Origin of the sequence: Candidatus Didemnitutus sp., from assembly GCA_019634575.1 — a bacterium.
Classification (GTDB): domain Bacteria; phylum Verrucomicrobiota; class Verrucomicrobiia; order Opitutales; family Opitutaceae; genus Didemnitutus.
Window position 1 is genome coordinate 288,358 of sequence record JAHCAY010000003.1, and the last position, 56,198, is coordinate 344,555.

At 65.9% G+C, this 56,198-nt stretch carries 46 protein-coding genes (1 of these 46 running past the window's edge); 27 read left to right on the top strand and 19 right to left on the bottom strand.

The annotated features are described in order from the left end of the window. From KF715_19755 to KF715_19805, 11 genes are all read left to right on the top strand, one after another. Positions 1 to 1,284 carry the 3' portion of a hypothetical protein gene (locus KF715_19755; GenBank protein MBX3738938.1) on the top strand. Its footprint begins 126 nt before the window's first position, so only the last 1,284 of its 1,410 coding nucleotides appear in the window; its start codon lies beyond the left edge, outside the window; it ends in the stop codon at positions 1,282 to 1,284. A gap of 11 nt (positions 1,285 to 1,295) precedes the next feature. Beyond that, entirely contained in the window at positions 1,296 to 2,660 is a 1,365-nt protein-coding gene (locus KF715_19760) for a secretin N-terminal domain-containing protein (protein ID MBX3738939.1), read from the top strand. Beyond that, entirely contained in the window at positions 2,660 to 3,832 is a 1,173-nt protein-coding gene (locus tag KF715_19765) for a type II/IV secretion system protein (GenBank protein MBX3738940.1), read from the top strand. Before KF715_19760 ends, KF715_19765 begins: the two co-directional genes overlap by 1 nt. 33 nt (positions 3,833 to 3,865) lie before the next feature. After that, the gene (locus tag KF715_19770; GenBank protein MBX3738941.1) at positions 3,866 to 4,615 is read left to right on the top strand and encodes a prepilin-type N-terminal cleavage/methylation domain-containing protein; all 750 of its coding nucleotides are present in this window, start codon (positions 3,866 to 3,868) and stop codon (positions 4,613 to 4,615) included. Then, positions 4,593 to 5,828 (top strand): hypothetical protein, encoded by a 1,236-nt coding sequence (locus KF715_19775; protein ID MBX3738942.1) that lies wholly within the window; start codon positions 4,593 to 4,595, stop codon positions 5,826 to 5,828. Before KF715_19770 ends, KF715_19775 begins: the two co-directional genes overlap by 23 nt. After that, entirely contained in the window at positions 5,825 to 6,388 is a 564-nt protein-coding gene (locus KF715_19780; GenBank protein ID MBX3738943.1) for a hypothetical protein, read from the top strand. Before KF715_19775 ends, KF715_19780 begins: the two co-directional genes overlap by 4 nt. Then, the gene (locus KF715_19785; GenBank protein ID MBX3738944.1) at positions 6,385 to 6,615 is read left to right on the top strand and encodes a hypothetical protein; all 231 of its coding nucleotides are present in this window, start codon (positions 6,385 to 6,387) and stop codon (positions 6,613 to 6,615) included. The genes KF715_19780 and KF715_19785 overlap by 4 nt, the downstream gene beginning before the upstream one ends. Before the next feature lie 73 nt (positions 6,616 to 6,688). Then, entirely contained in the window at positions 6,689 to 7,099 is a 411-nt protein-coding gene (locus KF715_19790) for a hypothetical protein (GenBank protein ID MBX3738945.1), read from the top strand. A gap of 202 nt (positions 7,100 to 7,301) precedes the next feature. After that, on the top strand, positions 7,302 to 7,796 hold the full coding sequence (locus KF715_19795) for a TIR domain-containing protein (protein MBX3738946.1): 495 nt from the start codon (positions 7,302 to 7,304) through the stop codon (positions 7,794 to 7,796). A gap of 6 nt (positions 7,797 to 7,802) precedes the next feature. Then, the gene (locus tag KF715_19800; protein MBX3738947.1) at positions 7,803 to 8,384 is read left to right on the top strand and encodes a toll/interleukin-1 receptor domain-containing protein; all 582 of its coding nucleotides are present in this window, start codon (positions 7,803 to 7,805) and stop codon (positions 8,382 to 8,384) included. A gap of 2 nt (positions 8,385 to 8,386) precedes the next feature. Next, positions 8,387 to 8,890, top strand: a complete 504-nt coding sequence (locus KF715_19805) for a TIR domain-containing protein (protein MBX3738948.1) — start codon at positions 8,387 to 8,389, stop codon at positions 8,888 to 8,890. An 18-nt stretch (positions 8,891 to 8,908) separates the two neighbouring features. Here the strand turns inward: KF715_19805 and KF715_19810 are convergent, their stop codons facing one another. From KF715_19810 to KF715_19825, 4 genes are all read right to left on the bottom strand, one after another. Continuing rightward, on the bottom strand, positions 8,909 to 10,345 hold the full coding sequence (locus tag KF715_19810) for a hypothetical protein (protein MBX3738949.1): 1,437 nt from the start codon (positions 10,343 to 10,345) through the stop codon (positions 8,909 to 8,911). Further along, positions 10,342 to 11,067, bottom strand: coding sequence for a hypothetical protein (locus KF715_19815; GenBank protein MBX3738950.1), 726 nt, complete (start codon positions 11,065 to 11,067; stop codon positions 10,342 to 10,344). Before KF715_19815 ends, KF715_19810 begins: the two co-directional genes overlap by 4 nt. Continuing rightward, positions 11,064 to 12,278, bottom strand: coding sequence for a toll/interleukin-1 receptor domain-containing protein (locus KF715_19820; GenBank protein ID MBX3738951.1), 1,215 nt, complete (start codon positions 12,276 to 12,278; stop codon positions 11,064 to 11,066). Before KF715_19820 ends, KF715_19815 begins: the two co-directional genes overlap by 4 nt. A 71-nt stretch (positions 12,279 to 12,349) precedes the next feature. Then, positions 12,350 to 12,655 carry a 4a-hydroxytetrahydrobiopterin dehydratase gene (locus tag KF715_19825; protein MBX3738952.1) on the bottom strand — a complete coding sequence of 102 codons (306 nt, stop codon included), beginning with the start codon at positions 12,653 to 12,655 and terminating at the stop codon, positions 12,350 to 12,352. Positions 12,656 to 13,055: 400 nt separating this feature from the next. On the opposite strand from KF715_19825, the gene KF715_19830 reads away from it, so the two are divergent. From KF715_19830 to KF715_19855, 6 genes are all read left to right on the top strand, one after another. Further along, a complete protein-coding gene (locus tag KF715_19830; GenBank protein ID MBX3738953.1) occupies positions 13,056 to 13,964 on the top strand; it encodes a DNA/RNA non-specific endonuclease in 909 nt (302 codons plus the stop codon). Positions 13,965 to 13,994: 30 nt separating this feature from the next. Then, positions 13,995 to 15,053 (top strand): trypsin-like peptidase domain-containing protein, encoded by a 1,059-nt coding sequence (locus tag KF715_19835; GenBank protein MBX3738954.1) that lies wholly within the window; start codon positions 13,995 to 13,997, stop codon positions 15,051 to 15,053. Between the two features lie 17 nt (positions 15,054 to 15,070). Continuing rightward, a complete protein-coding gene (locus KF715_19840) occupies positions 15,071 to 16,111 on the top strand; it encodes a hypothetical protein (GenBank protein MBX3738955.1) in 1,041 nt (346 codons plus the stop codon). Further along, positions 16,108 to 18,996: a hypothetical protein gene (locus KF715_19845; protein ID MBX3738956.1), complete on the top strand. Its 2,889-nt coding sequence runs from the start codon at positions 16,108 to 16,110 to the stop codon at positions 18,994 to 18,996. Before KF715_19840 ends, KF715_19845 begins: the two co-directional genes overlap by 4 nt. A 67-nt stretch (positions 18,997 to 19,063) precedes the next feature. Then, entirely contained in the window at positions 19,064 to 20,200 is a 1,137-nt protein-coding gene (dcm, locus tag KF715_19850; protein MBX3738957.1) for a DNA (cytosine-5-)-methyltransferase, read from the top strand. A 1-nt stretch (position 20,201) separates the two neighbouring features. Continuing rightward, a complete protein-coding gene (locus KF715_19855; protein MBX3738958.1) occupies positions 20,202 to 20,909 on the top strand; it encodes a hypothetical protein in 708 nt (235 codons plus the stop codon). On the opposite strand, the gene KF715_19860 is transcribed toward KF715_19855, so the two are convergent. Beyond that, complete coding sequence (locus KF715_19860) at positions 20,884 to 21,300, bottom strand: very short patch repair endonuclease (protein ID MBX3738959.1); 417 nt, start codon at positions 21,298 to 21,300, stop codon at positions 20,884 to 20,886. The two genes, KF715_19855 and KF715_19860, sit on opposite strands and share 26 nt — an antisense overlap. Before the next feature lie 122 nt (positions 21,301 to 21,422). Between KF715_19860 and KF715_19865 the strand changes: the two genes are divergently transcribed. Beyond that, positions 21,423 to 22,916, top strand: coding sequence for a DNA cytosine methyltransferase (locus KF715_19865; GenBank protein ID MBX3738960.1), 1,494 nt, complete (start codon positions 21,423 to 21,425; stop codon positions 22,914 to 22,916). On the opposite strand, the gene KF715_19870 is transcribed toward KF715_19865, so the two are convergent. From KF715_19870 to KF715_19890, 5 genes are read right to left on the bottom strand one after another with little or no spacing between them, the layout of a single operon-like run. Further along, positions 22,866 to 23,672: a hypothetical protein gene (locus KF715_19870; GenBank protein MBX3738961.1), complete on the bottom strand. Its 807-nt coding sequence runs from the start codon at positions 23,670 to 23,672 to the stop codon at positions 22,866 to 22,868. The genes KF715_19865 and KF715_19870 overlap by 51 nt on opposite strands. 32 nt (positions 23,673 to 23,704) lie before the next feature. Beyond that, entirely contained in the window at positions 23,705 to 24,640 is a 936-nt protein-coding gene (locus KF715_19875; protein ID MBX3738962.1) for a hypothetical protein, read from the bottom strand. A 1-nt stretch (position 24,641) separates the two neighbouring features. Continuing rightward, entirely contained in the window at positions 24,642 to 26,489 is a 1,848-nt protein-coding gene (locus KF715_19880; GenBank protein MBX3738963.1) for a hypothetical protein, read from the bottom strand. Position 26,490: 1 nt separating this feature from the next. Further along, positions 26,491 to 27,480 (bottom strand): PD-(D/E)XK motif protein, encoded by a 990-nt coding sequence (locus KF715_19885; protein ID MBX3738964.1) that lies wholly within the window; start codon positions 27,478 to 27,480, stop codon positions 26,491 to 26,493. Continuing rightward, complete coding sequence (locus KF715_19890) at positions 27,477 to 30,128, bottom strand: hypothetical protein (GenBank protein MBX3738965.1); 2,652 nt, start codon at positions 30,126 to 30,128, stop codon at positions 27,477 to 27,479. The genes KF715_19885 and KF715_19890 overlap by 4 nt, the downstream gene beginning before the upstream one ends. 207 nt (positions 30,129 to 30,335) lie before the next feature. Between KF715_19890 and KF715_19895 the strand changes: the two genes are divergently transcribed. After that, positions 30,336 to 30,869: a hypothetical protein gene (locus KF715_19895; protein MBX3738966.1), complete on the top strand. Its 534-nt coding sequence runs from the start codon at positions 30,336 to 30,338 to the stop codon at positions 30,867 to 30,869. 87 nt (positions 30,870 to 30,956) lie between these two features. After that, a complete protein-coding gene (locus KF715_19900) occupies positions 30,957 to 31,964 on the top strand; it encodes a hypothetical protein (GenBank protein ID MBX3738967.1) in 1,008 nt (335 codons plus the stop codon). Here the strand turns inward: KF715_19900 and KF715_19905 are convergent. The 6 genes from KF715_19905 to KF715_19930 are packed head-to-tail and all read right to left on the bottom strand — an operon-like array spanning position 31,961 to position 38,676. Next, positions 31,961 to 32,839 carry a ParB N-terminal domain-containing protein gene (locus KF715_19905; protein MBX3738968.1) on the bottom strand — a complete coding sequence of 293 codons (879 nt, stop codon included), beginning with the start codon at positions 32,837 to 32,839 and terminating at the stop codon, positions 31,961 to 31,963. The two genes, KF715_19900 and KF715_19905, sit on opposite strands and share 4 nt — an antisense overlap. Continuing rightward, positions 32,839 to 33,723 (bottom strand): ParB N-terminal domain-containing protein, encoded by an 885-nt coding sequence (locus tag KF715_19910; GenBank protein MBX3738969.1) that lies wholly within the window; start codon positions 33,721 to 33,723, stop codon positions 32,839 to 32,841. The genes KF715_19905 and KF715_19910 overlap by 1 nt, the downstream gene beginning before the upstream one ends. After that, positions 33,720 to 35,213, bottom strand: coding sequence for a recombinase family protein (locus KF715_19915; GenBank protein MBX3738970.1), 1,494 nt, complete (start codon positions 35,211 to 35,213; stop codon positions 33,720 to 33,722). Before KF715_19915 ends, KF715_19910 begins: the two co-directional genes overlap by 4 nt. Before the next feature lie 48 nt (positions 35,214 to 35,261). After that, positions 35,262 to 35,720, bottom strand: a complete 459-nt coding sequence (locus KF715_19920; protein ID MBX3738971.1) for a hypothetical protein — start codon at positions 35,718 to 35,720, stop codon at positions 35,262 to 35,264. Between the two features lie 51 nt (positions 35,721 to 35,771). Further along, positions 35,772 to 36,506, bottom strand: coding sequence for an HNH endonuclease (locus KF715_19925; protein ID MBX3738972.1), 735 nt, complete (start codon positions 36,504 to 36,506; stop codon positions 35,772 to 35,774). Positions 36,507 to 36,534: 28 nt separating this feature from the next. Beyond that, positions 36,535 to 38,676, bottom strand: a complete 2,142-nt coding sequence (locus KF715_19930) for an ATP-binding protein (GenBank protein ID MBX3738973.1) — start codon at positions 38,674 to 38,676, stop codon at positions 36,535 to 36,537. A gap of 129 nt (positions 38,677 to 38,805) precedes the next feature. On the opposite strand from KF715_19930, the gene KF715_19935 reads away from it, so the two are divergent. From KF715_19935 to KF715_19945, 3 genes are all read left to right on the top strand, one after another. Further along, positions 38,806 to 39,048 carry a hypothetical protein gene (locus KF715_19935; GenBank protein MBX3738974.1) on the top strand — a complete coding sequence of 81 codons (243 nt, stop codon included), beginning with the start codon at positions 38,806 to 38,808 and terminating at the stop codon, positions 39,046 to 39,048. 20 nt (positions 39,049 to 39,068) lie between these two features. Further along, positions 39,069 to 40,049 carry a DNA cytosine methyltransferase gene (locus KF715_19940; protein MBX3738975.1) on the top strand — a complete coding sequence of 327 codons (981 nt, stop codon included), beginning with the start codon at positions 39,069 to 39,071 and terminating at the stop codon, positions 40,047 to 40,049. A 226-nt stretch (positions 40,050 to 40,275) separates the two neighbouring features. Further along, complete coding sequence (locus KF715_19945; GenBank protein ID MBX3738976.1) at positions 40,276 to 40,761, top strand: hypothetical protein; 486 nt, start codon at positions 40,276 to 40,278, stop codon at positions 40,759 to 40,761. Between the two features lie 373 nt (positions 40,762 to 41,134). Here KF715_19945 and KF715_19950 read toward each other — a convergent pair whose 3' ends face one another. From KF715_19950 to uidA, 3 genes are all read right to left on the bottom strand, one after another. Then, complete coding sequence (locus KF715_19950) at positions 41,135 to 44,194, bottom strand: carbohydrate-binding protein (protein MBX3738977.1); 3,060 nt, start codon at positions 44,192 to 44,194, stop codon at positions 41,135 to 41,137. A gap of 92 nt (positions 44,195 to 44,286) precedes the next feature. After that, positions 44,287 to 47,049 (bottom strand): TonB-dependent receptor plug domain-containing protein, encoded by a 2,763-nt coding sequence (locus KF715_19955; GenBank protein ID MBX3738978.1) that lies wholly within the window; start codon positions 47,047 to 47,049, stop codon positions 44,287 to 44,289. Between the two features lie 49 nt (positions 47,050 to 47,098). Further along, positions 47,099 to 48,865 carry a beta-glucuronidase gene (uidA, locus tag KF715_19960; GenBank protein MBX3738979.1) on the bottom strand — a complete coding sequence of 589 codons (1,767 nt, stop codon included), beginning with the start codon at positions 48,863 to 48,865 and terminating at the stop codon, positions 47,099 to 47,101. 118 nt (positions 48,866 to 48,983) lie between these two features. Here uidA and KF715_19965 point away from each other — a divergent pair, with 118 nt between their 5' ends. The 4 genes from KF715_19965 (at position 48,984) to KF715_19980 (ending at position 56,078) form a co-directional block, all read left to right on the top strand. Continuing rightward, positions 48,984 to 50,183, top strand: a complete 1,200-nt coding sequence (locus KF715_19965; GenBank protein MBX3738980.1) for a LacI family DNA-binding transcriptional regulator — start codon at positions 48,984 to 48,986, stop codon at positions 50,181 to 50,183. 196 nt (positions 50,184 to 50,379) lie between these two features. Next, complete coding sequence (locus tag KF715_19970) at positions 50,380 to 51,840, top strand: MFS transporter (protein MBX3738981.1); 1,461 nt, start codon at positions 50,380 to 50,382, stop codon at positions 51,838 to 51,840. A gap of 6 nt (positions 51,841 to 51,846) precedes the next feature. Further along, the gene (locus KF715_19975; GenBank protein MBX3738982.1) at positions 51,847 to 54,222 is read left to right on the top strand and encodes a hypothetical protein; all 2,376 of its coding nucleotides are present in this window, start codon (positions 51,847 to 51,849) and stop codon (positions 54,220 to 54,222) included. Then, positions 54,210 to 56,078 carry a hypothetical protein gene (locus KF715_19980; GenBank protein MBX3738983.1) on the top strand — a complete coding sequence of 623 codons (1,869 nt, stop codon included), beginning with the start codon at positions 54,210 to 54,212 and terminating at the stop codon, positions 56,076 to 56,078. Before KF715_19975 ends, KF715_19980 begins: the two co-directional genes overlap by 13 nt. The last annotated feature ends 120 nt before the right edge of the window (positions 56,079 to 56,198 follow it).

Genomic DNA, 56,198 nt, shown 5'->3' on the forward strand with positions numbered 1-56,198 from the left:
GGCACGCTGCTGGTGAGCGCGGGGTCTTCGGGCGGAGGAACCGGCGGCCGGAATTACGCGTTTTCCGAGGCGCGGAATGGCAGCAGCATCTCCGGATGGGGCAATGAGCGGATCACCTTCAGCGGAGTTGGAGAGCCGAAACTGGTGGCGGCATACTACTGGTGGGTGTCATTGAGCGAGGACGGTTCGTGGGGCTACTACGACGAGCTGAAGATTTATGTTCGGCTGGCGGCATCGCCGCCACAGCCGAACCGCGCTCCCACGATCGCGTGGAGTTCCGCGCCGGCCGGTGCGCCGGATGGCGCGGGGTACTTTGTGGCGGCGCGGGGCCAGGACGCGGATGGGAATCTCGCGCAGGTGAACGTGTGGAAAGGCGGCACCTCGTTTGCCACCGGCAGCGCGGGCGACGGCAGTGAGCGAGAGTCGGGCAACTGGACGAGTGACGCGGGGCCACGGAGTGTCACGTTCACGGCCCAGGCGGTCGATTCGGACGGTGCAGTGTCACCGCTCATCTCGACTGTGGTGACAATCGATGCGCCCGCGGTGACAACGCACACCCTGGTGGTGAACGCCGGACCGGGCGGGTATGTCTCAGGAGGCGGAAACTATCCGAATGGAACGTCAGTGACGGCGATGGCTGCGCCTGATGCGTCCCATGTCTTTTCGGGATGGACGGGCGACATCGGAGGAGCGGCCAATCCGCTGACCGTGACGCTGGATCGGGACATCAGCCTCACCGCCAACTTCGCGCTGCGGCAGTTCATGGTGGTCACCGGTACTTCCGGAGGAGGATCGGTATCGGCCGGTGGCGTGTTCCCTTTCGGAGCCTTCGTCACGCTCAATGCAACAGCGGACTCCGCACATTGGTTCAGTGGATGGGGCGGCGACGCGAGTGGAACGGCCAATCCCGTGGCCGTGGTCGTCGATCGCACGAAGTACATCCAGGCGATCTTCTCGGCTAAGGCCACCCAGACGATATCGGTGACCCCGCTGGGGCAACTGGCTCCCGGTGCGGTGGTCACCGTGGTGGCGAGCGCGAGCTCCGGCCTGCCCGTCTCGTTGGCCGTTGTGGACGGTCCGGGACGGCTGGACGGCAACGTCCTGACGGTAACCGGGACCGGACCCATCACGATCGAGGCAAACCAAGGCGGCGACACGTTCACGTTGGCCGCGAGTCCGGTGCGTTTGAGCACGAGCGTCGCCGTGGGCGGCGTAGTCCGGGTGCAACGGACGCCTCGGACGCTCCTCGGCAGCGAGAGTCATTTCCTGATCGGCAACCCCTGAATCCTTTTCCCATGAAATCCCTCCTGTGGTTGGTGTGTGCGGCGAGTGCCGCGGCGGCGGACAACGGCTGGCTCGACCGACCGGTCGAGCAGTTCCGGCTGGAGAGGGCGCCATTGGCGCCCTCGCTGCGAACGCTGGCGCGTTCGTGCGACGTGCCGGTGGTCGTCGATCCGGATGTCATTGGGGAAGTGAGCGTTGATGTCCGGCAAGGCACGCTCCGTCAGGCCCTCATGGCGTTGGTCGTTCCGGCGGGATACTACTTCGAGGAGTCGGAGGGAGGTGTCGTGGTGCGGCGTTTGAAGACGGTCCTCTATGCGATCGACTATCCGCAACTGACCAGGAGCGGCACGGGAAGCGCCTCGATCACGTTGGGTGGAACAGGAGCCACCGCGGTGGCGAACGCACCGGCTCAGGCCGCGCCCGCAAACGGCTCCTCCGACGCCACGCAGGTATCCATCTCGCAGGAGAACCAGAACACCTTCTGGAGCGGACTGGAGGCCGAGTTGCGGGCGATGCTGAAGGACGGCGATGCGCTGGTCCTGAACAAATTCTCGGGGGTGGCGCAGGTCACCGCGCCGGCGGCGAGACAGGAGGTCGTGCGCGCGTTCCTGGAATTGGTGAACCGGCGCATCTGCTCCCAGGTGGAAATCGAGGCGCGTTTGGTGGAGGTGGCGCTGAGCGATGAACGAAAGCTGGGCATCGATTGGGAATTGGCGGGTGCGTCGTTGGGTAAGATCGGTGTACAGGCGAGTGCCCCTTTGGACGTGGCGGGTGTGGGCGGTTCGGTGTTCGGGGCCGCCACGTTTGCCGCGAAAATCGGCCTGCAGCAGACCACCGCGGTCATTCAGGCGCTCCGACAACAGGGAGAGGTCACGACGGTGGCGCAGCCAAGGCTGAGAACGCTCAACAACCAAACCGCGATGATCAAGGTCGGCGAGGACCGACCGTTCTTCCGGCTGCAGCAGTCCACGACTTTTCAGCAGAGCGGAAGTTCGAACCAGACGCAGGAGCAGTTTTCGGTGTCGACGATCACGATCGGCACGATTCTCGCGGTGACGCCGCAAATCGACGCCGCGGGTGTGATCACGCTGGATGTGTTGCCGGCGATCACGCGGCTGCAGGCGATCGTGACGAGTCCGGATGGCAGACAGACCGCACCGGTCACGGAGGTGAAGCAGGCTTCGACCATCGTTCGTTTGCGGGACGGAGAAACGGCCGTCATCGGCGGACTGATCTCGGAAGAGAAGGGAATTACTGAGCGGAGCGTGCCGGGCTTGGGCGCGGCGCCATTGATCGGAAAAGCTTTCCGCAGCCGGGGAAGCCTCAGGCGCCGCACGGAACTGGTCATCTTCCTCACGCCGCGGCTCGTGCGCTGATGCAACGTCCCCTTTCCAGTCCGCGAGTCGCGCCGACCGTGACGGCCGCCCAACAATGGGAGCGCGTGCTCCGTGCGGCCGCGGCCGACGGCGCCAGCGATATCCACTGCGAGCCGAAGGAGGACGGCGTGCTGATCCGCTTTCGCGTGGACGGCGAGACGCGCGATCATGCGTCGCTGGGATTGGCGGAGCGCGATGCGTTCCTGGCGCGAGGAAAGATCTTCGCGGGCATGGACATCACCGAGAAGCGGTTGCCGCAGGATGGACGGGCCGCGTTCGAAGCGGAAGGACGGCGGCTGCACATCCGTGCGAGCACACTGCCAACCGTGCATGGCGAAAGTCTCGTGTTCCGCTTGCTCGACCAGACGATGCCCAACCAGTCGCTCGAGCAATTGGGGCTCACGCCGGAGGAGGCAGACGCAGTGCGCGAGGCGCTGCGCGGCCCGGCGGGACTGCATTACATCACCGGGCCGACCGGATCGGGAAAATCGACCACGCTGCATGCGACGTTGCGGGTGTTCGATGCCGGGAAGCGGGTCCTGCATGCGTTGGAAGACCCCGTCGAATACGAGGTGCGGGCTATTCGGCAGACGGAAATCCGAGAGCGGATCGGACTGACCTTCGCTTCGGCGCTGCGCGCGCTTTTGCGGCAGAACCCGGATGTCATCTTGGTCGGAGAGACGCGGGACGCGGAGACGGCGCAGCTGGCGATCCGCGCGGCGCTGACGGGGCACACCGTGCTCTCGACGCTGCACACGAACGATGCGCTGTCGGCTATTCCGCGGCTGCGCGACTTGGGCATCGAAAGTTTCCTGCTGGCGGCCTCGCTGCGGCTGGTGGCGGCTCAGCGATTGGTAAGAATGCTGTGCCCGGCGTGCCGGAGCCGACATCCCGACAACGCACGGCTCCGCGAACGACACCAAGCGAAGGACGGCAACTTCATGCGCGCGGTGGGATGCCCGGCCTGCCGACAGCGCGGGTACCGCGGCCGCGTCGCGATCCATGAGGTGATTCCGATGGGGCGATTCCTGTCGCTGATCGCGGCCGATGCGCCCGCGGAGGAACTCGCGGCACTGCGAGATCGGCTGGCCATCCCCACCCTGCGCTCGCGCGGCGTGGCGGCGGCCGCGACGGGGCTGACGACACTCGAGGAGATCGAGCGCGTACTTTGATTTCGGGCCCTGAGGCCCCCAACCAAAACCAACATGAAGAATAGAAAACTCAGTTCAACGTCCGGATATTCCCTCCTCGAGATCGTGATGGTCCTCGCGATCGTCTCCGTGCTCGTCGGCTTGCTGTTGCCGAAAGGCTTCGACGCCCTCCGCAATGCGCGGGTGCAACAGGTCGAGAAGACCGTGGATACGCTCAAGACGGCGATCACGGACTTCATTAATCTGCCGGGAGGTAACGGTAGCCTGCCACGCACTGAGGGAATCGGCGTCCCTTGCAGCGGCGCCGCACTGTCCGGCGCGACCGATACCGTGAAGGGCAACGCCGCACGCTTGGACACCGTGCTGCTTGCAGCGGGAAAGCTGGAGCGACCGCTGGCCCTGCGAATGGGCAGTCAGACGTATACATCAGCGGGTACCGGCAACGAGATCGGATGGAATCAGACGACGCAGGCGTTCGCGATGACTCCCGATGCCGTGCCGGCGCGCGATTGGTCGGGCGTGACCCGAATCGAGGCGAGGACCGGCAACCCGGCGCTCGCGCCGTCGGCGGCTCAAGGTGCGAACTTCCGGTTGGATGGAGTCACCAACCGCAGCGCCACGGCTATCGTGGCGTATCTGGTGATCCCGAACGCACCCGCGCGCGATGCGTATGAATTGGCGCTGTCGATGAATGCACCGCAGCTCGCGCCGGTGGAAGGCGCTGCGTGCGACACCGGCGTCGTTGCCTACGCGGCCCCCACCAACGGAACCACCACGATCTATGTCTATCTCGCCGAAATCTGAACTGACTGTGTTGCTTTGGGGCGATCGCTGGTGGCTTCCGGGCCAGAAGGTTCCGGTGCCCTTCGGCGAAATCACCGAGGCGGCGGACCGGTTGGCGGAAGCCTGGCCGGAGCCGGTGCGAAGCTTGCGCGTCGTGTACCAGCCGGACGATTTCGCGACGGTGCCGGTGGAGTGCCCGAATGGCAATCGGGCCACGCTCGCGCTCGTGCTCGCCGAGGAGCACCCGGCCCTCGCGCATCCTGGCCATGTCTGGGCACACGAGCCGATCCTCGCGAACGGGGAACGCTTCAGCACGCTGCTGCATTACGAGACGCGACCGTTTCTTTTCGCGCTCGTGCACCGACTGCGGGAGCTCGGCTTCGCCGTGAACGCGGTGTTCCCGATGGCCACGTGGCTCAACGCGCTGCCGCCGGAACTCACCGAGACCGGGGCGCTGACGGTGTGCGCGCTGAGTCCCGAGAGGTTCTGCCTGTATCGGCATTCCTCAGATGGCGTGCGGGCTTTCCGCGCGGGACATGGCGGAGACGTTCTGACCGCGGTCGCGCGCCACCTCGCCGGGGTTCCGGCTCAATCGAACACCGAGTTCGTGCTGTATGTGACCACGGACGAAAAGCTGGTTGATCAACTAGCGCAGCGGGTGCCAATCGATGAACGGCACATCGTCGGGGTGTATTCATTGGGGCACGCATTGGGTCGGCAGACGGTCATCGCGACCCGACACTGTGCGCAGCTGTTGCCACCGGTGCCGTTCGTCACGCCGCCCCAGATCGTGACGTTGCTGTCGCTGGCCCTGTTGCTGAGTGCCTTAACGGTCGGAGCGACACCGGCTTTGGCTTGGTGGGCGGACCAGCGTGATAAGGCCGAGGCTGAGCGGGAATACACTCGGCTGCGAACGGAGCTGGAGCCGTTGCGTCGCAATGAACAGGCGCTGGCGGAAATCCGACGGCAACGTGCGGAGTTGGAGGGAAGCCCTCTCCCTATCGTGGAGTTGATCGACGCGCTTGCGCGGAGCGTGCCGCCCTGCGTGGTGCTCACCCGCCTGGACATCCATCGACAAGGCTTCGAATGCGAAGGCGGTGTCCTCGTTCCGCTGACGGAAGCGCAGTGGACCGCGTGGATCGACGGGCTCCGGCGCAGCCGGTTGTGGCTGCTGTCGGAGCTGCCGGCGGGAACGCCCGAGCGGACTTTCACCCTTAAAGGACGCTGGCCGTGAGCGAACCGATTGATCGCCGTCATTGGCTCCTGCTGCTGGTTGCCGTGGTAATGTTCGCGTGTGTGTTGTTCGCCCGGCGCCGGATGGCGCCGGGCGCCGCGGCGCGGGAGCAAGTATCCTCGCTGAGGGCCGAGATCGAGCGCTTGCGCGATTGCGACGAACTGCGAGTGCGCACGGAAACCGAAGCGCTGGCGCACCTGCGGTCCACATCCGCCGCATCTCCGCATCCCTCGGGGTGGCGCCCCCTTGATCACGATCGCTCGCGGTGGTCGACCGACGCCATCGCGAACTGGTCGGAACTCCTCGCGGCACTTCATGCCATCGAGCAGGTGCCGCTTCGACAGCTGCAGATCCGCACCACCGGTTCCCTCACCCGAAGAGAAATCTCGAGCGTCGAGGCCGTGCTGTTGCGACCGGCAGCGACTCCGCCCCGCCGCGAGGCCGGCGGGGCCGCGTCGGCCGCGCACATCGAAACGAAACGGACGGAGGCCGCCGGCGCGTCGCTCGCGACGCGCGCCGGCCCCCGTTCTCCCCGCTCCGAATCACCCAACCAACCATGATCACACTGAATGTCACCGTCCCCGAACCCGTCGCCGCCGAGTATTATCAGGCGGCGGAGGAATTGAACCAACGCTTCGGTTCCACCGATCCGAAGATCGATGCCAAGACGCTCATGGCGTTCGCACTGTCGCGCAACGACGCCGCCGCGGTGTGCGCCCAGTTCGATCTGGCGCTGCGCTTGGTCCGCACGCCGGACGACAAGCCGTTCAATCCGGCGCTGAACTGACTTGGGCGAAAGCCCGCGGTGCCAGCCGCCGGTCCGCACCTCCCAAGTGACCGGCCACAACCCCATACCAAACATGCCAATCAAGACCAAACCCGGCGACAACGCCCCCGACGGCGAATCGCCGCTCCAGTTCCGGAACAACCCGGAGATCCAGAAACGACTCGATGCGTTCAAGGAAGCTAACCGCCACGATGTGGAATATTACTCCCGGGTCGTGAAAGAGGCGCCCGCGCGGGCAGTGGATATGCTCCTCTACAAGGATATGCAGCGCCACGAGTCGGAAATGAGACTGGTGGAGAAGCAACTCCCGCAGGCAAAGGAGTTCTACGACCAGCAACCGGCGGCGGTGAAGAAGCGCATCGATGAACGGTTGGAAAACGTCCAGCCCTATTACAAGGACAAGGCCTTCGTCGGCGAGGTGCTGCGGGAAATGAACCGGAAGAACCGGCAAATACTCACCACACCGAAGGTGACGGCCGGTTGAATCCCCGTGCGCGCCTCCCGCCCGCAGCGGGAGGCGCTTCGGCTCGTCGCGCCGGAGGATGAGTCGTTCGATTCAGGCGATACAAAAAGCCGCGCGATTCCGCTCAATTTTCGCTCGCCGGGGCGTCTCGTTCGGAATTCAACTGCGTCGGGCCAACACCGTGCTTCGCACGGCTTGGCCTATTTTTTATCCCATCTTCGCCATGGCACGACGCGTGTTCTTCAGCTTCCACTACGAGCGCGATATCTTTCGCGTGAGCCAGGTCCGCATGAGCGGCGTGACGAAGGGCGGTTACGAGGAATCCGGATTCATCGACCATCCCGATTGGGAAAAGATCGAGCGCGCGGGACACGCGGCGATCAAGCGCTGGATCGATACCCAGATGCAGGGAGCCTCGGTCCTTGCGGTGCTGATCGGCGCCGAGACCGCGGGGCGCCCTTGGGTGAACTACGAGATCGAGCGCGCACGGGCGTTGAGCCTCGGACTTTTGGGGGTGCGGATCCACAACTGCAGGGATCCTCGGACGGGGAACACCGACTACGCGGGGGCGAATCCGTTCGATGGCTTCCGCATTGGCGAAGGCCTCTGGGCACGGCCGCTGAGCACCATCGTCCCGATCTACGATTGGGTGAACGACAGGGGCTACGCCAACTTCGGATCGTGGGTCGAGGCCGCAGCGAAGGCGGCGGGACGCTGAAGACCCATGGCACTTTTCACGGCATCGGCGCTGCGGGCCCGGGCGTCCTTGGAGGGGTACTTCACCGAGGAGGGGCGGAGGGAGCACGCCAAGCGGGTGCTCCTGAACGAGGTTCGCGCGGCGGCCTCGCGGACAAGCACGTACGACATCTTTCTTTCGCATGCGTCGGAGGATGCGATTCTCATCAAGGCCCTGCGCGACGAACTGGTGGACGCCGGCTTCACCGTTTATGTGGACTGGATCGACGATCCCCAGCTGGATCGCAGCCGGGTCACGACGGAGACGGCCGCGGTGCTGAGGCAGAGGATGCGCCAATGCCGCTGCCTGCTGTTCGCGACGTCCCAGGCAGCGAGGCAATCCGTGTGGATGCCCTGGGAGCTCGGTTACATGGACGCGCTGACGACGGCCCGCGTGGCGATCGTGCCGATCGTGCCGGAGCATGAAGCCGATCGGGATTTCCGGGGCCAGGAATACCTGGGGCTCTACCCGTACATCGACAAGACCGGCGCCGCGCTGTACGTGCATCGCGACCGAAGCCGATATGTCCGGTTCGCCGACTGGCTGAACCAGAGACTGGATCCGCGCTGACGATGGGCCGCAGAGTGTTCTTCAGTTTCCACTATCAGGCGGACAGCTGGCGGGTCGCCCAAGTGCGGAACTCGTGGCTGACGAAGGGCACGGCCAGCCAGTTCCTCGACGCGGCGGAATGGGAGAAGGTGGCGCGCAACGGCGAGAAGGAAATCAAGCGTTGGATAGACCGGCAGCTCAACGGCACGAGCGTCACGGTCGTGCTGGTCGGCGCCCAAACGGCGGAGCGCCGCTACGTGCGCTACGAGATCGAGCAGAGCTTGGCGAACGGCAAGGGCCTCCTCGTGATCTATATCCACGGCATCAAGGACAGCGAGGGTCGGACGACCGTGCAGGGCCGCAATCCGCTGGACGATTTCCAAGTGCCTGAAACCTCGTTCCTGAAATTCCTGTTCCCCACCTGCGCGGCCTCGTCGGTGTTCAAGGATTATTACTGGCACGACGACAACGGGCGCGAGCGGCTCAACGATTGGATCGAGGAGGCGGCGCGGCTCGCGGGACGGTGAAGACCGGACGGGGCGGCCTCACTTCAGCTGGTCGAACATCCGGTCCTGGCTGGCCAACGCCGCGGCGTCGTGCTGCACGGCCCGCGCCTCGGCGAACCGGCCCGTGGCGGCCAAACCATGCGCCAGCTTGCGCTTCGCGCGGGCACGGAAGCCGGCGCCGCCGTGTTGGTCGAGCAACGCGGAACCGGACCGGAGCAGGGCCAGCCCCTCGCCGACATTGCCGGTGAAGAGGCAGCAGTAGCCCAACTCGGACATCGACTCCCCCACCTTGGCGGGCTCCTCCCCCCGCAAGCGCCAGCGCAAAGCCTGGCGATAGGCGGTCGCCGCACGCCAAGGGTGGCCGAGTCGGAGCAGGATGCTGCCGCGCAGCGCCATCGCGTTCGCGTCGGCCCTGAGCCCTCGCGCCCGGTCCGGATGCTCGAGGTGTCCGAGGGCCTCGTGGAGCAAAGCTCGCCCTTCGCGCCACGGGGCGAGCTTGGCGATAGAATAGGTGGCGCTGGCGAGGGCCGTGGAGGGATGAGCGAACATGTCCCTTCCGGAGGGACTGATTTCGCGCAGGCGATGCCGCACCTGTACCATCGTGCCGAGCGCCGCGCGACCCCCGAGGTAAAGATGCCCGTGGAGACCGTACCACGCGGCGGCAGAACCCCACAAGCCGAGCACGCTGTCCCACTGCCGCAGCAGCCGTTCATCGCGGCTCGCGGCGAACGGACGCGCCATCAGCTCCCGCACCGCGAGCCAGAGTCGCGCGAGCTTGCGCTCCTGGTCGGAGATTTCACGCACCTTCACGAGCAGGGTGTCCACCAGATCCAGGTCAGGTCCGGACGCGCGAGACTCGAATTGGTGATCTAGGAAGCACAGCTCTCCGCCGCGCCCGCGCGTCACATAGAACTGCCGGATCAGACGCGCGAGGACATTCCTCCGGCCGCCGGGATCATCAGCAGCGGGTCCGGCGAAAACGAGCAGCTCACCCAAGGCGGCCACAATGTCGGCGTCGCTCATCGGCTGGCGCCATCCGGTGGCCGGCAAACTCCATGCGAGGATCTGCAGCAAGGCCCGCATCCGCGGCCCCGGGCTGAATCCCTCCCTCGTGAAAACGTGGATCGGTTTCCCGGAAAGGGCCGCCGCGAACAGCTCGATCTCGAAGTACGAGGCGCTGCTTGGATGCTCCCCCAGCGGGATCGGGGTCCCGTGCCTTTCCCCGCCGAGAATCACCACATAGTGGCGCGAGGCACGGACGCGGTCGATCAGGACATCTGCGATCTCCAGCTTGTCGACGCAGCCGCCGAGATCCGGACGGCAGCGTTCGCTCACCCAGACGTATCTTCCATGCTCCTGCCCCAGATCGAAAATGGCCGACCGCAGGCGTTCGTGCCCGGCGGTGAGTGAGCTGAGGAATGCGAAAGGCGCGGACTCCGACCCGATCATGGGATCAAGCCGCATGCTGGGGCTCATTTCGCGCCGGCCTGCGCGGCGAGCCTGGCGCCCGAGCGGACGAGGTGATCGAAAATGAGGCCGACGCATGCGGACACATCCGTGCTTTCCAGCAGCGCGGCGTTCTGCTCATCCGTGAGCCCGTTGCGGAGAGAACGGGGATCGAGCTTGAATTTCTCGGCGGCCGACGCCGCCTCCCCCCCGAACCCACCGACGATGAAGCAGGCCAGACCGCGGCGCCGGGCCAGATCGATCTCCTCGGCGACGCCGGGCGCAAAGCCGGAACCCAAGTGGCGCATGCCGCCCACCGCGACGAGCATGTTCATCTCGGTGACCAGGACGTGACGCAGGGCGGTGAGACTCGCATTGCGCACCTCCGGATCGGTCGCCTCGCCCGCACCGACCTGCGGCACGAGAAGGAAGCGCGACTCGCGCTGGAAGCGCTCCCGCTCGAACGCGGACTGGTGCTTCGCCCACAGCTCGGACATCACGATGGTCACACCCGGGGCTCCTCCCGCCCGCCCCTGCAACTCGGCCTGCCGCAGGACCACCGGCGTGAATGTCGGATGCGCGCCATGCACGATTTTGCCGCCGTATTTGAGCACGAGCCCGGACAACACGGAGACGAACTCGAGGATGTCCCGGTCCTGCGTCGCTGTGGTCCAGTATTTCCTCTCGGGCACCGCGCCGGAGAATCCGAGCGAGATGCCGTGCAGCGGAGCCGCCTCTTCAAGCGTGTTCATGGGCGTTGGACGAAGTTGCTCTTCAGCACACTCAGCACCTCGGAGTGGTGCAGCAAGACCACCTGCGTTGCATCCGCAAGGCCAGCCTGGATTTCAATCTGACGCAGCTGCGCGGGCGGGATGACCACACCATCGTAGACATACAGCGCATAGTTCGGGGATGGATCCAGGACCCGGAGATGCTCGACGAACGTCCTCAAGGCGGGGTCATAGACGCCGTCGAAATGCGAGCAGTGCGAGAACACGCGATGCAGCAGGCGACCGTTCGTCCGCTTGATCGCCTCGTAAAGGAACCGGTCCTTCTCGGTCCACTCGTAGTTGTCGGCGAGGAACGAGGACTTCACCCGGTGGGGCAGATCGAGCCGACGGCGATAGATGTCGCTGAGGAACTGCTCCATCTCTCCCAGCACCGTCGCGACGAAGCTGTCTTCCAGTCGAGCGGGCATGTCCCGCCCGGGCAACTCCAGCACCGCGCCGCGCTGCAGCGTCTCCAGACCGCGAAAACGGGAGCAGAGGACGCGTTCGCCCGGTTGCCGGAACAGCACGGGCAGCACCGGGATCAGATTCCCGTTGGCGCGCGTGACCTCCAGACTGATCCATTCCGATTCCCACGCGCGCGGCGTGTCGAGGAGGAGCACCAGATCCGCGGTGATCAGGTGCGCCTCGATCTGCGCCTGCACCTTCTCGCCGGGCGCGATGGAAGTCTGGCCGTCAACGGGATCCTTCGACTCGTCCCGCCATACGTTGTAGCCCTCACGCCGCAGCACTTCCTCGAACTGCACGGCCACCGCGGCGCCATCGACTGTCCGGTACGAGATGAAGATCCTGTGGTCGCGCTTGCGCAGGGCCAGCCCGAGGCGGGCCCCGATGCGCAGGCAACCGCGGGCAAAACCATCGTCCTCCCACGGCAGTGCCTTGATCGCATCGAGAGGGACCGGCGGACGCCCGGCGCGCGTGACCGCGACCGGCAGAACGAAAGGGCTCGGCGCGCGACGAAGCGCCGTGCTCACGAAGGCTATCGCCGCGGCCGACAGCGGTGCGGCGTCGAAAGGCACCACGAGGACGTCATCCCAAGCTGGCAAGCCGGGCCACGCCGGCGGAGCAGCGGGATCTTGCAGCGCGATTTCCACTCCGGGAAATCGGTTTTCCAACGCCGACTTGATTGCCGCGTTGTGAGGATCGAAGCGAGCCTCCCTCAGGATTATGATCATGTTGGCTGGCCCGAGATGAAGTTCAGCGATGCGGTCGGCGTAGACAATCGCAATCCGGACGCGGACGATGGCTATTTTCCACCCGCCGTGAAAAGGCGATCGAGGCTCTGCGCCAGTGAAACGTCCCTATGCGTCACCCGGCAGCCGGCGTCGTGGGTCGTGAGCCGGATCTGGAGTTTCCGGCGGACCGCGGTCCACTCCGGGCGGTGATCGGCCGCGTCGGCGATCAGCGAGGCGCGGGTGACGAACGCGATGAAGTCGCGAAAATCGGGAAACTCGTGCTCGCGGATGAGCGCCCCGTCCACATGGCTCCAGTCCGGCAGACCAGCCAGCGCCGTGATCAGTTCCAGCGGGGTGAGCGGGGGCGGCTTGCTCATTCTCCGGGGCTCCCCCGCGCCAAGCCGTACATCATCCAAATGACGGCGCCAACGGCGCCGAAAATGAGCGCACAAAGAAGGATGCCCTCGAAGAATCGCCAGGCGATGACGAGGCGCTCGCGGAGAGGGAGCGGCGGGATGAGATCGGGCATCGGATACACAACGTGGCGGCGTATGGAAACCCACCCGGATATGACGCGGCCCGAAGGAGACCTTCGGGGCGACGGGAAACGAACATCCGGGGTTCCCCGCGAGCTTCGCTTGGCTCCGGTTTTGAGTTGCCGCCGAAACCGCAACCTGTGGAATTTCTGGGCCGCCCCAGGGCCATGGGACGGCGCCCCAAAAACAGCAGCGCTCATCCTCCGGCGTCCGCATGCACGCGCCGCGCCGGCAACACACCATGATCCGACTCCACCAAATGGCCCGCCTTGGCGCCTCGGCCCCCCTCTCTACGCTGGAATCACTCGAGGCGCGGAGGGAGCATGACGCCGGGCATTTCGAGGGCAGAAATGGATACGACAGCTCCTTCCTCGATTCATTTCCGATCGCCCTGCCCGGCTCCGCGAACGAGAGCGACTGGGTCGCGGGGCGCGATGGCAAGCCGGCTGTCCTCGACTACCGGAACTTCTCCCTCGTGATGTCCCGCTCAAGAAGACTGGCCGTGTTCACGGCCTGCAACATCGACGGCCATGGGTCCGAGAAGAACAAGATCAAACGCGGGCGCGATGCCTGGTACTACGACCTCCGCATCGATCGGAAGCACCAGATCGGCGAGGAGCTGTACGAGGGCAACGATCTCGACCGCGGGCACCTGGTCCGGAGGGAGGATCCGGTCTGGGGCGAGCACGCCGCCGAGGCGAACGACGACACCTTCCACTTCACCAACTGCTCCCCGCAGTACAACCTCGTCAACCAGCAGATCTGGCTCGGCCTCGAGAACTACATCCTGAGGAACGCGCGCCTGCACCGGCTCCAGGCGACCGTCTTCACCGGCCCCGTGTTCCGCGACACGGATCCGGTGTATCGCGGCGTGATGATCCCGCGGGAGTTCTGGAAGGTCGTGGCGATAGTCACGGACGGGCGTCCGTCGGCCACCGCCTATCTCGTCAGCCAGGAGAAGTACCTCGACGCCTTGGAATTCGCGTTCGGCCGGTACAAGACATTCCAGGTCGGGATCCGCGAAATCGAGCGGCTGACCGGCCTGCGGTTCGATCAGCTGGCGGAACACGACGGCTTCTCCGGCGAGGAGGCGGCCACCGGCGCACCGGTGCGGACGGAGCTGACCTCGTTCGAGGCGATCCGCGTGTGAGGCGACCCGCCGGCGATCCACCGATTCCCCATGGCAAGACTGAACCTTAACGGCGCCCAACGACTGAAGCTGCGGCAGGCCTTGGAGACGGCCTTCACCCAGCAGGACCTAGAGCTCATGCTCGTCGAGCTGTTGGACCGCCGTCTCGCCAACTTGGTGGGCCTGCCCAACCGTTACGACTTGATCGTGGCGGGCGTCATTGACGCCGCGGAGCGTCAGGGTTGGACGACCGGGCTCATCCTCGGCGCAGTCGCCTCGCGAACCAACGACCCTGACCTCGCGCGGCTCGCCCGCGAGTGGGGGCTGTCCAGCGCTCCGGCCGGGCTCGCCGCGTCGGACGGCGCGCCGCTGGAGCGCATCATCTCGCAGGCGAATTGTTTCCAGGATGTGGACACTTTCATCGCCAAACTGACGGGGCTGGAGGCGCTGATGTGCCGGGTGGAGATCCGGGGGCAAGGTGTGGGAACCGGATTCCTCGTCGGACCCGACCGAATGCTCACCAACTACCATGTCGTCGAGCCATTGCTGAAAGGGGAGATCGCGGCCGGGGATGTCGTCTGTCGCTTCGACTACCGAGCTTTCGCCGGCCAGTTGGACGTGAGGAAGGGGCGTGAAGTCAGCCTGGCATCCTCGCACGCGATCTCGTCCAGTCCGTATGCGGCCGGCGACATCGACCCGGACAAACCGGCGGCGACGGACTCCGAGCTGGATTACGCTATCATGACCCTGACCGAACCCGTCGGGCGCGAGCGCCCAGGCGGTGTGTCGTTCGGCGCAGCCCGGGGCCACGTCGATCTTAATGCCGCCCGCCCGGTAGCGCCAGGCGAGTACCTTTACGTGCTCCAGCATCCCACCGCGCAACCGCTCAAGCTCGCCGTGGGACAGGTGGTGGATTCGCCGGTCGCGACCCGCGTGCGGCACACCGCGAACACCGAGCCGGGTTCATCCGGTTCGATCTGTTGCAACGGAGCACTGGACCCGGTCGCGCTCCACCACGCCGGAAATCCGGAATTCACGCGCGAGGGTGTGGCACGCTACAACCAAGCGATCCCCTTGGAACTCATCGCGAGACATCTCCGCACCAAGTGAGCATGGATCCGATAAGCTTGGGCGAACTGCTGGACGGCTGCGCGCCGCATCTGGATCACGGCGACCTTGAGGTCACGCTCCGCACGATCCGGCGCGAGCTTCCTCCGGGGGCGCCACCCGAAATGCGCGCTAAGCTGGAGATGCTGTTCCGCCAGGCCGATCAGGGCCGATGGATCACGGATCTCCTCGACGCAATCGTCGCGATTCCCCATCTTGCCCCGGAGGTTACGCAATGCTGCACCGGGGTTCGCATGCGGCTGGTCATGCAAGCGCAGATCGCCGGTTACCAAGCAAGGACGCCTTGGAAGGCGCTGGTGACGCGCCAGCGCGCGTTTGTGGACCGCGACAAGCTCCGAACCTTGGCGTGGCACTATCTGGGCGGTCAGAACACGCCGCCCATCCTCCTGGTCGTGACGGACGGCGCGATCGGGAAATCCCACGTCTGGAACCTGCTCGGCCACTTGGGCGACATACTCCCGAACATGCTGTGCGAACTGCTGGATTTCCGGCGATTCGGTCAGCCTTCGATCGGCCCGCGGCATGTCTTCGAAACCATCGTGCAGCGACTCAACCTGAACGTGACCCCAAGCGTCGACTCCCTCGCCCAAGAGACGAGAGTCGTGCGGAAGCTGGTGGACGCGTTGATCGGCGGATTCCGCCGGCAGCCACACGATCGGCATTTCTGTCTGGTGTTCGACAATCTCAATTATCCGACCCTCGAGCCGGAGGTGTTCGAGCTCATTGTGGAGCTTGCGCATGCCGTGCAAAGCGGAAGCATCCAACGGGTCAGGCTTGCGCTGATCGGCTTCGACCGGGATTTGCCGCCGGAATGCGAGATCTGCACGGTGACCCACACACTCGACCAGATCACGACCGAGCATGTGCGCACCTACCTGCGGGATATCTTCGCGGCGGCCGGGAGGAGTCTCGGCCCCCCCGAGTTGGATCAGCTCTTGAACGAGGCAATGCAGGGCCTCGCGACCCCGTTCGACGCAAAGTCGCTCCGGGAGCTTGAGCGCCGGTTGCTGAAACTATGGAGGTCGATGCACGCGCTATGACGAAGCATCACGAACTCCGGCCCGTCGATCCCGCGACCTTCGCCGCGTGGTTGCGTGGCGTCGGACTCCGGGACGATGTCGACCTCCGCGAGGCGCTGCGGCATGCGGCGGTGCTCGCCGAATTCGACCTTGAGGATCCGTTTGTCCAGGCGCTCGCTCCCACTCCGGAGCAACGCGAAGCTCTGCGGGCGCGCTGCGAGCCGGTCGAGGCGGAAGACGGTTCGAACCTCTGGCGGCTCCGTCCGGCGGAACGACAGGCGGCCCTCAGGACGTTGGGGCCCCGGGATCTCGTGAGGCTTCTCTCGATGCGGTTCCCGGACCGGGAATCCGAGCGCCAACGGCTGCTCGACCGGATTCTTGTCGGCGGCGAGCCGGACTACTCGCGCAACGACCCGGTGCAGATCGGCATGCTGGTCGAAGTGTGCGGATGGCTCGGGGAAGCCTGGCACACCCCGTCGATGGCAACCTTGAAACGGGACCTTGCCCGCGCACGGATCATCGCGCCGTTTCATCGCCTGGCCGGCGACCACTTCGTCGGGCGCAAACAGGAACTCGACAAACTTGCGGACCACGTGGGGGCGTTGCCTCCGAGCGGCTGGGGTTCGCGCGCCCGACGCGCATCGGACAGCCTGTTCGACACGTTCCGGCCTCGGCCGCCGCTGATGCTCCACGGGCCGGGCGGCGTGGGAAAGTCGTCGCTGCTGGCGAGATTCATCCTGGATCACATGGGCACGGGGGAGCGCGAGGAGACGCCGTTGCCCTTCGTTTATCTCGATTTCGATCGACGAACCATCGACCCGCTCCGCCCCGCCACTCTCCTGGCGGAAGCCGCGGCGCAGCTGCTGACGCAATTCCCCGAACGCATGCCGATGCAGGAGAAGCTCTGGTCCAAGCACCTCCTCGCCTCATCGGAAGCCTTCTCGGACTCCGACGCATCATACAGCGAGCGGACGTACTATCTCGATCGGCTGGTGATCGAACGGTTCGCGGAACAGTTGGAGGATGCCTTCCGGGGCTCGCCCCAACCGATCCTCTGGGTCCTCGACACATTCGAGGAGGTCCAAGCGAAGGGCGAAGCCGCCGTCGAGGGCATCTGGCAGTTCATCCGGGCGATTTCGGCGGAGACGAAACGGGTCCGTTTTGTGATCTCGGGCAGGGCGCCGGCCGCCGGACGGCTCACGACACTGGAACCGAGGAAAATGGAGCTCGGGGAGTTCGACCGGGAAGCCGCCGCGATGCTCCTGCAAAGGATGGTCGAGGGAAGCGTCGCCGACGGGGGACGGGACGATGCGTGGCGGATCGCAGGCTTGGTGGGCGGGAGCCCGCTCGCGCTGCGCATGGCCGCCCGTCTCATCCGCGACGAGGGATGGAGCTCCCTGGATGAATTCCGGACCGGGTCGTTCGGTTTCCTCCGGCTGCAGTCGGAGAAAATCCAGGCTCAACTTTTCCACCGCATCCTCGAGCATCTCCCCAAGGAATCCCTGCGGCGGCTCGCCTTTCCCGGCTTGCTGGTGCGTCGCATAACTCCGGAGGTGATCACGGAGGTGCTCGCCGGACCTTGCGGGCTGATGATCAGCCGTCCCAACGGCGCGCGCAGGCTGTTCGCCGAACTGGGTCGGCGCCTTGACCTGGTGATGGTGAACGAAAGTGACGGTTCACTCAGCCATCGCCCGGATGTGCGCAGGCTGATGATGCCCGCGATCGCGGAAAGTGACCCCCGCTTGGTGCGCCGGATCCATGAGCGCGCCGTCCGATACTACTCCGAGAGAACCGGCGTGACGGCCCGGGCGGAGGAAATTTATCACCGGCTGCAGTTGGGCGAAAGCTCCGCGATCCTTGATCGCCGATGGAGGCCGAACGTGGGGCCATTGCTGACCGGAAGCTTGGAGGAGTTGCCCCCGGCGGGGCAGGTCTACCTGGCACGCAAGCTCGATCTGCCGCTTTCACCCGAGCTCCACGAGGCCGCCACGTTCGAGGATGCCGAGCAGGAGGTGCTACGGCAGTCGCGCTTGCTCATGCGTCGCGCGGACCTCTCCGCGGCCTTGTCGTTGATCGAAAGCTTCAATCTGCGACATCGCTCACGATCGGGTGAGCTCCGCCTCATGGAGGCGGAGGCGCTGCGCATGGCCGGACGACTGGAGGATGCCGGCGAGGTCGCGACGAAAGCCCTCTCGGAGATCGGGCGGGACGGAACACCCAAGGGATTGTCGGTCGCGACGGACCTAATGCTCCTGCTCGCCGGCTTGGCGGAACAGAAGGGAGAACTGCGAACTGCGGCGGAACACGCCGGCGCTGCGGTCGCCGTCGCCGCGAGCACAGGCAACCAACTCCAGCTGCTGCGCGCCCGCGTGATGCGCGCCAGACTCACCGAAGAAGGTCCGTCGGAGATTCGTCTCCAAGCCTTGGCCGAGGTGGAAAAGTCTATCACGCCGGATTTCCTGAGACTGGCGAGGACCCGTCCGGCTCTCCTCCGCGAGATGGCCGCGTTGGTCGGCGCCCGGCACCCTCGCGTCCTGTCGTGCGCCATCGACCGGCTCGAGCCCGATCTGGTGGGACGAAATCTCAAAGCCACCGCCGAACTCCTTGCGACGTGGCACCGCCGGCTCCCCCCAGCCCTCCGACGGCGCATCAGCACCGAGCAGGAGACACCACGATCGGATGAGCCCGGACCGTGGCGCGATTGGCTGGAACGGCAGGAAAGAAACCGGCTGGGCAAGCGGCTGCTGTCGCTCTGGCGGGAGGCCCCGTTGTCGCCGGAGGAACGCGAAGCGCTCGCGAATCTGTTCCGCGGCAGAATGCGGACAATCCGCAGCACCCACGACCGCTTGCTCAGCGACAGACCGTTCCGTCTGCGCGGGGAGCCGGATGACTCGCCGCTCGCCTAGAGTCGGCGCCCCGGCACGAAGTTCGTTCTTGTGCTTTCCTCCCTGACCCGGGAAAGCATTCACGCACATGAGAATCGCGGGACTGTTCGCAGGCATCGGCGGCATCGAGCTCGGCCTCCAGGAGGCCGGACACGAGGGACGCCTGCTTTGCGAGATCGACGCCGGCGCGAGCAAGGTCCTGGCTGAAAGATTCAAGGACACGGAGATCGTGGCGGACGTGCGGAAGTTGCGCTCCCTTCCGAAGGAGGTCGACCTGCTCGCCGGCGGCTTCCCGTGCCAGGATCTGTCACAGGCGGGCGGGACGGCCGGCATCAGCGGCCGCAATTCCGGCCTGGTGACCGAGATCTTCCGGCTGATCAAGCGGCGCCGACCGGCATGGCTCTTCTTGGAGAATGTGTCCTTCATGCTCCAGCTCGCGCGGGGCAACGCGATGGATTTCGTGGCATCGTCCTTGGAGGACCTCGGCTACCGCTGGGCCTACCGCGTCGTGGACTCGCGCGCGTTCGGGGTGCCGCAACGGCGCAAGCGGGTTTTCATCATCGCGTCGCTGAAAGAGGATCCGCGATCCGTGCTGTTCGCCGACGAGGCCGGTGATCCCGCCGAGATGGACCACGCCGGCCTGGCGTGCGGTTTCTACTGGACCGAGGGGACGAGAGGACTCGGGTGGGCGGTCGACAGCATACCCACGCTCAAGGGCGGATCGACGGTCGGCATCCCCTCGCCTCCGGCGATCTGGTGCCCCGATGGTCGCTTCATCACGCCGGACATCCGCGATGCGGAGCGACTGCAGGGCTTCCCGGTCGACTGGACCCTTCCCGCAGAGACCGTGACACGCGCATCGATGCGCTGGAAAATGGTCGGCAACGCCGTCACCGTCCCCGCCGCCGCGTGGGTCGGCAGCCGCTTGGCCAAACCCGGCAAGCCGGTGCTCGCCGCTTCAAGGCCGCTCAAGGCGGGAACCCCGTTCCCCACCGCGGCTTGGTTCGATGGCAAGCAGAGGCACGCCATCGAGATCTCGCAATGGCCGCTGGCGAATCGCTGGCCCTCGTTGCTCTCCTTCCTGAAATTCCCCGGCAAGCCCCTGTCACGGAAAGCCGCCGAGGGATTCCTCCGACGCCTCACCGCCAGCTCGCTGGATTACCCGCCGCGATTCGCCGCCGACCTGGCCCGGCACATCGAGCGGCACGGCGACAAAGCTGCCTGAAATGTCCATCCTGCACGAACTCGAAGCCTCCTCACCCCGGCCCGCGATCGATGCCTCGCGAGAGGAGAAGAAAAATTACGCCGAGCGGCTGTCGCGGCACCTTGCGCTCAAGTTCGCCAACGCGCTCCGCAGGGATTTCGAGGGCATCCTGCCCAACGCCGACGGAACCAGGCAGGAATCACAGGCCCGCACCGCCCGAGGCGTGAAGAAGCTCGACGTGAACTACAGCACGCCCGAGCTGGGGCTCGGTCTCGGGGTCAGCATCAAGACCATCAACTATGCCGACGCCACCACGGGGCGCTTCACCAAGAACTACTCGCGCGTCGAGAACGAGCTTCGGGCGGAGGCGGACGACTACCACCAGCGCCAACCGTACGCCGTCCTCACGGGGGTGATCTACCTGCCCCTGACCAGCTGCCACGACAGCCGCGACATTTCATCCTTCGGCAGCGCGGTCCGCTATTTTCGGCATCGGGCCAACCGACGCGAGCCCGATGATCCGACCGATCGGTTCGAGCGACTCTTCATCGGCGTCTACGATGAGCGAAGCGGCGACGATTGGTATCTCGACGTCCTCTCACCGCCCCCGCGACGCGGAGTGCCGGCGGCCGGATCCCTCCTGACGTTCGCGCGGCTGATCGACGAGATCCGCGACACCTACGATTTGCGGAACAATCCGCCGTTCATCTGGGCCGACGAGCAGGCGTGACCACCCTCGCGAGCCGGCGGGCCAGACGGCCACGGCCGGACTTCACGAGCTCATGTTCCCAGATCCGAACAACGCGCCAGCCGAGCATACGCAAAGAGCGATCAACCCTCCGATCGCGAAGACGGTTCTGCGTCACCTTGCGCTCCCAGAACTCCGCGTTGCCGGAGGGACGGGTGTAGTGCCGAGGACAACCGTGCCAGAAACATCCGTCCACGAACAAGGCCACCCGCTGCGCCGGGAACACGAAATCAGGACGACCGGGCAGCTGGCTGCCACGACGCCAGCCCCTGACCCGCAGCTCGCGCATGATCGCGATCAGGCGAATCTCCGTCGAGCGGTTGCCTTTGCCGCGGATGCGCGACATGAGGGCGGACCGCGCCGCCACGTCCATGATGTCGGTGCGCTTACTGGCAGGTGTCACCGGGACGATGATGGCCGTCCGGCGAGCGGAAGCAAACCGGGACGCGCTTCGTCCTGGACATCTCGCACGCCGGCCGGCACCAGGAGGTGTTCATGTTGATCCCGGTCATCGATCTCTTCGCCGGCCCCGGAGGCCTGAACGAGGGCTTCAACCGCACCCGCGACGTGCGGGGGCGAAGGGTCTTCGGCACCGTGATCTCGGTGGAATGCGACCCCTTCGCGCACCGCACGCTCGAACTCAGGGCGCTTTTCCGCAAGCTCGCCGAGCGCGGCGATTTGGACGACTACCTTCGGTACACGAGGGGTGAGATCACGCGGGATGAACTCATGAGGCGCGCGGGCGACCTGGCCCAGTCCGCCGCGGAGGAGGCGATGCAGGCCCGGCTGGGGGACCCGGCGCATGACCGGGAGATCGAAGCCCGCATCCGCCGGGCGCTGCGCCGGGCTGGCTCGGGCGAGTGCGTGCTCATCGGTGGCCCGCCTTGCCAGGCGTACTCGCTGGTCGGGCGCGCGAGGAGAAGGAACGACGCCACTTTCGCGGAGGATCACAAGCATGTCCTTTACCGGGAATACCTGCGGATCGTGGGGTTGTTCCGTCCGGCGGTGTTCCTGATGGAGAACGTCCCCGGGCTGCTCTCCGCGAAGTTCCAAGGCGCGGGGACGTTCGACATGATCTGCGCCGATCTGCGGTCGGCGGGATACACCGTCCACGCACTCGGGGATGGCGCCGAATCGGACGACCCGCGACGATTCGTCGTCCGGGCGGACGAGCACGGGGTGCCGCAGTCCCGCGCACGGATCTTCCTGCTGGGTCTCCGAGCCGACCTCAAGCTCGCCGCGGCGCCGCTCATGCGCCCCGATCCGGGCGTGATCCACACGGTGGCGGACGTCGTCTCCGACCTGCCCGCGATACGCAGCCGCCTCTCCAAGGGCGGTGGCGACTCAGGACCCGCCTGGGCCGCGGAAATCGCCCGCGCCTTCACGCCACGGCGGATCGCGGCGATGGAGCCGGTGGTCGCGGGGCGGCTCGCGCATGAGCTTTCCGGCCTGCGCACGGATCTGCCGCTGGGGGCACCGCACATGGAGCGGGCCCGCGGAGGCCCGCGCGCGCTGCGCGAATGGTACGAGGACGCCCCCTGCGGCGTGCTCAACCACAACAGCCGCGGCCACATGGCGAGTGATCTGCACAGGTACATGTACTGGGCCGCCTACGGCGCGGTGCACCATCGCTCACCCACCCTTCACGATGTGCCGGCATTCCTGCTGCCGGAGCATGCCAACGTGGGCCGTGATCCGGACACGATGCCGTTCGGGGATCGCTTCCGCGTGCAGCTCGGCAAGCGCCCGTCCACGACCGTCGTGTCACACATCGCCAAGGACGGGCATTACTACATCCACCCGTCCGCCCGGCAGTGCCGCAGTCTCAGCGTTCGCGAGGCGGCGCGGCTTCAGACCTTCCCAGACAGTTATCTCTTCGAGGGACCGATCACCGAGCAGTACAAGCAGGTGGGCAACGCCGTGCCGCCATGGCTGGCGTCACGCCTCGGCGCGCTGGTCCACGGCATCCTCACGGGCCGCGCGCCCTGACCGGATGCTCGCCAGCGGCGCGATCTCGCCGCGGAGGGCGCGGACGCTCTGCCCGAAAGTCTCCCGCACGAGCGCGCGGAGCTCCTCGTCGCCGGCGGCCTGGAACTCCATGAAGGCGCCGAGGCGCAGGATGCGCTTCTGCTGGTCGCGCAGGAGCGTCGCGCGGTTCACGTCCGGGTTCGCCCGCGTCGTCTCGAGGAGAAGGTCCGCCGTGACACCGGCCAGCCGCCGGTTGCCGGACAGGCTGGTGCGCTCCATCAGCTGCACCAGCTCGTCCTCCCCGAGCGCATGGATCCTGTGGTAAGGCGCCGGCGCACCCGCCTCGTGCAGCACGGCGCAGCGCCACCAGAGGCGACCGAACGTGTTGCGCTGGCGGTGACGCGTCGTGATCCAGCGATCGGAGGCGTCCGGCCCCCGCGACGTCCCCCAGCGCCACCGCACGAGGTCCGGCACGAGCACCAGTGTCATGAAATGCCACATCCCCTCGTGCGCCGCCTGGTGCGGTGTCAACCGGAGGAACCGGTGCAGGCATTCCGACCACTCCGCGTCCGCATCGGTGTTGCGCGCCTGCTCATGGGGATATCCGTGCCGCATCGCGATCTCGGTCAGCCTTTCCGCTAGCTCCGCGAGATGGCTCACCGGCGCGCGGACGCTTCCGCCGGTCGGGAGATAGACCGAGGCGCGGTGCGCCGTGGCGCGGGCGCGCCGGCAATCGTCGATCCCGAGCGCGGCGCGCTCGGCCGCGAGCTTCTCCATGGCGGGGCTCCGTGCCAGCTGCGGATAGAGGATCACTGGTCCCCTCCCCTCATCGCCTGGGGCGAGTAAAGTCCCATGGCTGCTTGGATCGCCATCGCGAGCTTCGCCGGCTCGGTCTTCATTTTTTCCTGAAGGGCGACCGGCGACTCGCCCGGGAACACCCGGGCCAGCAGATCGGCGAGCACGCGGCCGGCAGTCCCGGCCTCGTGCGGCCCGAGCTCGAGGTCGCGCGCGTGACACAAGGCGAGGTTCACCATCTCCACGGCAACCGCGTGCTTCAGCCCGGATCGGATCGCGAGCTGCGCCTCGGTCGGAGCCGTGCTCACCAGCGCCTGCCGGAAGATCTCATGCCGGGAGTTGACCAGCAGGCGCAGCGCCGCCATCGCGGGCAGCGTCGGATCCGGCGGGGAGAATTCCAAGCACCAGCACGCGGACGCCGGGCCCACCGCGTCCGTCACGAAATCCACGACCGACATCGGGAAGCGGGGCGCGTCGCCTTCCAGCAGGACGCTGATCGAGTCCTCCCACAGGACGCTGCCGGGCCTGCGCGGGGCGAGCCGGTCGCGCTCCATCGCGGGCGACGCTGCGGCGAGCACGAGGACGGAGCGGAGCTGGAGGGAACCGGCGATCTCCTCGGCGGGGACCGTGATCTCCAGCGTGAACCGCTGCCGGCCTCCGGACGCACCGACTTGGATGTGATGGGCCGCCCCGCAGCCCCGCAGGCTCGTCTCCTCCGACCACCATGTCGGGAGCAGGGAGACGAACGCCCCGGGCTTCAGGCCGCCGCTCCGGCTGAGTCGCACGAGGTCGATCTCGATCTCGCGGGTGCACTGCAGCGCGAGGCTCGGGTCCCAATCGCGGATCGGCTCGCCATCGGAAAGTGACCGCCCGTGCAGCGCGCGCCACGGTCCCGCCGAGAAACACTCGGGATCAGGACGGGCGTATGCGGGGGAACGGACCGTGCGCATGTCAGGATAGCTCGAGCGTGACTCCGACCACCACATCCCCCGGCACGCCAATGAGGGCCTCCCAATCTCCGCCGTCCGACGGCCCCAAGTTCAGGGCGCCGGTGCGAATCACCGCGCCACCGGAACGCCGCCATCCGACCACCGAGGGGATCTCGCCGCCGCGGGGCGCGTCGGACTCCGCGCCGCCGCCGGCCAGGAGCACCCGCGGGCGCGCGATCACCGTCACGTCCCCTCCGACTTCGAATGGCACGGCGAGCACGACACTTCCCTCGAAGGATTGCAGCCGGCCGGGACCCGTCACGGCGAGGCCGCTCGGCGCGCGGCCGCCCCCGCCGCCTCCGCCCCCCCCCCGGGGCACACGGCGCGCGCCCGTGCCGGGTGCGGAGATCAGCTCCCCGAGCTCCGCGGAGACGGCGCCGAGCGGATCCTGCTCCAGCATCCCGAGGTCGGGCCGACCGGCGTCCGCGAACGCGTTCGCGATCGTCTCCACCTCGCGGAGCGCGACCCGCACGATCTGCCGCTGGCGCTCGTCCGGCATGTCGTCCGTCGACCAGTCGTCGTGGCTAGGCGGCTCGGATTGCGCGAACGCATCCTCGACGTCGGCCGCATCGGCCGCCACGAAGAGCCCGGCGTATTCGAGGGTTTCCTCGGGATAAACGCGGCAACGCTCGTAATAGATCACCTGCCCGGGGGCGCGGATCATCGCCACGTGGTGGGTGGCCCCGCGCCCGTCATCCCCGATCTGGTCGCGGAACTGGTGGTTCTCGATGCGGGCGACCTGATGGCGCTCGCGCGGCTGCGTCGGCGCCAGCGCGATGCTCACCCAACCGAGGCGTTGCGCGCGGGAGTTGCGGACCTCGTGCACGGACGCGGGCGGCACCACCGACCTGCCGGTCCGGAGGTGATCGCGCAGGTTGCGCAGCGCGTCCGCGTAGAGACGCAGCGGGACGTGCTTCACCGGGTTCGGGACCGGCACCGCCCGGCCGTTGTACGAAACCTCGAACGCGAGCGTGCCGCGGTCGTCGCAGCCGCCCAGCATGCGCGGCCAGAACCAGATCGCCATCGATTCCGCGATGCAGCGGGCCGCGACGTCACCCGCCGAGGCCGCCGCGTCGAAGCGCGGGTCGACGATCATGATGCTAGTGCCGGTCTCGCGATCGGCGAACGGACGGAACCCGATCGCGGCGGCAAGGCGGGCGGCGGCCGCACCCTCGGCGGGACCGACCTTCCCCGGGGCGCGCCCCGCGGCTTGCACGCCCCACCAATGGCGGCCGGTTTCCTTGCCGTCGGGATTCGCGTTCCAGAGGGACACGCCGATGAGCCGCTCCAACGCCCGGCCCGACTCCATCGAGCGCGTGTGCACGATGATCGTCGCGGCCGCGCTGGTGAGGAAGTACTGGCCCTTGCCGAAACCGTAGGTGCCCCCTCCCACCGCCTGCGCCGTCCGGCCGAACATGCGGCAGAAATTCAGGAAACGATCCTCGGGCCGCGGCGTGCGGTCGACGAAGGCGGGGCCGGTCAGGCCGACCGTGCCGCGATCCTGCAGGATCAGGCGACCGAACTCGGTCCGCAGCTGCCGCGACAAAGGATGGTTGTCCGGCCGCTGGGACAGCACGATGTCCCTGAGCACCTGGCCCTCCGCCGCGCTGAATTTCTCGTGCATCGCCGAAAAGACCACGCGCGTCTCGCGGCCGCGGTCCACGCGCGCGTCCCACGCGTTCTGGACCGCCTCGCGCACGAGCATCGAGATCGGGTCGAGTCGCGGCCGGCCGAGCGCGCTGCGCGCCGCCTGACCGGGGGCACCGCCCTCCTCCTGAAATGTCTCGGACTGGAGCAGCAACGGTTCCATCTCAGTCGCGCAGCAGCGCCGCGATCGCCTCCTCCGCCGCCGTGTCGTCGATGGCGGTGGCGAGGTCCAGGTCGGCGTTGTACTGAAGCTCGGTCACGCCGGCCGGTCCGGCGCCGGTGGCGAAGCACGACGGGACGATCCGGGGAAAGCGATCGTCGACGATGAAGGTCCGCGTTTCGCGCAGCTCGAAAGCCGGCGTCGCGAGCGTGACGTCGTGGCCCAGATCCTCGATGACGTCCGCCAGATCGCCGCGGGGGATGCCCAGCGAGACCAGATCGTCGGCCAGCGACCGGACTGAGAGCGCGCCCGACGGGACGCGCTCAAGGCGCACGAACCGCACGTGCAGCGATCCACCGGTAGGCGGTTCCATCTGCATGAGGCCGTTCACCCGGACGACGCGGCCCACCTGTCGCGTGGTTGTCTTGGCCTCGATGGCTCGTCGTTCCCGCCGGAAATCATGCCGGCCGCCACGGCTGCCCTCCCAAGCCTCCCACGCGGCGCGTGCGTCGACCGTCGCGAGCCGGCGCAGGAGAAGCAGCTCGCCGATGAGGCCGGTGACGGAATCCTCCGCCGCGGCGGATCCTCCGAGGAGGTCCTGCCACTCCCGCAGGATGTCGACGCATTGCTCGCCGAGCGGACCGGCGGGATGATCCGTGACACGCCGCACGATCTCCGCGCAGAGCCGGGCAAAGGCGTCCTCCAGCTCGGCGCGCTTGCACCGCAGGACCAGCCATGTGTCCGTGTCGCCGCCCTCGCCGCGGAGCGTCGCGCGGGAAAGATGCATCGAGCGGTTCCGCCAGAGACTGCCATCGTCCGGCCCGGTGGCGTGCGGCAGGAGCAGATGGCGCGCCCCGTTCCGGTCGAGCGCCACCTGCACCTGGCGGCCCGAGAGCCACAGGCCGGTCCGCGAGCAGCGCAGTGATGCGGAGGCCGGGCGCTCCACGAGCCGCCACGTGCCGTCGAGTTCCTCGAACGTGCCCTGCTCCGTCATGCCGTGGCCTCCGTGGGATCGACCTCGGGCTCGTCGCTTTCGGTCGAAGGCTGCGGCTGGAGGTCCGCCTGCACATAATCCGCCGCACCGAGCCCGCCGCGGAGTCCCGGGAAGATCATCGCGATGCCGATCAGGTTGTCGTGCGCGGCCATCGGCGCGCGTTCGGTGCTCTCCCCCGTCTCCCGCGGGCGCGAATCCTTGCTGACCGGGTAGATCACCAGCACTCCCGAAGGGTCGTCGCCGCGTAGGTCGAAGAGATCCTTCACCTTCAGGTTTTCCAGCGCCGCGGGATTGAACTCCGGGCGGTCGCAGACGATGTCCACGCGACTCATCAGCGCCTTGATGTTGGCCGTCGCCGGATCACCCAGTTTCAGGCGAGAACGATTGATGCACGCGACCTCGAGGTCGGGCCGGAGCCGAACGGTGCCGAGCTCCGGGATCGCGGAGGAACGCCCCATCACCACCACGTTCCAGGTCTGCAGCCGTCCCACCCCGTTCTGCCGCGTGATGTAGTCGCACATCAGCGCCGAGTCCAGATCCCGGCTCCGCGGATGGAAACGGTACGCGCGGAGGAAACTCAGGATCCGGTCCACCGGCACTCGACGCCAGATCGCGCGTGAGTCGGCGATCGCCGGCGCCGGCAGCGCGCCGAGGAGGCGCCGCGTGGCGTCGAGGTTCCCCGCGACCCAACCCGGGTCGCGATGGGCGAAGTAGATCGTCTGCGGCCGCGCTCCCTCGTAGCTGATCTCGCCTCTGACCGCGAAACGCATCTTCGACGGCGCAGTCACCTTGATCCGAGGGAGCCGGCGGATGCGCACCGCGGCCTGCATCGGGGACAGCCCGCGGGCGCGGTGCGTCTCGATCTGCTCGCGCAGCTCGTCCTCGACCGTCGCGAGGTCGAAGAAATGATCGGCCATCTCGGCCGTCATCCAGATGCGGGGCAGGTCCTCGTAGTAGTGGCGGTAGCCGAACCAGCGCCCCATCTGCAGGATCGTGTCGTAGGCGTTCGCGCTGCGGGCGAAGAAACTCACGACCAATCCCTCGAGCGTGAGTCCGCGGGCGAGCGTGTTGCCACCGATCACCACGAGGATCTGGCCGCGCTCCTCGAACACGACGTTCGACTCCTCGTCACGGAGACTGTTGCTGACGACGATGCGGACGCGATCGAGCGCGGGAAAAAGGTGATCGCGCAGGTCGTCGAAATCCACCTCACCGAGCCGGGCATCCAGCTTGCGGCGGTCGATCGCGGCCATCTCCTGCGCCCATTGCGACTGCCACGGGCCGAACTCCCTAGCCCTCACCTCGCGACGGAGCGCGTCGATCGCGGCGCGGATCACGGGTTCGGACGCGGTGTGCACCGCAACCCGGTGCGAGGTGTGGATCAGCATCGTGCTGAAATCCATCGCGCGGGAGCCGATCGCCGCGCGGAAGAGTCGGGCGGCGGTGGCGAGGAAGAAATAGCGCAGCGCATCCACCAGCGAGGGCGTGGCCTCGAAGCGGAATCCGGCCATGGCACGCGTGGCCGGCCGGAGCGATCCGATCTCCGCCAGGGGGATCTCGCGGATCAGCGGCAGTCCGTCGGTGACCTCGTCGGGCTCGCTCGGGTTGAGCCGCGCGCGGCCGTGGATCCGGGCGGTGCCGAAGTAGTCCGGCGGCGGGTCGAGCGGGAAGATGAATGAGCGGGGATAGAGGTTCTCCGGGTAGTCGGGGTGCGTCAGCACGTTCGCGAACGGCGTCGCCGTGTACCCCACGTAGGCGCATTTCGGGAAGCCGCTCACGAGATCCACGATCAGGCCGTTGATTCGCGTGAGCTCGTCGCGGTCCATTGACCGGCCGGAATTGATCGATGCCTGGTCGGCCTCGTCGTCGATCACCAGGACCGGACAGGAACGGCGCAGCATCTCGCTGCCCTGCCCCAGCCAGTCGATCAGCCGGCGCAGCACGTTCGACTGCTTCTTCACCACGGCGATGGCGCGGGCGCCACCGGCTCCGCCGAGACAGAAATCGACATTGCGGACCGGCAGCGTCTCGAAGTCACCGAAGATCTCCCGCCGCGTCAGCCAGAACCAGCGCGCGTTGTCATCCCCGGAGAGGTCGCGATCGAGGCGCTTCTGCGTCTGGAGCCGAAGTCCGTTCGTCACGCCGCTCAGCACGATCACCAATCGGTAGCCGCAGTCAGCCGCCTTCGCGATCACGCCTGCAAAGTGCGCTGTCTTGCCGCTCTGGACCCGGCCGAACACGAGACCGCGGGTCGCGAACGCGGCGTTTCCGGGAGGATCGAGCAAACCCAGCGCCCGGCTCGTCGTGGCGTCGAGCGTCTCTACCATGGCGTCGGTCCAACCCAGCGCGCGCAGACGCGCGACGTAGTCGCGCCAGCAGCGCGCGTTGAGACCGGTCAATCCGTGGTACCATTGCAGGCGGGTGTCGTCCGCGATGGGGGCCGGCTCCCGGTCCTCGAAGAGGCGCCGTCGCGCGGCGAGGATCCGGATCGCCTCGTCCACCAGCGCCTCGGGATTGCGTTGGCGAATCGCGAAGCTCCGGGCGGCTTGGATGCTGCCGGAGGTGTTGAGCTGCATCTCCAGCAGCTCGATGATGCGGTCGACGGGGCTGTCGCCGTCCCCGGGGGCGGTCGTTGCTTGGTCAGGCATGTTGCGTGTCAGGCGCGGGATGCGGCCCTCATCCCGTTGGAAAATTGCGCGGAAATCGCGACGGCTTCCAGACCAATATGCCGGGAATGGCCGGGAAAGGCGAGGTCGGGCATCGGCGAGGCGCAGGCCCACCTCCGCCCGCCCAAGTTCTCGGGAAGCGGGCGTTTTTGTCCTGGGCAAACACACGTCGACCCGCATCCTGGCGACATGGGACTGAGCTACCATTGGTCGATCCGAGCACCCGCCGCGGTTCCGGCCGCGGAGCTCGCTGACTTCCTCGCGAACGTCGAGGGCGACGCGAAGCTGCTGGGCTTCGCCCCCACTATCGTGGTCAACGGTCCCTTCGACACGCCGGAGCGGAGGGAATTCGCACGGCGGGTCGCGCGGCCGCTCACCGTCGAGGATCCACGACTGCGGGACGTCGTGCTGGCGCCGGGTTCATGCTGGTCCCATGATCTCCGCGAGGGATGCTGTCGTCTGGCTCCGGAACACGGCGTCCTCCTCGTCGTCACCGACCAGCGCGGCCGCGAGACGGTCTTCGGGTTCCTGCGGTATCCGCGCTTCATCACCAAGTCGGATGGCGCTGTCGTGATGGAGACTCCCGGTGGCGGGGACTGGCGGTCCGGCTCTTTCGTCGACTGCCCGGACCATCGCTATCGCGCGATCATCCGCCGCTTCGCCGCGGCCGGGTTCGTCGAGGACGAGAAGGACGAATTCGCACCGCCGGAGCGCGGCGCCTGATTTCGGCAGGGAGCCGCGAGGTCCCTCGCAAGTTTTCGCTCGTCACGCGCGGCAACCGCGTGTTCTCCACAACCGGTCGCAGCCCCGATGAACAAAGCAGGCCAGCACAACCTCGATCTCGTGATCGCACCCTTCTCCAACCAGGAAGGCGAATGGTTCTGGAAGGATGCTGAGGTCCGCGAGCAATGCAGCCGCAGCAAGTTGTACATGATCGGTCAGAGACGGGAGGTCCTTTTCGAAAACATCGATCCCGCCGAGGACGCCCTGACCCTCGACCTCGTCTGCGGCGAGATAGCGCTTCGCGGGATCCGGCTCCCGACGGCCCAGTTCCCCGTCCCTAAGGACAGAAATCTCGCGCTCGAATACGGTCCGAAGATCATCCGCGTCTACGCGGTGAAGCCCGGCTCGGTCGGGCGAACGCGCAACCCGGATCCGGACGATCTCGTCCACTGGTTCACCCCGGACCGGCTGATCTTCTTTTTCTCGCGGGGATGGGTGCAGGCCGCGGGGCTGGAGAATTTTCGCCTGTTCACGAAATTCGACCTGTACTACGTCGGCATCTCCAAGACGGGCGACAGCTTCTCGCGGTTGTTCAAGACCGCCCACGAAAAACGCAGCCGGATACTCGGGAACGAGACGCAGTTCAGGGACACGGCGCGACTCTCGGACGAGCTCTTCATCTTCCTCTTCGCGGTGGAGGATCTTCAGATGATATCGATCGGAGGGGACGATGATGATTACTCGGCGCTTTTTCAGCCGCCTCTTGATTCGGCCAAATTGGCGGCGGACGCGGAAAAGGCCTTCGTCCATATCATGCGCGCCAAGTACAACGCGCAGACCTACCCTTCCTACCCGTTCAGCACCGACGGGCTCTGGGACGAGAAGTTCGACCACTACGGATTCTTCATCAACGAGGCGCTCACATTCAGGACTCCGACCACGGAGATCCGCGGGGCGCGCCTCTACGACTCATTCTTCCGCGACGCCCCCGATTTCATAGTCGTCGCGAACGACAAGGTGAGCCTCGCGAAGGCCGTCCGGACGGACGTCGGGAAACCAGGGACCGCGGCCGAGGCTCCAGGAGCCGGAGCCTAGAGCGCCTCGAGCGCGACGAGATCATTCAGTTCCTCCAGTATCTCGGGATACCGCTTGGTCAGGAAGCGCGCAACCTGGGGATTCTCCGTCAACCGTTTCACGAACCGCTGCACGACATTCAGCGAGAGCGTGTTCTCCCCGTAGCCGTCCTGGTGGGCCCGGAAATCGCGTTCCAACGTCTCCATCTCGCGCTCCATCTGCGCCAGCTCCTCGGGCTTCAATCCCTTCACGCTCTTCGGCGCCTGGGGCTTCACCAGCATGTCCGGCGGCGTCGCGATCAGGAGCGCCTGCGCGTAACCCCGGGTGTAGTTGCCCATGCTCACCATGAGGTGCGCGAAATCGAGCTGCCTCATCGCTTTCACCTTCTTGAACACGCGCAGCGCGGAATCGGTGATCGGCTTGTCCTTCAGCATCTCCACGACGTCCGGATGGATTCCGTCGAGGAGATTCATGCTTCGCTTTATCCGGTCCGCGTCGATGTCGAGCGAACGGGCGATCTGCTCGGGTGTAACCCCCTGCTCGATCGCGCGCATGATCATGCGATGCTCCTGGATCGGGGCCACCCGGCTGATCTTGTCGTTGTACGTGAAGGCGTCGTCGTTGGTGGCCACCAGGCACACCGCCTCCGCGCGGCCCAGCTCGCGCAGCGCGCGCAGCCGCATGTGGCCGTCGAGCAGGACGAAGTTCTCGCGCGACCCGCGCTGCGGATGGACCACCATGGGCTCGATCACGCCGATCTCGCGGATCGACGCAAGGATCGCCCGGAACTTCCCGAAGGCCTGGTCATTGGCCTGGATCGGCCGGATCGGCATGATGCGGTCCAATGGAAGCGTCACGGTCCGCCGCTCGAAGGCGCCCTCGATCTTGCCGGCCATCACTTGCCCTCCTCGATCCGCTCCGCGAGGAACTTGGGCAGCGTGCCGATCTTCTCCGCGCGCAGCAGCGTCACGAAATCCTCGTCCGCCATCAGCACGCGAAACGCGGCCGTGATGGCCAGCAGGCGCGCCTCGCACGCGCGCGCCTTCTTGATCAGCAGGCGCTGGCGTTCCGCCTGCGCGCGGTAGGAGGCCACGAAACTGTCCACCGAGCGCCGCACGCGGGTGCCGCCCCGGCCGTCCGTGTACGCGGGCCCGAGGCTGCGCCGGTGCTGCACCACCTCGCGAAACGCCGTGAGCGTCTTCTGGTTGAACTCCTTCCGCTCGTAGGCCTCCATCAGCACCCGCTGGATGTCCGCGTCCGGCGTCTCTGCGATCTTCGTCGCGATGCTGATCGGGATGCGCTCGTGCAGGGCTGCGTCGAGGAGCCGGTCCTCGCCGCGCTCGATCAGGACCACGATGTCCTCGACATAGGCCGCGCCGAGGCCCGTCTTCCGGGAGATATCGTCGAAACTCTGCCCTTGGTCGCGCATCCATTTGATCGACTGGATCTGGTCGATCGCGCGCACCCGGCGCCGCGCGATGTTCTCGACCAGACTTGCGATCAGGCTCGTCTGCCGGTCGAATCCCTTCACGAACGCGGGGATGTGCGTCTGCCCGAGCGCAAGGAACGCCTCGAGGCGGCCCTGGCCGCAGACGAGATCATAGCCGATGCCGTCCGGCGCCGGCTGACGGCATGGCGTGACGGAAATCGGGCGCTTGAGCCCGATCTGCTCGATGTTGCGGACGATCACCTCGAAACGCTTCGCATCCCGCACGCGAGGATTCACGACGCGGATCGATGTGACGGGGATCAGGTGTACCTCGCCGTCCTCGGGGGTCATGCCACCCCCTCCACCGGCACGCGCTCGGCGAGCGCGAAGAAATAGTCCAGCGTGTCGAAACGGTAGCAGTCGAGCAGCGCGCCGTTCTCCTCCGCCAGCCGGATGCGCCCGCTGAGCACGTCGATCGCGGGCAGCAGGTAATAGTCCTTCACGGTCGCGTTGTCCGGATTCATCCGCACCGCGATCGTGATGTGCGCCGGGTTAGCGTGCTCGAACCGCACCAGCCAGCGCGCGGAACCCGCGCCGCTGGTCTGGCAGCGGCTGAGCGCCACGCAGGCCCGGTATTCCTGATTGATGAGAAGATGGTCCGTCGCCGGATCACGCGACACCTCGGCACCCAGCCGCTGCAGGCCGTCCACGACCCCTGTGACCATCCCCGGGTGCGCGGCTCGCAGCTGACGGTTGATCTCCACGTACGCGTAGTCGAACTCCGGCGTGTAACCGATCAGCTCGTAGGCCCGCACCAGCGAACCGAAGCGATGACGGTACACCGTGCTCGACGGCATGTCGGATTGCTCGTCGATGAGCATCCCGGAGACCCGCCCGTGCCGCGCGAACACCTCCCGGAGACGCGCCAGCAGCTCCTCGTCAGTGAACCGGCGGGCCCGGGCGAGGACCATCTCGCCGGCGCGGGCGAAGAGACCTGCGTCCACGATCCCGTCGAACGCGCTGTCCGAGCGCACCCACATGTCGCGCGGATTGCGCACATGCTTCCGCTTCAGCTTGCACGAGGTGCGGTGATACACGTTGTTCCCGATGTACTTCTCGTTGGTGAGGATCTGGTGGACCACTCCGCGGGTCCACGCGCGGCCCAGATCGGTCAGTATTCCGCGACGGTTCAGATCGGCGGCGATCTCACCCTCCGTCCATCCGCTGTTTACGAACACCTCGAACATCCAACGGACGATCGCCTGCTCCTCCGGCGGCCCGGGCACGAGCTTCACCCGATCGGTGATCAGGCTCTTGTGCTCGCGGATCGCGAGGATCTGCTTCGGCTTGCCCTCCAGGTCGACGAGCAGCCGGCGCAGGCCGTAACCGGCCATGCCGCCCTGCTTGTAACCCATCTGTATCAGTCGGCACGCGCCTTGGAACACCTTCGTCGAAAGCTCCCGGCTGTATTCGCCTGCCATCGAGCGCTTCACGCTCTTGATGATGTTGGAGGTCGGGCTTCCGTCGTTCTCGAACTGCTCCGCGCAGTAGTGCACGCTGATGCCCGCGCGGCGGCAGATGTATTCGTAGTAGCCGCTCTCGTCGGCGTCCTGGAAGCGTCCCCAGCGACTGACATCGTAGGCAAGTATCGCCCTGAACGCCGCCTTGCCCTCCGTGACCATGCTGATCATCTGCTGCAGGCTCTCGCGACCCTTGATGTTCAGGCCGCTCTTCCCCTCGTCGGCGAAGGTCTCGACGATCTCGAAGCCGCGGCGGGCGGCGTACTCGCGGATGCGATCCATCTGGTTCGCGGTCGAATACTGCTGGTGTTCCGTCGACATTCGGACGTAGGCGACGGCGGGGACTGGGGAGGTGGGGGCTGGCATGGGTCAGCGCCGCCCTCCGGCGCAGCGGAGGACGGCTTCGCCCGCCAGCATGATTTCCCGGATTTTCGCCGCGATTGATTCTTGCTCGCCGCTGCGCGCAAGAATCGAGACCAGTCCGAGAAACAGAGCGAGCTGGCGCTCGTTCATTTCTTGCGCGCCTGCCGATCGCAACGTTCGTTGCAATCCCCCGCCGAACAGGCGCAGCCGCGAACCGTCCTTCCGCCGCCTGCGCCGTGGATTCGCCGCGCGCCACAGGCGCGAGCGCAAGGCGTTCGACGGTCCCTTGAAATAGCCGGCGTTCTCGGGTTTGCTCAGCCAACGTCCCTGGCTGCGCCGCTTCGCCGCAGCCCGGCACTCGGATGCGGAACAGAAGCGGTGCTTTCGTCCGATCCTGGGATTCACGTCGAACTTCGCACCGCAATGGAGACAACTGCGGGTGGGTGTGCTTGGGCGTTTCTTCACATTGGAAGAAACGCGCGACCGGGGCGCTCCTCACCCGCACAGCGGAGAGGATTAGATCCGTTCCGGTGCCAGGCGCCGCTCAAGCTCGGCGCGAAACTCCGCGATCGTCGGCATCGGCCGCATGCGGTGTATCGCGCGGTGGCAATTCGGACAGAGGAGCGCTAGCTCCGAGAGCCTTGTCTTCCGCGGACCCGCCGCGGCCGAGAGCGGCTTCGTGTGATGGCACTCGATGATGGATTCCGCAACGGCGCCGTAGAGGACGGTCAGGTCCGCGCGGCAGGCCTCGCACTCCCACCGTCCATCGAGACGGGCTGACATTCGCTCCTTCGCCTTGCGCGCCAGCCCGGGATTCCGCTCGCGCATTTTGTGCAACCTCATCACGAGGACACCTTCAATCGCACCCTCATCGTCGATTTCCCACTCCGTCCCCTTCGCTCCGGTCGACCCAAGAAGTTCAGAAGCCGACCGGATCATGGCGGCCAGCTCCGCGAGCCGCCCGCGCTGCCCCGCGAACTCCGCGAAGACCTCGCCATCGAGCCGACCACCCCGGCGAAGCCCGTGGCCCGGGTGCTCGATGGCGTAGAAATTCTCCAGCTTGCTTTTCACGCTCATGGCGCTGCGGAACGCGATGGTCCGTGCCTCGGCGGGATGGATCGGAAGCGACCGCAGCAGCGCACTCATCTCGACCACCTGGGGGTTGCGCTGATTCAGCCTCGGCCTCTCGGTCCTGAAATAGAGATCGAGGACCAGCACCAGCTCATCGCGATTCCACGTCGGTTCTCTCATGCGGGCCTCCGTCACGGGTCAGGCCGGCTCAGCCCTCGGCCGCCGCGCGCTTCGCCGCCTTCTCGTAGATATCCCGCAGCTCCTTGTGGGCGTCCTTCGTGCGCTCGAGAATTTCGCCGATGTCGAACACGCGCCACTGGGCCTTCGGGTTCTTGGTGATCTCGTCCTTGAGGAGGACCGCGCCTTCGGCATTCGAGTTTGGCTTGGCTTTCGTCCCGATGAGGAAGCCCTCGACCACCACTCCGTCCGCCTTGCCGCCCTGCTGAGCAAGCCAGGCCTCCGCCCGCGCGATGTAGCCCTTGAGCTGGGTCAGGTGCTCCAGATGCAGGGGCGTGTTCGGGGCTTTGAGCTCGACGATGACGATTCGCCGCAATCCCTCGTTGCCGAGCAGGAAAACCAAGTCGGGACGGCGATTCTTGCCCCACGCCTTCTTCTCCTCGGCCTTCTCGGGTGAATATCCCTTCGCGATGAACTTGCCGATGCCCAGCTCCTTCGCGAGGCGGTGCTGCAGATCTGCCTCCGGCTCGTCGGAGGTGAGGAATTGCACGAACGTCGGATCGATCAGCCAGGGGTTACGCTTGAGCAGTTCGTGCAGCTTCTTCTCATTCTTGCCGGCCTTGAACTCCACATCCCGGTAGATTTTCCGCAGCGCCTCGATGGCATCCAGCCGGCCTTGGAAGAACGTCATGAACTCGTCGAACTCCTGGGCCGTCAGTTTCGTCACCGTGCGCACCACCTCTTGGAAATCAGGCAGCTCCTCCTGAGCGAGGTTCGAGATCGTAGTCAGGATTTCGCCTTGGCCAAGACCTCCCACGAGGAGCGGCAGCGACTTGCGGTAGAACGAGTCCTTGGTGTTCTCCGCCTTGCTCTGCAGCAGGGCCGCGGCGATCCGGTATGCGGTCTTCCTCCGATGTGTGGGAAGCTCCGCCTTGTCGATCGTCTTCTTCGTGAACGGATCCATCTCCGCCTTCTTCTTCGCCGACGCCTCGCCCATGTCGGCTCTCATCTTGAGCGCCGCCTTCATGGCATCGGACAGGAATTTCCGCAGCGGCGCCAGCAGCGGGGTCTCCCAGCGGAGGCTCTGGCGATCCGTGGCGATGTAGTCGGTCTCTTGGTCGTCGATGAAGTCCGCCACCACCACGCCATCCATGTAGCTGATGTATTGGAAGCCGTGCACACCCGTGTTCAGGTCGAGCAGCTCGGGCGCCGAGGCGAGCCGGTCATGCGCGTACACGCGCACCCCTCGCCTCGCCGCCGGCAACTGGTTGCCTGCCTCCGTGAAACGGATGCGATAGCTGAACTCGTGCGGCGCGCCGTCCGACATGATCTGGCCCTTCGCGAGCACCGACGCGTCGCCTCGCTCCAACGGCGGATAAGCCGCCATGAACGGGCCCTCCTTGGGCTTGAGCGTGTCGCCGTTGATGGTGATCCGGAATTGCTGGGGACGCACGATCGAGAAGTGCTCCGCAAGGACCGCGCGCGCGGTGTCCGTGCCGCTGCGGATCGAGTCGTGCACAATGTGTGAAAGCACGATTCGCGTGCCCTTCTTCTTGATCCCGCCGCCATCAGCGAGCACCTCGAACGGGACCGAGACCGAGTCGGTCTCCCTTTTGGCGACGAGGTCGGGCAGATTGAGCGAGATCTTCACGGCGTGCTTCTCCCCCGCCTTCCGCGAGATGACCTCCACACGGTGCGCCACGCCGAACCCGGCGAGCTTCCCCAGTCCCTTCCGTCCCATGAGGACGCGTTTGCCCTTCGTGCGGGCCTGGCCCGTCTCGCTCCGACGGCGGCGCCCGATCAGGAGGAAATTGTCCTGCAATTCCTGGCGGTCCATCCCGTCGCCGTCATCCTCGATCACGATCTTGCAATCGCCAGGCAGCGTGCGCTTGCCGAGCGAGCCGGGCGGCTTGGCCTTCTTCTTCCCGGCGTCGTCGAGGGCCTCGTAGGCCGCGACTTCGTCGCTGTGGGACGCCTTGACGGCCGCCATCGCGGCGGCGAGCGCGTCATCGTCCATCACAATGCGGCAGGCATCGGCGTCTGCGTCGTGGGCGTTGGCGACATACTCCACCAGCACTCGGCTGAGCGTCGTGTAGAGGTTCACGCCGAGATCCTCGACGATGTGCGGGGAGACCTTGAACTTCAGGGGGCTGACATCGATTTCTGGGGGCATTGGGGGAGGCGATGCGCCCGGATTTGAAGCAACTCGCCCGCGCCTTGGCGAGCCGGTAAAGCGCGCCCGACCGTGCCGGCATTCGGCGAATTGTGTTGAAACATGTAATCAGATTACATGTTTGTCTGCATGAAGGAAAATCGTGGTCGACGCAGGAAGTCCCCGCTCAGCCGCGCCGAGCAGACCCGCGAGGCGCAGCGCCGCTTCCGCCGGAGGATGCAACGCGAGGGCAAGTTTCCGATGCAGGCCTATGTCGACCGCGACTTGGTTCAGATCGTCGACGCGGACGCGAAGCACCGCGGCGAGACGCGGGGCGACCGGGTCGAGTGGGCACTGCGCCGCGCGTTCGCGAAGACCGGAGGTCGCCAATGAGACCAGCGCCGGCGCCTACCATGATCGAGATGTTCTCAGGAGCGGGCCTCCTGAGCTACGCATTCACGATGGAGGGGTTCGAGCCCATCCAGGCCGTGGAACTCTGCCCGCACGCGGCGGACACCTACCGCCGCAACCTCGGCCCGCACGTCGTGCAGGCGGACATCCGGAACGTCGATCCCGTTGGACCTTGCGACATCATCACGGCGGGCCCCCCTTGCCAGGGCTTCTCCACCTTGGGGAAGCGACAACAGAACGACCCGCGCAACTTTCTTTCCTTCGAGGTGGCCAAATGGGCCGAGCTGACCGGCGCGTCGGTCGTCGTGATCGAGAACGTCGCGGCCTTTCTTGACTCCCCCATCTGGGAGCGCCTTGCGCGGCGCCTTCGCAGGCTCGGCTACCAAGTCGATGCCCAGGTGCTCAACGCGGTGGATTTCGGCGTGCCGCAGCTGCGCACGCGTTCGTTCACCATCGCCTCCAAGCTGGGCCTGCCGGAGATCACCCCGCTCCGCGGCGGATGCCGCACCGTTCGCAGGGCGATCGATGGCCTTGGTAGCCCCGCCGCCGGCAATGACCATCTCCATCGTGCGCGCCCACTATCCCCTCTCGCCGAAGCTCGCATTCGCGCCATCCCGCCCGGTGGCGACAAGCGCGACATCATGAAGAGACGTCCGGAACTGGCCCCGCGCTCCTGGTGGAACGTCCACAGCGAGGCGACCGACGTCTGGGGGCGCATGGAATTGGATGCTCCCGCGAACACCCTGCGCACCGCATTCATCAATCCGTCAAAAGGCCGTTACATCCACCCGACGGCTGACCGGATGATCACGCTGAGGGAGGCGGCGCGCATCCACAGCATCCCCGACCACTGGCAGTTTTGCGGCCCGGATTCGTACATCGCTCGCCAGATTGGAAACAGTGTGCCGCCGCGGATGGGCCGTGCCGTCGCGCGCGCGGTCGCGGCGCTTTTCTCGCGTCAGACATCGCGACGCGCGGCCTGAGACAATGGTTCGGCGTGACGCCCACGCCGGCGCGGGATCGCCTCCCCTCAGGACACCGGCACGGAGTCGCGTAGACGAACTGCTGCACTCCAGAAGCTCTCTTGCTGCCGTTGGTTGGTACACACGAAGGCGTCGCGATTCCGGCGCGGGTCGGAATTTTGGTGCGCGGCATCGTCGCCTGGATGACATCCATCATGATTCAGGCGAGTGCCGTTTCTCAAATCCCATGAAAAACCGCGCCTTCTGGCTGATACTCGGCACGCTGATTTGCTTTGGCTTCGCCTGGCACGATTTCCCGGCGTACGCTGATCGGTTGGGCAAGATTCAAACCGATTACCAAGCCAAAAAAATCGACCACGCGACACGTTCGCAAATGGTGGTGACCGCAATGGTCGAGAACACCGGAGCCACGTGGAAATGGCACCTCGGAGGATTTCTCCTGTTGTGCGGAGCGATGCACTACGGACACACGCAAGTGCGGAGTTGGTTGGCGAAACTTGGCTTCGCTCTGCCCACGGTGGCGGTGTTTCTCCTCGCCACGGCATTCTTTCTGGTCGCGGATGAAAGCGCCAAGTTTCTGCCGGAGCGATGCCGAGCCGAGCTGTTCGAGGAGCTGATCAAGATCAAGCTCGGCTCGATCGTGGTGAGTTTGTTCGCCGGACGCATGTGCTTTGAGATGTTCAAACCGGTTTTCTCGAGCGACGCGCGCTGACGCTGGAATACCGAGGGATCATGTTGGTATGGGAAGCGGCACGTGACCGGCGCGAATGGCCGAAATCCGAGCAGAGCGGCGCTCCGCTTGAGTCCGCAGATCCCGCACCTGCCATCATCCTTTGTGCAGCGACTGCGATTGGCGTTCACTCGAAACAACTATTAGCGCCACTTTGGTGCGTTTCGAATTCGGGCTTCCACCACCACTTTTGAGAGCTGCCTCGAGCCTTTCGAGGCAGCTCTTTGCTTTTCAGCAGGATGACTGATCGAAGCACGTCCGTGGAGGATATACCGCGGGCATCCACGCTGGGCCGCCGAGCGATCTTCCGATCATTCGGCAGAGCGGACCGGCCGGGTCAGTATACCGGGCGAGATCAGCGATCCCTCTCGTATTTCGTCAGCAGAAGGTAGTCGATGCCGATGCGCGTGCCGGGCGAAGTGAACGCGGTGAGGTAGGCAACGTTGTAGGTGCCCGGGCTTGGCAACACGAAGGAACCGAAGTCGGTGTTCATGTCGTTGCCATCGCGAATCTGCGGCGTCGCGCTGTAAACCGCCGTGCGGGTGCGGCCGACGGTGTAGCCGTCGACGAGCGCCACGAACCGGCCCTGGTCCGTCGCGGCGAGGAAGCCCGTCTCGAGGCGGTAGACGCCCGCGGGGAGCGGGTCGAACTGGAAGCGCACGTAGTCGCCGAGACCGATGTCGGCATCCACATACGAACCGGAGGCGGGCGGCGGATTCGCGGCAATCGCCCAGGTGCCACCGCTTACCGTGGTCGGCAACAGCTCGGCTTCGCGGCGGATCACCGTCTGGACACGGGTGCTGCGGATCGTGTCCAACCCGAGTGCGTATCCGGTGCTGCAATCCGCGGCCCCGGTCACGCGGAACGTCAGCGTGTGCGCCCCGGCGGCGAGTGAATAGCTGCCGATCCCGACCTCGGTGCATCCGACCGCGTAGGCATAGGTGTCGATCGGCGCATAGACATCGGTGCCGTCGAGATTCATCTGGAACCGCGCGCCGTCCGGTCCGCTGACGTAGCGCACGGCGAGAAAATAGAGGCCGGCGTCGGGGACGCTGAAGGTGTAGGTCACGGTGTCCATCACGCCAAGCAGCGTCACCTTCGAGTAGCTGCCGCCGCGCGCATTGAAGTAGGTCGGTGTCGTGAACGTGGCGCCGCCGCTCGCCGTGATGGGAAGCTGGTCGGCCTGGGCGACAATTCCGAGCGCGGCTGGAACGAGGGCAAACGAATCGAGGCCGATCGTGTAGCCGGTGCTGGCGGCATTCTTGCCGACGATCTCGAGGCGAATCATGTGCTGGCCAGCGGTGGCGAAGGTGACGGAGCCGTGGCGCGTGGCGACGAAGGCGGGCGAAACGGAGTAGCCGTCGACCACCGGGCCCGTGGGCAAGCCGTCGACTGTCACCTGGAACATCCCGCGACTGCTGAATTTCTTCACCATGCTGCTGAGCGAATAGAGCCCGGGCGCCGGCACGAAGACGCTGAAATCCACGTAGTCGCCGACCGCGTTCAGATTGCACAATTCGAGCGCGCCATTGCTGGCGCCGGCATCGGTGAGGCGTCCGGCGCTGTCACCCGGCGAGGGCGTGGCGGTGATATCTTCGCCTTCGATCGGACTGAGGGCCGACAGGCGATAGTAGTCGAGCGCGGCGCTGTAGCCGGTCGCGGTCGCGCTCTTGCCGAGCACGGTCAGACGCAGCACGTGCGTGCCGGCGGTCAGCGTGCACGCGCCGAGGCTCGCGTCGGGATAGCCCAAGGCGTTGGTTGACTGGTCGAGCGCTCCGCCGACGTCCACGCCATCGACACTCACCTGGACGATCGCACGGCTCGGATCGGCTTTGTAGCCGAGATTCAACCAGTAGGTGCCGCTGGCGGGCGCGGTGAACGTGTATTGCACCCAATCGCCCGCGGCGGTCAGAGCGGCTTTGCTGAACTTGCCGCCGCTCGCTGCGGTGTCGGTGATCGCGGTGATCGTCTGGCCGGCGTTGACGGTGGCCGTGAGCGACTCGGCCTCGACGCGTCCGGACTGGCGCGCGGGCGCGGCAACGGTCGGCAGCGAGAGCGTGACCTTGACGGCCTCGCGACCGGACGTGACGTCGAAAGGGACTTCGAGCGTGCCACTCGCAGAGGGTTTCCAGTCGCCCTCCGAGATCAAGGGCAGCGTCGTGAGCTCCGCCTCGGTGAGCGGCAGGCGCTCGGCTTTGACGTGCACGTAGCCGCTCGCGTCGAGGAGACCGGATGCAGGCGTGACGTTGGTAAATCTCACTTTCCCCGTGCCGCCGGTGTAGCTCGATTTCTCCGTCGTGCCGACGAGCGCGATGACGCGATGCGCGGTCGAGTCGAACGAGGCGAGCCCATCCAGGTTCGGCGCGGAGGTGCGATCGACCGTGAGCGTGGAGCCGCTCATTTCCCCGTAGCTTTGATAACTCCACCACGCGCCGCGCGGGAGCATGGTGTCGGGCGTGATCAGACCGGTGAGGTGCGGTGCGAAGGCTTGAGGAACGCCGGCGACCGCGGTGGCGGTCCAGGCGGCGTGCAGCGTGTTGATGCCGGCGCGCTCGGCGTTGGCGAAGAGCGTCACGGCCAGGCCGGGGTCGAGGTTGCGGTCCGTGCCGGAGGAGATCGCTTCGCCGATGCAGATGTCGACGGTGTAGCCGTAGGAAGCGGCGTAAGCGCGGATCGTGTCGGCGTTGGCCTTGTAATTCGCGATCGTGCCGAAATGCCAGTTGATGATGTCGGGCATCTTATGTTCGGCGGCGCAGTGATCGATGAACGCCTTCAGCTTCGCCTCGTCGTAAGTGCTGTAGCTCGGGCCGGTGATCTTGGCGCCCGGCGATACGGTGCGGATGGCGTTCCAGGCCTCGTCCCACACGGCGAACCAGTCGGCGTAGGTGGCCATCGTCATCGTCGGACTTGTCGCGGGAGGCCCGCACGGTGACGCCTCAACCGCCGTGACGCCGATCTTCTTGTCAGGCTCGTTGTAGATGTCCCAAATGAAATTTTTCCCTTCGTTCAGCGCGCGCGTGGCGAGCGCGGTGACCTGGCTGCCCCAATAACTGCGCCAGTTGGCCGGATCGGAAGACGTCGGATCGGTGCACTTGACCGAGTCGCTTGCGATCAGGACGACGTTCGGCACGCCGAGCGTAACGGCGCGATCGTAGAGCGCGAAGGGATCGTCGAGCGGCAGCTGGGTCGATTGGCTGAGGCGGACGAACTGCAGGTTGAGCGGCTGGATGAGCGCATCCTCGGGCGCTCCGCGATCGAAACCGCCGAGCAGTCCGCTGGCCTTGTGGTCGACGGCGCCTTGGGGATCGTTGAGGTTGAAGGTCAGGCGGTCTTCAGCCGCGCACAGCGATAAAGCCGCGAAGGGGAGAACGAGCAAACGGCGGAGCAGGCGCCGGACATGGTTGGGGGTAGACATGGCGAGCCAGGGGTTTGGGGTGACGGGCAAAGCGAAGCCGCAATCCGGTGGGATCGCGGCTTCATCGGAATTCAGCGCGCGGGTGCGCGCGCTCAGAATTGAACGCTCGTCGAGAGCGTGAACGTCGTCGGGTCAGTGTAGCGGTAGAGGTAATTCGGACCGCCGGCCGGACTCGTGGACAGGGCGCCAGACTTGCGGCGGGCGCTGTTGCCGTTGGTGAGGTCGTAGGCGTTCCGGACGTTGAAATTGAAGGTGAGCCGCGCGCCCTTCACCTTGCGCGTGTAGATCGCGTAGAAGTCGACCTGGTGCGAGCCGCCGGCGCGGTAGGGCACGCCGTTGAGGATCGTCACGTTGTAGTTCGGCACCCAGACGCCGCTCGCGCCGAGGCGCACTCCGAGGCGGCGCGGCAGTTCGTAGTCGAGGATCCAGCTGCCGCTGTAGGGCGCGCTGCGCAAGCCGGTCACCTCGGTCGTGTTGGTGTTCGAGAGCAGGATGTTTTGCGCGTTGGCGATGAAGGTGGCGCTTTCCGCCATCGCAGGATTGCCTCCCGCGGCGTTCGCGGCGTTGGTGCGCGCGATGGCGGCGTCGAGCAACGCTTGGAACGCGGTGAAGTCGCGCGTCGCGCGGACCTTGGTGGCGGAGAACGTCGCGCGAGCCTGCAGGCCGAACGTGCGCTGGCCTTGGAGCGTGAGATCGAAGCCGCGCGATTTTTCCTCGGAGTTCACCGTGCGGCGCTCGTTGTTCAGGCCGGTCGTGACAGTAAAGTAGCCGGGATCGCTCGGGAGCAGGCCGTTCGGGTTGAAGAGGTCCTCGAGCTGCGTGTTCGAGAGCAAGTCAGGCGTCCACGAGTAGGCGGCGTTGCGGCGGTGAATCTCGTAGAAGGCGAGGCTGTAGAAAAGCTTCTGCTTCGCGAGGTCGCCCTTGATGCCGATTTCCTTCGTGTCGCCGGTGATGGGGCCGAGGTTCTGGCCGTTGAAGGTCTGGGCGGCCTGCCAGTTGAACGACTCGGAGTAGACACCGTAGAGATTGAGGCCGAAGTTCGGCTTGCGCACCGCGACCCACGTGAGGCCGGCAACGAGTGTGTTGGCGTCGACGTCGTATTTGGGATCGTAGCGATACATGTCCGGCGCGTCCGCGGGGTCGGGCACGGCGGCGTAGAGACCGCGGGCATCGGCGGTGTAGATCGAATCGACGGGAATCTTGCGCGAGAGCTTTTCGTAGCCGGCGCCGAGCAGCGAGACGAGGCGGCCGTCGAAGTATTCGCCGGAGAGCGTGGCGTTCGCGGCGCGGGAGTAGCGGATGTCCACGAGCGGACTCGTGTTCAGGTAAACTTCATTGAGCGAGGCATGAAAATTGGAGGTGCTCGCGAGATTACCCGGCAGCAAGCGATCCCAGTATTCCTGCGAGCCGTAGGCCGGATCGTCGAGATAGGCGCGGATGCGGACGATATTGTTGGCGAGCGAGCCGGACGCGGCGTCGTTGACGAGGTTGAAGCGGCGATTGCGCGCCGCGTCGCGCGAGTGCGTGCCGGTGACCACGAGGTATTCCTTGGCCCAGTGTCCGAGCTCGAACGGATAGGCCAGCGTCAGCCGGTGCGTCTGCACGGCGTTGGAGAAGATCTTGTAGGTGTTGCTGCCATCGAGATCCATGAAGGGACGACCGGCTCCGTCCACCTGCACCACCGGCGGCGAACTGGTCGTGCCGAAGGATACGTCGTTGCGCTCCTGCTGCTGGCGCTGCTGGTTGAAGGCGTATTCGATGGCGAGATCGCCGATCTGCTGCTCCACCGTCGCGGTGAAAACATTGTAGGGCCGATCAAGGTAGTCGCCGGCGCCGAGGACGTTGGTGGTTTTGCCCAGACCGCTGAAAACCTTGCTACTGCCATTGGGCAGCAGCACCGACTGGGTCATGCCGTCGAGCAGCGGAAGGATCAGGCCGCCGGCGCCGGAGCGATCGATCGCGGCGGGCGAGGAACTCGTGCGCTGGATGACGGTGCCGTCCGACGTGTAATACCAACGGTTGTTGGTGGATAGGCCAAGGCCGGTCGCCGCGACACTCTGGATCGCGAGCGCGTTATCGGCACGGCGGCGCGCGTAACGACCGTGCTCGCCCTCGATGCGGATGCGAGTGTTGGCGAACGGCGTGTAGGAAATCGCCATCGTCTGTGCGGCGAGATGCTGGAAATTGCGGTCGACGTAGGTCTGGTCCTTCCGCTCAACCAAGTTCACGCGGACGCTGAGTTGTTTGGTGATTGGCTGGTTGAAGTCGGCCTGGAAGCGATACGAGTCGTTGCTGCCGACGCTCGCGGTGACTTCGCCGAAACGGTAGCTGCGCGGCTGTTTCGTGAACGCCGTGCTCTGGCCGCCCGGGGCCGAGTTGCCGAACATCAGCGAATTCGAGCCCTTATTGAAGTCGAGCCGCTCGATGTTGTAGGTGTCGACCGGCACATACCAGAGGAAGAAATTGCGCGAGCTCGTCGAGGTGGAGTTGAGGCCGCGATAGGTGATGCGATTGTCGTCGGTGCGCGACTCGAAGCGCGGCAGCACCGTGAGTCCGGACACAAAACGCGCCGCATCCTCGGTGGACGCGAGCTGCAGGTCCTTCATGAACTCGCTCGTGATCGCGTCGACGGTCATCGGCAGCTTCGCGAGTTCCTGGTTGGTGCGGTTGCCGATCAGGGTGGTGGCGGCGCGCCACGAGCTGTCGCGTGCCGTGTTCACGACGAACGGCGACAGTGAAACCACTTCGGAGTCGGCGGGCGCAGCCGCGGCTTGGTTGTTGGTGCTTTGCGCGGATCCGCTGGATGCAAGGCTCAGACCCATCACAGCAAGAAGGAGCGAGGCGGGGATTTTCATTTTGGGGACTGGGGTGAGGTTAAGAGGAAGAAAGGGAGCGAGGGCAGGATTAACGGCGGGCGAGCCAGCGTTCGCGCAGGGCGAAGGCGGCGGCCTTGGGCTGGCGCTGCCGCGTGAAAACGCCTTTGCGGTTGCCGTCGATGCGGGTGATTCCGGGTTTCGTGGCGAAGTCGGCGAAGGCCCACACGTGCTCGCCGACGATGAAGGGGCATGAGTCGAGCACCTCGTGGAACGCGCGCAGGTAATCGACCTGGAACTCCTCCGAGAACATCGCGCTCGGCAGCTTGTGCAGCCCGGCGATGGTGTCGGCGCCGTATTCGGAGAGCAGGATCGGCTTGCGCCAGCGCGCGCGCCACTCGGCGAGTTCAGCGCGGAACTTCGGGCCGATCGACGCCAGATCGCCCGGGTCGAGATACCAGCCGTAGTAGCGGTTGATCGCGATCACGTCGACCAAGGCGCCGATGCGGTCGTGACGCGGGAGATTGCACTCAACGACGGTGATCGGTCGTGACGGGTCCAACTCTCGCGCGAGCCGCACGACGGCGCTGAAGTGTTCGAAACCCGCGGCTTCGTGCGTCGCCGTCTCGTTGGCGAGGCTCCACATGAGCACACAGGCGTGATTGCGGTCGCGCTCGATCATGGCTCGTGTCGTGTCGCGGTGGTGATCGCGCAGCGCCGCACCGGCCTTCTCCGCGGTGAAGATCGGCGTCGTGGGATTCTCCTGTTCGTCGAAACGATAGAGGCCCACGGCCGGACACTCTCCGATCACGGCAACTCCCTCGCGATCCGCGAGCCGCAGGAACTCTTCCGAGTAGGGATAATGCGCGCTGCGCACGGAGTTGGCGCCGATCCATTTCAGGAGCGAGACGTCGCGCACGTTGACGGCATCGTCAGCCCCCTTGCCGCGAAGGTCGGAATCCTCGTGCCGACCGAAGCCGCGGAAATAGAACGGTTGCTCGTTGAGCAGGAAGCGGTCGCCGTCGACCCGCACGGTGCGCAATCCGAGCGGCAAGCGATAGACGTCAAGCCGTTCACCAGCGGCATCGAACACGCGAACCTCCAAATCATAGAGCGTCGGCGATTCGGGCGACCACCAGAGAGGTTTCGCGACGGCGAGTTCCGCATCGACACCTTCGCCGGCGACAACGGGCGTTCCGGTCAAAGTGAGTCGCAGCTCGCAACGAGCCGCGCGCGTGACGACGCGCACCCGCAGCCACGCGTCGTCGCCGACGCGGCTGACACTGGCGTGAATCCCTTCGATGCCGCCGACCGGCTGCGCGATGAGGCGGACCGGGCGGCAGAGGCCGGCGTAGTTGTAGAAATCGTGGAAATAGTCCTGGCGCTTGCCGCCCGCGGGCGATTGCGCGACCTCGCCGGGCGGGAGCGTCGTCCAATCCAAGACGTTGTCCACGCGGGCGACGATGGAGTTCGCGCCCTCGTTGCCGAAATGCACCACGGAGCCGGCATCAAATTCGAACGGCAGGAAACCGCCGTGATGCCGCGCCATTTCCCGGCCGTTGATCCAGACAGTCGCGCGGTGGGCTGCGGCGCCGATACGCACGCGCACGCTCTTGGTTCGCCAGCTTTCCGGACAGAAAAACTCCCGCCGATACCAGACCGGACCTACGTGGTCGTGCACGGCGCGGTCGGTGGTGAGGTCGTTGTAGCTCGCCGGCACCGACATGCTGCGGCGCTCCGGCCACGCGGCCGTTTGCCACTGGTCGGCTACTCCGCGGTCCTCCGGATCGAGACGAAAGTCCCAGATGCCGCTCAATTCGCGGACTTCGCGCGTTTCGGTATCGATCGGGTAGAGCATGCGTCGGGAGAGGTGGGGCTGAAGCGGCGTTCAGGTTTGACCGGACTGCGAGCGCTGCCAAAGGTCGCGCGTGTAGCATCGTTCAATTTTGAAAGCATCATCCTGCAATCTGAGGGCCGTGGCCCGCGCGGCCGGAGTATCACTCGCCACCGCGTCGCTGGCCTTGCGCGGGAGTCCCTTGATCGCGGAGGAAACGCGCGCAAGCGTGCGCGCCAGTGCGGAGAAGCTGGGCTATCATGTGAACCCGCTCATCAGCGAACTGATGGGGTCGCTCCGGCATCGTCGGCGGCGGCAACAGGTCACGATGGCGGAGATCGCGGCGCGCGCGGGGGTATCGCGCGCCAAGGTCTCGCTGGTGCTCCGGCATCCCGCGCGCGGCTCGCCGGCGTTGGCCGCGCGGGTTTCGGCGGCGATCACGCAGCTCGGCTACGCGCGCGATCCGCTGCACGCGGCGCTGCTTTCCTTCCGGCGCTCGAACGCCACGCGGCCGAAACACACCACGATCGCGTTTCTCACGGTCACCGCGCCGAACGCGACGTGGCGGAATTTCCTCAGTCACCAGCAGATGTTCGAGGGCGCTGCGGCGCGAGCGGCGGAGATCGGCTATTCGCTCGAGGAGTTCAGCGTAACGCCAGGCATGAGCCCACGGCGCTTGAAATCCATCCTGCTGGCACGCGGCATTCACGCGATCATCGTGGCGCCGGTGCCCGACGGCTGCGGTCCGGCCGACTTCGATTTCACCGACTTCTCGAGCGTCGGATTGGGCTTCAGCTTTGGCTGGCCGCCGGTGGAACGGGTTTCCAACGATCACTTCCAGTCCATCGTGCTGGCCATGCGAGAGTGCCGCGTGCTCGGTTACCGCCGGATCGGCCTGATCGTGAGCCGCGCGGTCAGCGAGCGGCTGGGCAATCGCTGGCTCGCGGGCTATCTGCTTAGCCAGGCCGGCTATCCCACGCGCGAGCGGCTGCAACCGCTGATGCCCGACACCGCGGCAGGCATCACTCGCGCCCTGCCCGGTTGGCTGGCGCGGCAAAAGCCGGACGTGTTGATCTACGGTAACCACGAGATCGGCGAATCGCTGGCGCACCTCGTGGGTCCGAAGATTGGACTCGTCAACCTGCACGTGCGCAGCGCCGACGGAGCGGAGAGCGGGATCTATCAGGCGTCAGCCGAAGTGGGCGCTCGAGCGATCGACGCCGTGGTTTCTCAACTGCACCACAACATCGTCGGCCTCGTGCCCAATCCGAGCCAGCACCTGATTCCCGGCCGTTGGGTCGCCGGACACACCACGCCTGGTCCCGGCCGGCTGCGGCCCTAAATGAGTTATTTTTGAACGATGACAAGACACGCCGGCTACCCACGGCCGCGGGAAATGTGCACGCTCTGACCAAGTCAGCATCCCCCATGCGTTTTTCTCTCCCCCACCCGCGACAGCTGCGTTCGTCGACCGAGATCGTGCCACGCGCCACGCCGCTTGCCACTCAGCGCCAGCTCGAACGGGGAGCACGGCAGCCATGACTGCCGCATCGAGATCCGCCGCCGGTCCGACCGCGTCGCTTACGCCGCCGCGTTCGCCTGAATGGCGTGCGGGTAATCTCACTTACGACCGGCGGCAGTTGATCGGACTGTTCTGCTGGCTGCTGCTGGCCGACTTGGCGTTCATGATCGTGAGCCAGATCGAGCCAAGCGTCTTGCCGATCCTCCTCAAGAACGCGGGAGCGTCCGATCATCACGTCGCGTGGATTCTCGGGACGCTGGTGCAAGTGACGCAACTGGTGCTGAACCCGCTCTACAGCACGAGTTCCGACCGAACGCGGACGCGCTGGGGACGGCGGATTCCGTATCTCTTCGTCGTCACTCCGCTGGCTTCGCTCCTACTCGCCGCCACGCCGTATGCGCCGGACGTCGCGGCGTGGGTGCAACAGCAGAGCTGGGGGCCGGTTGTTCTCCGCCATCTGGCGGTTCCGCCCGCGGTCCTGATGTATGGGCTTTTTGTTTTCGGTTTCTACCTCTTCTACAGCGGCACGGCCTCGATTTTCTTCTACCTATTTCGCGACGTCGTCCCCGAAAGCCACATGGGACGGTTCATGGCGCTGTTCCGCATGGTGGGAGCGTTGGGCACGTTCGTTCTGAACTACTGGCTGCTCGGCGTCGGAGTTCGACTCCCCCGCGAGATGTTCCTCGGCATGGCCGTGCTGAACCTCGTCGCGTTCATTGCGCTGTGCCGGTTCGTGAAAGAGCCGGACTACCCTCCGGTAAAGCGCGCCGCCGATGGCGACCGTCGCCCGTTGACCAGCCGTGCGATTGGCACCGTGCTTGCGTATTTTCGCGAGTGCTTCTCGGACTCGCTGCATTGGTGGACCTACGTCTGCCGACTGATGGTGTATGCGTCGATCATGGTCGCGACCTTCCGCATCTTCTTCGCCCTGCAAGAACTCAAGATGACGGTGGAGGACGCGGGCAAAGCGCTCTCGTGGTCGTCGCTCCTGTGGGTGATCGTCGCCTATCCGGTCGGAATGCTCGTCGATCGATGGAAGGTGTTCCGCGTGATGCGGTGGGCGCTGTGGATTCAGAGCGTGGCCTATCTGCTGTCCTTTTTCCTCATCCGCGACAACGCCACGTTCCTCGTTTTCTCGCTCGTGACGGGCGTCCTCTACTGGGCCATCATGCTCTGCCAGTTCATGCTCGGACAAGAGGTCTTTCCCGCTCTGAAACTGGGCCAGTTCTTCTCGGCGAATGTCGTCTTTCAGGCGCTCGTCATTGCCGTGGTGGTGAGTCCGTTCTGCGGATGGCTGTTCGACACGCTCAAGGGCACGACGCACGTCATGGTGCTGCCCCTGTTCGGCACGCTGGAGATCGGCCCCTATCGCTACGTCATGCTGCTGCTCAGCGCGGTGTTTTTCATCTCACTGCTCGGGCTGTATCGCGTGGAGGCGCTCCTGCGGGAGCGGCAAGCGCCCCCGGAGGCTCGCTGAACCACCATGGCTGGAACCGGCAAATCCATCGGCGTGCCGCTGCCCACGCAGGCGTTGCGGACGCGCGACGTCGTGCGTTCCACGATCGTCCGCGCGGAGCTCTTGTCGCACACCAGCAACACGGCGCAGTTTGCGGCGTTTCAGAAGACGAGTGCGTTTCGTCCGCTCTCGTCAGCCGACCAAGCGATGTTCGCCGCGCGCGGGCTGGCGCTCGAGGGCGCGGCACCCGCGGGCCGGATAGCCGTCGACATCCTCGACGACCGCGTTTTCCGGATTCGCTACCAAGACGAGCGCTCCACGACGCCAGCTGCGTCGGGTTTGACCGTCGACGAATTCCGCGGCCCGACCCGCTGCGAGTGGGAAGTTACGTCGGCCGCGGTGACCGCTCGCACGCCCGCGGGCGCGTTGCACCTCAATCTCGAGCGCTGGCGCTGGGAGTGGCGCTCGCTTGAGGGACGCGTCATCTGCGCCGGCGGCGGCGAGGAGAAAAACTACTTTAATCAATGGGATGCCTACGGTCTCGGCATTTCGCATCGGGTCGACGACGGTCGCCCGATCTCGACCGAGTGCTTCGATCTGCGACCGCACGAGGCGATCTACGGCTTTGGCGAACGTTTCATCCGTTTGAACAAAGTCGGTCAGACGCTCGACGTGGACATGTCCGACACCAAGGGCGTCACCACCGACCGCGCCTACAAGAACGTCGGCTTCTTCACCTCGTCACTCGGCTATGGCGTGTTCCTGAATCACACCGCGCGCCTCACCGCGTGGGTGGGTTCACTCAGCGCCTGCGATCTCCAAGTGGGGGTCGACGACGACTTCCTCGATTACTACGTCTTCGCCGGCAGCCTGAAGGAAATCCTACCGCTCTACACGCAACTCACCGGGTGCGGGCCAGTGCCACCGGCGTGGAGTTTCGGCTTTTGGCAGAGCAAAATCAGCTACAGCTCCGCCGACGAAATCCTCGGCATCGTGCGCGAGATGCGCGCGGCCGAGCTGCCGTGCGATGTGATCCATCTCGACACGCACTGGTTCAGCCGAAACTGGTTCTGCGATCTCGAGTTCGACGCACAGCGGTTTCCCGATCCGGCACGTTGGATCGCAGAGCTGCGCCGGCTGGGCGTCCGCGTCTCTCTCTGGCAGTTGCCCTACATTCCGGAGGGTTCGCGGCTCTTCGCCGATCTGGCGGCGGTGGATGGATTCGTCCGCAACGCGAATGGGGAGATATTCGACTGCGAAATCACTTTCGTCGACGGCTTCCGCGGGATCGTCGGTGTGATCGATTTCACCAACCCGCGAGCGGTCAGGGCCTGGCAGGATTACCTGAGAAAACTCTTCCGCCTCGGAGTCGCCGTGTTGAAAACCGATTTCGGCGAAAGCGCCCCGGTCGACGGCGTCTACGCGGACGGCACGCCCGGCCACCGTGCGCACAATCTCTATCCGCTGCTCTACAACGCCGCCGCCGCCGCCGTGACCGCCGAGGAGACCGGCGCGCCGCTGGTTTGGGCGCGCTCCGCTTGCGCCGGCGGACAGCGCTTCCCCGTGCATTGGGGCGGCGACAGCAGCCCCAACCCGGCCAACATGATCCCGCAACTCGAGGGCGGGCTGAGCCTCGGGTTGAGCGGCTTCCCGTTCTGGAGTCAGGACATCGGCGGCTTCATGGGCGAAACCAGCGACGAGCTGCTGATCCGCTGGCTGCAATGGAGCATCTTCCTCTCGCATTGCCGGATTCACGGGTTCGGCCGCCGCGAGCTCCACCGCTTCCGTCCTGATACGGTGGGCATCTGTCGCGAATTTCTCCAGCTCCGCTATCGTCTGCTGCCCTACCTGCTCGGCACGGCGGAAATCTGCCAGCGCAAATCGCTGCCGTTCGCGCGCCCGCTGATGGTCGAATACCAGCACGATCCCAACACGTGGGGCATCTCGGACGAATTTCTCTGCGGCAACTCGTTGCTCGTGATTCCCCTCACAACCGTCGATGAAGCGCGCCGCGCCTACCTGCCGCCGGACGTATGGTATTCCTGGTGGGACGGGCAGCGTATCGACGCAGCTGTCACCGGTCGCTGGATCGAAGTGCGTGAACCACTGCAACGCCTTCCCCTGTTCCTGCGCGCGGGCGCGATCCTGCCGCTCGGGCCGGTGATGAACTATGTCGGCGAACAGGAATATTCACCTCTCGAAATCGTGATCGCACCGCTCGCGCACGACGGTGAGCGCAATTTCTCGTTCCCAAAATCGACCGGCGGGCACTGCGAACTGGGCTATCGTCGCGCGGGCGACACGCATCGCGTCACGATAAGCGGAATCGACGTCGCGTCGGTCCAACTCCGCAGCCTCGATCCCCTCGTCACCCTCATCCTTGAAGAGCCATGCCGCGCCTGATCCTCCGTTCTTCGCTCCTGCTCTCGCTCGTGCTCGCGAGTCTGTGCCCGGCGAGCACAACGCTTCCCGCAAATCCTCCCGGCGGACTGGCCGCGCCGCGAGTGAACACGCGGAAAGTCTACGCCGACTATCACAGCCCACGCTACACCCGCGCACACGACGGCGCCGTCGGCGTGTGGAAATATGCCGGTGTCGCCCGCACCAGCAAGCTGCCGAATCCCGCGGTCAACAGTAACCCCGACCTGATCGACGCCGACGGACGACACGAGTTGGCGGCGACGTTCTACCCGCTCGTCGGGATGCAATCCGAGCTCGATCCCGACTATCTCGAATATCAGGTGCTGTCGGCCAAGACGGCGGGGATCGACGGCTTCTTCGTCGAGTGGGGCTTTCAAGAGCACTCCAGCGAAGCGATCCGGCAGGCACTGACCGCGGTGGCCGCGCGCTACGATTTCGAGATCGGCATCACTCTGTGCGATCGATGGCTCTTCACGCAGCTCCCCGCGCTGCAGCCCGCGATCAAGGAACGCGCGCAACTCGCCGCCGAGTTCCGGCGCAACTACGATTTTCTGCGCGACGTCGTTTTCGCCTCGCCGACGACGCCGCGCTACCGCGACCGGCCCGTGCTGCTCCTCTTCGGCGGCGGCCTGACGCCCGAGGAATTCCACTCGCTCCGCCCCGCCGAGCCTGGTCGCACGACGAATGATCCTTATGTCCTCGTGCGTCCACTCCTCGCGGGAGTGTCCGCAGGTCCCGCCGCTGCGCTCGCGCCCGTCTGGGAAAAGTCGCCGTGGTATTCGCCTGAAGACGGCTTCCTCGCCGGCGTCGACGGCTTCTTCGGCTGGGTGCCGACGCGCGCCCGCACCGACGCATTGGACGCCCTCCCCGCTCCCTTCGACCGCTACGGCACGCTCGCCGATGCGCTCAACTATCTGCGCGCGATCGACGCGGTTCCCGGCAACGGTCCGCGGGTCAGCTGCGCGACGCCGGGCTTCGACAATCGCACCTGCGCCGGTTGGGGAAGCGACTTCTCGTTCCTGCCGCGCGGCCGCGGCGAAATCTATCAGGCGATGTGGAGATTCAACCTGACCGCGAGATCCGTCGAGTGGATGTATCTGCCCACGTGGAACGACTGGACCGAGGGCAGCCAGATCGAGCCGTCGATGGAGGATGGCGGCTTGTTCCTGAAACTCACGGCGGCCGCGGCTGGCCGCTTCAAGGGACGCGAATTCAACCCGGCACTGACGGAACTGCCGCGCCAATTGTTCGAGCTGCGGAAACGCACGCAGAGACTGCGCGCGATCGGCGTGGACATCGACGCGGCGTCGGGCGCGCGATTGGACGCAGTCGCCCAAGCGTTGGCGCGTCTCAATGGCACTGCGGCCCGCGCGGAGATTTTAGCGTTGGAAGCAAAGATCGCGTCGCTCGAGGCGCAGCTGCCACCGCCCGAACGAATGGCTCTGACGACGGAAACCGGGGGGCTCTCTCCCGCAACGCCAGCCGCCGCTGATGGGAAGTCGCGCCGCTTTTGGCGCATGGATGAAGCCGCGGCTCGCCAGCTGCGCGCACATTACTACGAGGGGACGCTGGAGTTCGAGTATCGACCGACCGGTCGTGGCCGCTTGCAGATTTTCACCGACACGAACCGCGCACGCTCCGCTGTCGGCGAGTTTGGCGTCATTGCCGACCTCAATTTTCTGCAAGCGGGCGACTGGCAAGCGGCGCGCGTGCGTGTGTTCCACGGCAACCCCGCCTGGCAACACGGTCTCCAGGGCGAGAGCGACCTCGAGTTTCGCGGTGCCGCCGACGTGCGCCAGGTGCGCCTGATCGTCGACACCTACCGGCCCGCTCGCTGACTCTTCATGAAATCGCGCTTACATTTCCCGACGATCGGGAAAATCGAATACGAAGGCTACCAACGCGCTCACCCGCTCGCCTTCCGTTACTACAACCCGTCCGAAGTCATCGACGGCAAG

What these genes read in the sequence shown, in the direction of transcription:
- KF715_19760 (MBX3738939.1), top strand. Translation starts at nt 1,296, where the DNA reads ATGAAATCCCTCCTGTGGTTGGTGTGTGCGGCGAGTGCCGCGGCGGCG.
- KF715_19765 (MBX3738940.1), top strand. Translation starts at nt 2,660, where the DNA reads ATGCAACGTCCCCTTTCCAGTCCGCGAGTCGCGCCGACCGTGACGGCC.
- KF715_19770 (MBX3738941.1), top strand. Translation starts at nt 3,866, where the DNA reads ATGAAGAATAGAAAACTCAGTTCAACGTCCGGATATTCCCTCCTCGAG.
- KF715_19775 (MBX3738942.1), top strand. Translation starts at nt 4,593, where the DNA reads ATGTCTATCTCGCCGAAATCTGAACTGACTGTGTTGCTTTGGGGCGAT.
- KF715_19785 (MBX3738944.1), top strand. Translation starts at nt 6,385, where the DNA reads ATGATCACACTGAATGTCACCGTCCCCGAACCCGTCGCCGCCGAGTAT.
- KF715_19790 (MBX3738945.1), top strand. Translation starts at nt 6,689, where the DNA reads ATGCCAATCAAGACCAAACCCGGCGACAACGCCCCCGACGGCGAATCG.
- KF715_19795 (MBX3738946.1), top strand. Translation starts at nt 7,302, where the DNA reads ATGGCACGACGCGTGTTCTTCAGCTTCCACTACGAGCGCGATATCTTT.
- KF715_19800 (MBX3738947.1), top strand. Translation starts at nt 7,803, where the DNA reads ATGGCACTTTTCACGGCATCGGCGCTGCGGGCCCGGGCGTCCTTGGAG.
- KF715_19805 (MBX3738948.1), top strand. Translation starts at nt 8,387, where the DNA reads ATGGGCCGCAGAGTGTTCTTCAGTTTCCACTATCAGGCGGACAGCTGG.
- KF715_19810 (MBX3738949.1), bottom strand. Translation starts at nt 10,345, where the DNA reads ATGAGCCCCAGCATGCGGCTTGATCCCATGATCGGGTCGGAGTCCGCG.
- KF715_19815 (MBX3738950.1), bottom strand. Translation starts at nt 11,067, where the DNA reads ATGAACACGCTTGAAGAGGCGGCTCCGCTGCACGGCATCTCGCTCGGA.
- KF715_19820 (MBX3738951.1), bottom strand. Translation starts at nt 12,278, where the DNA reads ATGATCATAATCCTGAGGGAGGCTCGCTTCGATCCTCACAACGCGGCA.
- KF715_19825 (MBX3738952.1), bottom strand. Translation starts at nt 12,655, where the DNA reads ATGAGCAAGCCGCCCCCGCTCACCCCGCTGGAACTGATCACGGCGCTG.
- KF715_19830 (MBX3738953.1), top strand. Translation starts at nt 13,056, where the DNA reads ATGATCCGACTCCACCAAATGGCCCGCCTTGGCGCCTCGGCCCCCCTC.
- KF715_19835 (MBX3738954.1), top strand. Translation starts at nt 13,995, where the DNA reads ATGGCAAGACTGAACCTTAACGGCGCCCAACGACTGAAGCTGCGGCAG.
- KF715_19845 (MBX3738956.1), top strand. Translation starts at nt 16,108, where the DNA reads ATGACGAAGCATCACGAACTCCGGCCCGTCGATCCCGCGACCTTCGCC.
- dcm (MBX3738957.1), top strand. Translation starts at nt 19,064, where the DNA reads ATGAGAATCGCGGGACTGTTCGCAGGCATCGGCGGCATCGAGCTCGGC.
- KF715_19855 (MBX3738958.1), top strand. Translation starts at nt 20,202, where the DNA reads ATGTCCATCCTGCACGAACTCGAAGCCTCCTCACCCCGGCCCGCGATC.
- KF715_19860 (MBX3738959.1), bottom strand. Translation starts at nt 21,300, where the DNA reads ATGGACGTGGCGGCGCGGTCCGCCCTCATGTCGCGCATCCGCGGCAAA.
- KF715_19865 (MBX3738960.1), top strand. Translation starts at nt 21,423, where the DNA reads ATGTTGATCCCGGTCATCGATCTCTTCGCCGGCCCCGGAGGCCTGAAC.
- KF715_19870 (MBX3738961.1), bottom strand. Translation starts at nt 23,672, where the DNA reads ATGGAGAAGCTCGCGGCCGAGCGCGCCGCGCTCGGGATCGACGATTGC.
- KF715_19875 (MBX3738962.1), bottom strand. Translation starts at nt 24,640, where the DNA reads ATGCGCACGGTCCGTTCCCCCGCATACGCCCGTCCTGATCCCGAGTGT.
- KF715_19880 (MBX3738963.1), bottom strand. Translation starts at nt 26,489, where the DNA reads ATGGAACCGTTGCTGCTCCAGTCCGAGACATTTCAGGAGGAGGGCGGT.
- KF715_19885 (MBX3738964.1), bottom strand. Translation starts at nt 27,480, where the DNA reads ATGACGGAGCAGGGCACGTTCGAGGAACTCGACGGCACGTGGCGGCTC.
- KF715_19890 (MBX3738965.1), bottom strand. Translation starts at nt 30,128, where the DNA reads ATGCCTGACCAAGCAACGACCGCCCCCGGGGACGGCGACAGCCCCGTC.
- KF715_19895 (MBX3738966.1), top strand. Translation starts at nt 30,336, where the DNA reads ATGGGACTGAGCTACCATTGGTCGATCCGAGCACCCGCCGCGGTTCCG.
- KF715_19900 (MBX3738967.1), top strand. Translation starts at nt 30,957, where the DNA reads ATGAACAAAGCAGGCCAGCACAACCTCGATCTCGTGATCGCACCCTTC.
- KF715_19905 (MBX3738968.1), bottom strand. Translation starts at nt 32,839, where the DNA reads ATGGCCGGCAAGATCGAGGGCGCCTTCGAGCGGCGGACCGTGACGCTT.
- KF715_19910 (MBX3738969.1), bottom strand. Translation starts at nt 33,723, where the DNA reads ATGACCCCCGAGGACGGCGAGGTACACCTGATCCCCGTCACATCGATC.
- KF715_19915 (MBX3738970.1), bottom strand. Translation starts at nt 35,213, where the DNA reads ATGTCGACGGAACACCAGCAGTATTCGACCGCGAACCAGATGGATCGC.
- KF715_19925 (MBX3738972.1), bottom strand. Translation starts at nt 36,506, where the DNA reads ATGAGAGAACCGACGTGGAATCGCGATGAGCTGGTGCTGGTCCTCGAT.
- KF715_19930 (MBX3738973.1), bottom strand. Translation starts at nt 38,676, where the DNA reads ATGCCCCCAGAAATCGATGTCAGCCCCCTGAAGTTCAAGGTCTCCCCG.
- KF715_19935 (MBX3738974.1), top strand. Translation starts at nt 38,806, where the DNA reads ATGAAGGAAAATCGTGGTCGACGCAGGAAGTCCCCGCTCAGCCGCGCC.
- KF715_19940 (MBX3738975.1), top strand. Translation starts at nt 39,069, where the DNA reads ATGATCGAGATGTTCTCAGGAGCGGGCCTCCTGAGCTACGCATTCACG.
- KF715_19945 (MBX3738976.1), top strand. Translation starts at nt 40,276, where the DNA reads ATGAAAAACCGCGCCTTCTGGCTGATACTCGGCACGCTGATTTGCTTT.
- KF715_19950 (MBX3738977.1), bottom strand. Translation starts at nt 44,194, where the DNA reads ATGTCTACCCCCAACCATGTCCGGCGCCTGCTCCGCCGTTTGCTCGTT.
- KF715_19955 (MBX3738978.1), bottom strand. Translation starts at nt 47,049, where the DNA reads ATGAAAATCCCCGCCTCGCTCCTTCTTGCTGTGATGGGTCTGAGCCTT.
- uidA (MBX3738979.1), bottom strand. Translation starts at nt 48,865, where the DNA reads ATGCTCTACCCGATCGATACCGAAACGCGCGAAGTCCGCGAATTGAGC.
- KF715_19970 (MBX3738981.1), top strand. Translation starts at nt 50,380, where the DNA reads ATGACTGCCGCATCGAGATCCGCCGCCGGTCCGACCGCGTCGCTTACG.
- KF715_19975 (MBX3738982.1), top strand. Translation starts at nt 51,847, where the DNA reads ATGGCTGGAACCGGCAAATCCATCGGCGTGCCGCTGCCCACGCAGGCG.
- KF715_19980 (MBX3738983.1), top strand. Translation starts at nt 54,210, where the DNA reads ATGCCGCGCCTGATCCTCCGTTCTTCGCTCCTGCTCTCGCTCGTGCTC.